A 57,671-nucleotide genomic window follows, 5' to 3' on the forward strand; every position below is an offset into this window, starting at 1 on the left:
CGGGGCCGCGAGCGGAGCGCTCTACGGACTGGCCGCCGCGCTCACCGACTACGTCACCGATCTGTTCGAGCACGGTCTCGGCGACGTGCTGAGTGGCTGGCAGACCTGGGCGCTGGTCGGAGCAGGCGTCACCGGCGTCTATCTCCAGCAGCGCGCCTATCAAGCGGGACCCCTGACCGCGTCGCTGCCCGCCGTCACGGTCGTCGAGCCACTGGCCGCGGCGTTCATCGGCATCGCCGTGCTGGACGAGCGGTTGCGGACGGACACCGCGGGACTGGTCGTCACCGCCGGTGCGGTGGTCGTGATGGCCGCCGCGACGATCATGCTCTCCCGCTCGCAAGCCGCCGCCTGAATCCACGGGTGCGGCGGCCCCGCGCGGTGCTCGCTCGGCCCGACCCCATCGAGCAGGCCCAGGGTGCGCTGATGCTGATTCCAGGAAGGCGTGACAGCGGGTCGAAACCGGACGAAATCGGACTTCGGATCCCTTGTCGAAAAGCCGTCGCCGGAGGCTTACTGAATATGTAGCGGTTGCCGCAGAAGATCGACATCCGTTGCACGATAATCTCTTTCACTACTCGGCTTGGAGTCGAACCATGGCAGCTGTACTCACCTCCCTCACCCCCGACACAGGCCCGGCGACGACTTTCAGCACTGTGGTGATCACCGGCTCCGGGTTCAGCAATGTCGGTCCTCTGACCGTGCGCTTCGGTACGAAGGCGACCACGTTCACCATCGACTCCGACACCCAGATCACGGCCATCTCCCCGACGGGAACAGGCACGGTGGACGTCACCGTCGAAGTGGAGCTGGACGGCATCAGCAACGCACTCCCCTTCACCTACGTCTGACCGCGCGTGCGCCCGGGCCGTCGGTGGGCAACTGCCTGCCGACGGCCCATCGCGTTGTGTCCCGCGCCTTTGCCCGCACCCGTTACGACGCGATCGCGTCCTCGGAGAACGGCGCGCACCGGTCGGCGCGCGGATATCATCGGTCGAGTGCGCTTTCTCCCCGGTCATCAGCCGCCGTACGACCTGACCTACGACGACATCTTCCTCGTCCCGAACCGGACGGACGTCGCGTCGCGCTTCGACGTCGATCTGTCGACGACCGACGGGTCCGGCACCACCATCCCCCTCGTCGTGGCGAACATGACCGCCGTGGCCGGGCGCAGGATGGCCGAGACCGTGGCCCGCCGCGGCGGCATCGTCGTCCTGCCCCAGGATCTGCCGATCACCGCGGCCGCCGACACCATCGCCTTCGTCAAGAGCCGCTCGCTCACCGCCGACACCCCGGTCACGCTCGCCCCCGACCGCTCGGTCTCCGAGGCGGTGGCTTTGATGCACAAGCGCGCGCACGGCGCGGTCGTGGTGGTCGACGGCGGACGTCCGGTCGGTGTGGTGACCGAGGCCGCCTGCGCCGACGTCGACCGCTTCGCCCGCCTGCGCGAGGTCGCGGTCACCGATTTCGTCCGGGCGCCCGCCACCACCACCCCGCGTGACCTGTTCGATCTGCTGCACGCCGAGCACGCCGACTTCGCGGTGCTCACCGCCGAGGACGGCGCCCTGGCGGGGATACTGACCCGCACCGGCGCGCTGCGCGCGGGCATCTACCAGCCCGCCGTCGACACCGCGGGCAAGCTGCGCGTCGCCGCCGCGGTCGGCATCAACGGCGACGTGGCCGCCAAGGCCAAGTCCCTCGTGGATTCGGGCGCCGACCTGCTGGTCATCGACACCGCGCACGGACACCAGACCAAGATGCTCGAAACGCTCACCGCCGTGCGCGATCTCGGGCTCGGCGTCCCGCTGGTCGCGGGCAACGTCGTCTCCGCCGACGGCACCAGGGAATTGGCCGCGGCGGGCGCGGACATCGTCAAGGTCGGTGTCGGGCCCGGCGCCATGTGCACCACCAGGATGATGACCGGCGTCGGCCGCCCGCAGTTCTCCGCGGTAGCCGAATGCGCCGCGGCGGCCGCGGAAATCGGCGTGCACGTCTGGGCAGACGGCGGCGTGCGTCATCCCCGCGACGTGGCGCTGGCGCTGGCCGCAGGCGCGTCCAACGTGATGATCGGCTCCTGGTTCGCCGGTACCTACGAGTCCCCGGGCGACCTGCGTGTCGATCGCGACGGCAACGCCTACAAGGAGAGCTTCGGCATGGCCTCCAAGCGCGCCGTCGCGGCCCGCACCGCCTCCGACAGCGAGTTCGACCGCGCCCGCAAGGGACTGTTCGAAGAGGGCATCTCCAGCTCCAGGATGCGGCTGGATCCCGAGCGTCCCGGCGTGGAGGATCTCATCGACCACATCTGCTCCGGCGTCCGCAGCGCGTGCACGTACGCGGGAGCGCGCACGCTCGCCGAATTCCACGACAAGGCCGTGCTCGGCGTGCAGTCCGCCGCGGGGTTCGCCGAAGGCCGCCCGCTGCCGAGCGGTTGGTGAGCGCCGACACGCGCATCGCACCGGCACCGGCCCACGCCGCGCGGCACGTGGGCCGGTAGCATGGTGGTTGCCGGACACCGGCACCACGACTCATTTGCGAAAGGATCCAGTTGTCACCCGCGTCCGAGGGCGCCGCACAGGAGGGCTCCTCTATCGAGCCGGGTGACCAACCCGGCGTCCTCCGCTCCGCAGTAGTCCCATTCCGCACAGGCCGTCACGCAGCACCGTCCGGGTGGTGCTGATCATGTCCGTCGCGCTCACCGCGCTCAGCCTGATCGGATTCATCGCTCTCACCGTCGGCACGGCCCTGTTCGTCGCCGCGGAATTCTCCCTCACCGCCCTCGAGCGCAGCACCGTCGAGGCGCACGCCCGCACCGGTGACGTCCGCGCCCGCATGGTCCGCAAGGCGCATCGCACGCTGTCGTTCCAGCTGTCGGGCGCCCAGCTCGGCATCACGATCACCACCCTGATCACCGGTTATATCGCCGAGCCCGTGCTGGCCAGGCTGCTGCATCCGGTGTTCGCGGGCCTCGGGCTGAGCGATGCCGCCGCGAGCGGCGTCGCGCTGACGCTGGCCCTGGTCCTGGCCACCTCGCTGTCGATGATCTACGGCGAGCTGGTGCCCAAGAACATCGCCATCGCCAAGCCGCTGGCCACCGCCCGCGTCACGGCCGGACCGATGATCGCGTTCTCGGTGGTGTTCAAGTGGATGATCCATTTCCTCAACGGCACCGCCAACTGGGTGGTGCGCAGGCTCGGCGTCGAGCCCGCGGAGGAATTGCGGTCGGCCCGCTCGCCGCAGGAACTCGGTTCCCTGGTCCGCACGTCCGCGCTGCGCGGCGCGCTCGACCAGCCCACCGCCCAGGTGATGGACCGCTCCCTGCAATTCGGCGAGCGCAGCGCCGAGGAGCTGATGACGCCGCGGGTGAAGATCGAATCGCTCGACAAGGACGACACCATCGCCGATCTGATCGACGCGGCGGGCCGCACCGGCTACTCCCGCTTCCCGGTGATCGACGGCGATCTCGACAACACCCTCGGCTTCGTGCACGTCAAGCAGGCGTTCACCCGCCCAGCGCACGCGCGCACCACCACCCCGCTGTACCGGCTCGCCCAGCCGGTCCCCATCGTGCCCGCCAGCTTGGACGGCGACGAGGTGCTCGAACGGGTCCGCGCCGACGGCATGCAGGTCGCCCTCGTCGTGGACGAATACGGCGGCACCGCGGGCCTGGTCACCATGGAGGACATCATCGAGGAGATCCTCGGCGACGTCCGCGACGAGCACGACGAGGAGGAGCGCGACGTCCGGCGCGTCATCGACGGCTGGGACTGCTCGGGCCTGCTGCGCATCGACGAGGTGTCCCGGGCGACCGGATACGACGCGCCGGAGGGCGAGTACGAGACGCTGGGCGGCCTGGTGCTGACCCGGCTCGGCCGCATCCCGGTGCCGGGCGACGAGGTCGTGCTGCCGAATCCCCGCTCGCAGCAGTGGACGGCGCCGGAAAGCCACGGTTCCGGCGGCTGGATCGCCCGGGTGGAGCGCATGGACGGGCGGCGCATCGACCGCGTCCGCCTGATCCCGGTCGACGCCGACATCATCGCGACCAAGGAGCACAGCCATGGGTGACCTGTTCGGCGTCCTGCTCACCGTCGTGCTGCTCGGCGGCAACGCCTTCTTCGTCGCCGCCGAGTTCGCGCTCATCTCCGCCCGCCGCGACCGGCTGGAAGCGCTGGCCGCACAGGGCAAGCGCAACGCGAACACCGTCATCCGGGCGGGTGAGAACCTCTCGATGATGCTCGCCGCCGCGCAGCTCGGCATCACCATCTGCTCGATCCTGCTCGGCCGCGTCGGCGAACCCGCCGTCGCGCACCTGCTGGAAGGTCCGTTCGAGCTGCTCGGCCTGCCGCAGCAACTGCTGCACCCGGTGGCCTTCGCCCTCGCGCTGACCATCGTGGTGATCCTGCACATCCTGTTCGGCGAGATGATCCCGAAGAACATCGCGCTGGCCGGGCCGGAACGCAGCGCGCTGCTGCTGGTGCCGGTGCACCTGATGTGGCTGCGGCTGGCCCGCCCGCTCATCGCGCTGTACAACCTGGCCGCCAACCTGTCGCTGCGCATGTTGCGGGTCGAGCCGAAGGACGAGCTCGAAGCCACCGTGTCGACGGTCGAACTGGCCGAGATGATCGGTGAGTCCCGGTCGGAGGGGTTGCTCGACGAGGAAGAGCACCGCCGCCTCACCCAGGCCCTCGGCACCAGCGACCGGGTGGTCGCCGACGTGATGGTGCCGCGGGACGCGACCAGATCGATCCCGCTGCGCGGCAACGGGACCACACTCGGCGACATCGAGTCCGCCGTCGCCGAGACCGGTTTCTCCCGCTTCCCGGTGCGGGCGAACGACGGCTCGCTGGTCGGCTACCTGCACGTCAAGGACGTGCTCGACAAGGTGGCCGACGAGAGCGCCGGCCCGGGGACGCCGATCCCGCGCACCGATATCCGCCCGCTGCCGACGGTGGGCATGGGCGCGACGCTCTACGAGGCGCTGGCCCGGCTGCGGCGCACCAACAGCCATCTCGGCCGGGTGGTCGACGACCGGGGCAACACCACCGGCATCGTCGCCCTGGAGGACTTGGTGGAGGAGTTCGTCGGCACCGTCCGAGACGGAACGCATCGAGTGGGCGAGTGACGATCCGGCCAGGCGGGGTGCGGTAGCAATGCGGGTGTTGTCCGGTGTGCGGTGGCGAACGTCCGCCGCCGCACATCGGGCCCGGCTGGACGATCTGGTCGGGCCCTATCTGGAGCGACGAGCACATGGTTCGTCGCACCCGGTGATCGATTTCTTGTTCACCTACTACGGGCACAAACCCGCGCAGTTGCGGCGTTGGCATCCGGGATACGGCATCGGGCTGGCCGACGCCGCGGAATACCGGGGGGCCCGCGGCTACCGCCACGTCGTCACCGATTCCGGTACGGACTGCTACTCCGCTGATCCCGCCTACCTCGGCAAACGCCGGGATACCGTCGCGTTCGTCGCGCAGTTGTTGCGCGCCACCGCGTCTCGGCCCGCCCACCTGTCCTGTTTCGGCCTGCACGAATGGGCGATGGTGTACCGCACCGACGACATCCGCCACCAGAAGGTTCCCCTGCGGCTGGGACACGCGGGCACCGACGCCGTGCTCGACTCGATGCAGTTGCGGTGCACGCATTTCGACGCCTATCGCTTCTTCACTCCGGACGCCGTGGGCCGCAACGCCGAGCCCCTCACCCGCGCCGACCAGCTGCGCCGCGAACAGCCGGGCTGTCTGCACGCGAACATGGATCTGTACAAATGGGGCTTCAAACTCGTCCCGCTGATCTCCTCGGACCTGCTGCTGGACTGCTTCGAGCTGGCTTGCGCCGCCCGGGAACTCGACATGCGCGCCAGCCCCTACGATCTGACGGAGTTCGGTTACGAGCCGGTTCGCATCGAGACGCCATCCGGGCGCGCGGAGTACGTTCGCGCGCAGTCCGAGTTGGCGCAGCGCGCGGCCGGATTGCGACGCACCTTCCTGGGTGTCTGCCAGCATCTCTTGTCGGCGCATCTCGATTCCGCCGCTCTCGGCACCGAACCGACTCAGCCGCGCTGACCACGCCGGACGGAAAACTTCGCGAATTCGGCCGCGATTCGGCGAAACTCACGCTCGCGCCGAGCGGAATCATTACCATTCAGTCAGTTCGGCGGTGACTGTCCCAGCCACCCTGGGCAGCCAATCTCGACGACGAAGTTGGGGGGTCGCGACGATGCGCCCATCGGCCACACTGCGCCGCGCCAAACCGCTGGCTCTGCTCACCATCGGCCTGATCACGGTCGCGCTGCTGCCCGTGAGCGCGTCGGCCGATCCGCGATCGGCCCCCCGTGACGCCGTCCAGGAATTCCTCGACGTCGGGCGCACCTCGGTCCCCCGCGCCGACTGCGGACCCGGCTCCGCCCCCGAGAACGGACTGCAAGGCGATGTCACCGCCGCCGATCGCGACAGTGGGCGCAGCACGCAGGGCTACCGGTGCAACATCTCCTTCGTCGGCGGCTACGCGGGCCGCGGCGCGGGTATCACCTCCACCAGCTTCGAGCACTGCGCCTATCTGGGTTCGTTCTTTCCCGGCGACCTGATCAGCGAGGGCCGCGGCGTCCAGGTACTCGACGTGTCCGATCCGGCGCGTCCGCGGCCGACGGTGACGCTGACCGAGCCCGCGATGCTGGCCGGAACCTGGGAGAGCCTCAAGGTCAACACCGAGCGCAAACTGCTGGTCGGCACCGGCGTGCCGGTCGGCGAGGGCGTCGGCTACCTGTCGGTCTACGACGTCTCCGATTGCGCGCATCCGCGGCTGCTCAATCCCGGCCCGGGGACGAATCTGGCGATGCCGCTGCCGATCACCACGCACGAGGGCGGCTTCTCCCCCGACGGCAACACCTATTGGGCCTCGGGGATCGCGCCCGGCTTCGTCAGCGCGGTCGATCTGACCGATCCGGCCAACCCGCACGTGGTCTGGCAGGGACTGACGGGCATCGAGGCGCACGGGTTCGGCATCAGTCCGGACGGCAACCGGATGTACATCTCCGCGCTCGGCGGGTTCACCGTCCTCGACATCAGCGCGGTGCAGCGCCGCGACCCCAACCCGCAGGTGCACCACCTGGGCCGGGTGTTCTGGACCGACGGCTGGGCGACCCAGCACAGCATCCCGGTCAGCTACGACGGCAAGCCCTACCTCTACACCGTCGACGAAGGCGGTTCCGGCGGAGTCAAACTCATCGACATCTCCGACGAGACCGCGCCGAGGGTGGCCGGCAAGATCAAGCTCGAGATCAACCTGCCCCAGCACATGGACAGCAATATCGGTTCGTCGATGGGCGGTTCCGCCTTCGCCTACGAATCGCACTACTGCGCCGCCGACCGGCAGGAGAACCCGACCGCGTTGGCCTGCGGATGGATCTCCTCCGGCATCCGGGTGTTCGACATCCGCGATCCCTACGCCATCCGCGAGATCGCCTACTACAACCCGCCTGCCCGCACCGGGCAGAACCTCGGCCTGTGGAACTCGCCGCACGCGCTCGCCTCGATCATCGGCGTTCCGCTCATGAGCACCCCTTCGGCGGTGCGCGCCGTGCTCGAGGGGCAGTTCAACCCGCTGGATGCCCTTACCCCGCGCACCGGCCGCCTCGCCTTCGGCGACGTGTCCACCGACTGGTGTCTGTCGCCGCCGGAATGGCGCGGCTCGCAGCTCTACGTCGCGTGCTCGGACAACGGCTTCATGGTGCTGCGACTGGACGACGACGTGTACTCGCCTCCGGCGGACCAGCGGTCGATCGTCGGGTCGTAGCGATGCCGCGCTGGATGCGGATCGCCGCCCTGGCTTCGACGGCCTTCGCCCTGCTCGTGCTCGGCGCCGCGCTGCGGCCGCTGGTGTTTTCGGAACACCGTTCGGCCGCACCGGTTCTCACCGAGGTCGAGATCGGCTTCGTCCAGGACATGACCACCCATCACCAGCAAGCCCTGCTCATGGTGCAGCGGCTGGACCGCGCGGTCGATCCGGCGGTCACCCGGCTGGCCGAACAACTCGACCGCGCACAGCGCATGGAGATCGGCACCATGCTCGGCTGGCTGCGCCTTGCCGACGCGCCGCCCACCTCCGCACAGCCGATGGCGTGGATGCACAGCGCGGACGCGTCGCCGCATCGGCACCACGCAGCGGCCGCGCAGACCGCCGGGGTGATGCCGGGGATGGCGAGCACGGCGGAACTGGACGAGTTGGCCGCGGCGCGCGGCCCGAACGCGGAGATCCTGTTCCTGCAATTGATGTTCCGCCACCACCAAGGCGGAATCGCGATGGCCGAGGCCGCCGACGGCCTGCTGCGCTCCGGGCCGGTCAAGGAGATCGCCCGGTCCATGATCCATGGGCAGGGGCAGGAGGCCGGGGTGATGGGCATGCTGCTCACACGGCGCGGGGCGGCCCCGCTGCCCTGACCACCGGGCCGCCACGGCACCGCATACGACCCGCAGCCGGAGGCTTCGCTGACCTCGCGGCCGGCTGCGAGGCGCATGCTCCGGTCGTAGTCGACGGCGGAAGGTCCGCGAACACGGCGGCCCGGCTGAGGACCGGCGCTCTCCCGGCGGTATCGTCGGCTGGGCCGGGTCATGATCGTCGGCCGGAAAGGTGGGGCAGCTGATGATTCGGACCGATGCGTTCACAGTGCCCCCGCACGTGCGTGGTTATCCGGGCGTGGCGTTCGGCGGATATGTGGCGGGAGTGCTCGCCGCCGCGAGCGGCGCCACGCAGGTGCGCGTCGACTTCCGCCGCGGAGTGCTCGTGGACACTCCGGTGGTGCTGGCCGCCGACGGCTCCGGCGGCGCATCACTCACCGACCTGGACGGCGCGATACTCGCCGAGGCTTCCCCGTCGGCGGTCACGGTCACGCCACGGCCCGCGCCCACGTGGGAACAGGCGCGGACAGCGAGCGCGACCGCGGGCGCACTGCGCAAAATGAGCCACTGCTACGGCTGCGGCGCGGCTTGTGCCCCCGGACGCGGATTGCGCCTGTCGCCCTGGGCCATGTCCGCGCACGACATGGTCATCGCCGCCTGGACACCGGATCCGCTGCTCGCCGGCCCGGACGGCTACCTGCCCACCGAAAACGTCTGGGCCGCTCTGGATTGCCCCGGTGGCTGGGCCGCGATGGCTTTGCGTGACCTGCGCCCCGGAGCGGTCACCGCCGCCCTCACCGCCACCCAGTTCCAACCGGTCCGCACCGGCGACCCCTACGTCTCATACGGCTGGCCGGTCTCCGCCGACGGCCGCAAACACACGGTCGGCGTGGCCTTGGCCCGCGCCGACGGAACGCTCTGCGCCCTCGCCGAGGCGCTGTGGATCGAGCCCCGCCAACCGCTGCCCTTCGAATGGTGACCCACCCCACCCGAACCTGTCGGTGGCTATCGGTAACCTCCGCGCCATGCCTTCGTCGGTACACGAAGTCCTCATCGAATTAGTCAGGCGCAGAGCGTGGTCAGGTAGACCGGCCAGCTCCACATCTTGTCGTCGTCGCGTTGCAGCTGGACTTCGACGACGATGCCGAGAACCGGGACGTCGGCCTCGGTGAGTGTGACGGACCAGGTCCGCACGGTACTCGGTGGGTTCGATATCAGGTAGGTCGCCCGAATCGACGCGGGCGTGATCGAATTCCGGGAGGGACAGTCCCAGTGTGGAAGTCAGCAAGATCAAAGCATGCCGCGACAACGCCCGCCTGACCATGTGGATAGCCCGCGCCGCCAACGCCGACACCCTCGAAGCGATCTTCGGCGACCGGGTTCAGTGAGTGTCGGCGAAGCGGTACCACTGGCCGTCGAAGGCGGAGTATTCGATGCCGTTGGTGGCGGGTGGACCGAGGTGGGGTGGGGTGGCCGGGTCACGGAAGAAGGCGAAGCCCTCCGAATTCGAGTCTCCCGACTGGGTATAGAACAGGCAGCCGCCGTCGCGGGGGGTGATGAAGGTGATCGTGTAGACGCCGAGGCGGGTGCGGTGGCCCGAATGCGCGCAGTCGACGGCTTGGTCTTCGAGAATCCCCCGGGAGAGGCGCCAGCCGGTGTCCTCCGGGACGTCGTAGAGCGTCAGCGCCAGGAGCACGACGATGAGCACGGGCGAGGCGAGGCTGTGGAAGACGGCACGGTAGCGCAGCAGCCCGAGCAGTCCGAACAGGACGGCGATCCCGCCGAGCACGCCGAGCACCGCCCAGAGCACGACGAGGGTCGGAAACGTGCCCTCCGCGGCGAGTTGCCAGAACAGCGCCGCGCAGCAGAGCGCGACCAGGGCGGTCACCAGCCCCATCCACAGCACGAACCAACGAGGAATACGCGACCGCGTGCGCACGGACCCTGCGGAGTTCACGTGTTCAAGATACGAGGGGCAGCGGCTTCGCGCGCGGGATCGGCGGCGAAATCCCCCGGGGCGTCAGGGATCACGACGACGCGGACGCCGCAGCGGGCGTGGCGCAAAAGGTACGCGGCCCATCCGAATCCGCGGGCCGCCCATGGTCCGATGCAGAGCTGCCCGGCGAATTCCGCGACCTGCTGATCCCGCGCTCACCGAGCAACGGTGCCCACAGTGTGAAAACGAACAATTCGGAACGTTTCACGATCGCGGCCCGAATCGGAAAATCCCCCGGCCAGTACACCTGACCAGGGGATTTCACTACTCGGAGCACATCGTGCACCGCATGCTCACAGCGGCGGGAAGCCCGCCGATCCGGTGGCCATCCAATTCCAGAACATCGCCGCGCGATTGGCGAGCAATGCCACGATGTCGAGCACAACGCTTCCCATGAATCTTCCTCACAAATCGAACGATCTCGTGCGGCACCCAGGGTAACGGACCGATAAACAAGAGTCGAAACTCCGATTGCCCGCAAAAGCACGAATCCCCCGGCCGAAAGACCGGGGGATTCGCGACACCCGGGGACTAGACGCAGGCCAGCGCCTTCGCCTCACGACGACGGCGGTGCAGGATCGGCTCGGTGTACCCGTTGGGCTGCTTGGTGCCCTCCAGGATGAGCTCCTTGGCCGCCTGGAACGCGATGCTGCCGGCGAAGTCCGGCGCCATCGCCCGGTAGTTCGGATCACCCGCGTTCTGCCGGTCGACGACGGGGGCCATCCGCTCCAGGCTCGCGACCACTTCCTCTGCGGTGACGATGCCGTGGCGCAGCCAGTTGGCCATCAGCTGGCTGGAGATGCGCAGGGTCGCACGGTCTTCCATGAGCGCGACGTCCTTGATGTCGGGCACCTTCGAGCAGCCGACGCCCTGGTCGATCCAGCGCACCACGTAGCCGAGGATGGACTGCGAGTTGTTGTCCAGCTCCTGGCGCTTCTCCTCGTCGGTCCAGTTCGGCGCGGCGGCCAGCGGGATCTCCAGGATCTCGTCGACGGTGGCGCGGCGACCGCCCTTGGCGATCTCCTGCTGCCGCTTGAACACATCGACCAGGTGGTAGTGCGTGGCGTGCAGGGTGGCGGCGGTGGGCGAGGGCACCCACGCGGTGTTGGCGCCCGCGCGCGGGTGACCGATCTTCTGGGTGAGCATGTCGGCCATCAGGTCCGGCATGGCCCACATGCCCTTGCCGATCTGCGCCTTGCCGGGCAGGCCTGCCGCGAGGCCGGTGTCGACGTTCCAGTCCTCGTAGGACAGGATCCACTGCTGGGACTTCATGTCCGCCTTGCGGACCATCGGCCCGGCCTCCATGGAGGTGTGGATCTCGTCGCCGGTGCGGTCGAGGAAGCCGGTGTTGATGAACACCACCCGCTCGGCGGCGGCCTGGATGCAGGCCTTGAGGTTCACCGTGGTGCGGCGCTCCTCGTCCATGATGCCGACCTTGAGGGTGTTGCGCTCCAGCCCGAGCACGTCCTCGATCCGGCCGAACAGCTCGTTGGTGAACGCGACCTCGTCGGGGCCGTGCATCTTCGGCTTCACGATGTAGACCGAGCCGGTGCGGCTGTTCTTCAGCTGCACGTCCTCGGCCAGGCTGTGCTTGGCGATCAGCGAGGTGATCAGGCCGTCCATGATGCCCTCCGGCACCTCGTTGCCCTCGGCGTCCAGGATGGCGTCGGAGGTCATCAGGTGACCGACGTTGCGCACGAACAGCAGCGAACGGCCGTGCAGCACCAGCTCGCCGCCGTCCAGCGCGGTGTAGACCCGGTCGGGGTTCATGGTGCGGGTGAAGGTCTTCTCGCCTTTGGTGACCTTCTCGGCGAGATCGCCCTTCATCAGGCCGAGCCAGTTGTGGTAGCACAGCACCTTGTCCTCGGCGTCCACCGCGGCGACCGAGTCCTCGAAGTCCATGATCGTGGTGACGGCGGACTCCAGCACGACGTCCTTCACACCCGCGGTGTCGGTGCTGCCGATCGGGGACTGCGGGTCGATCTGGATCTCGATGTGCAGACCGTTGTGCTTGAGCAGCACCGAGCTCGGCGCCTCCGGGTCACCGAGGTAGCCGACCAGCTGGGACGGGTCGGCCAGACCGATGCTGGTGCCGTCCTCCAGGCCGACCTCGAGCTCGCCGTCGACGATCTTGTAGGACGTCGAGCCGATGTGCGAACCGGTGATCAGGGTGACCGAGTCGTCGAGGAAGTTGCGCGCCCACTCGATGACCTTGTCGCCGCGCACCTTGTTGTAGCCGGCGCCCTTCTCCGCGCCGCCCGCCTCGGAGATGGCGTCGGTGCCGTAGAGCGCGTCGTAGAGCGAGCCCCAGCGCGCGTTGGCGGCGTTGATCGCGAAACGGGCGTTCATCACCGGCACCACCAGCTGCGGGCCCGCGGTGGCCGCGATCTCCTCGTCCACGTTCTGGGTGGTGATCTGGAAATCGGCGGGCTCGGGCCGCAGGTAGCCGATCTCGGTCAGGAAGTTCTTGTAGGCGGCTTTGTCGTAGTTCGCGCCGGGGTGCTCCGCGTGCCAGGCGTCGACCTTGCCCTGGATCTCGTCGCGTTCGGCCAGCAGAGCGCGGTTGCGCGGAGCGAGATCATTGATGACCTGCTCGGCGCCGGCCCAGAACGCGGCGGAATCCACGCCGGAACCGGGGAGCGCCTCGTTCTCGACGAACTCGTGGAGAACGCGTGCCACCTGGAGCCCGCCGACCTGAATCCGCTCTGTCATCTACTGCCTCACTTCCGGGAAAGCCGAGTGGGAAAACAGTGCCATGTTACCCGTGGGTAGCGGTGTGACCGCGCGCCGGGTCGCCCAGGCCCTGTGCCCGAATCCGTCCGCCACGCCGAGGCGAGCTGGTCGGGCACCCGGCGGGTCGTGAGCCGTCGGCGGTCGGCCGGACAGCCCCTTGATCCTAACGTGCGCCCGATTTAATGTACTGATCGGAACATTTCCGAGCGCAGGAGTCGAGTTGTCACTCACCGACAAGGTCGTCGTCGTCACCGGGGGAAGCCGGGGGCTGGGCAAGCAGATGGTGCTCGCGTTCGCCGAGGCGGGCGCGGACGTGGTGATCGCCAGCCGCAAGCTGGACGGGTGCGCCGCACTGGCCGATGAGGTGCAGGAACGGTTCGGCCGCCGCGCCCTGCCGGTGGCCTGCAACGTCAGCGACTGGGCCCAGTGCGACGCCTTGGTGCAGACCGTCTACGACGCGTTCGGCCGGGTGGACGTGCTGGTCAACAACGCGGGCCTGTCACCGCTGTATCCCAGTCTGGACCAGGTCACCGAGGCGTTGTTCGACAAGGTCATCGGCGTGAACCTCAAAGGACCGTTCCGGTTGTCGGCGCTGATCGGCAGCCGGATGGCGGCCGGCGGCGGCGGCTCGATCATCAACATCTCCTCGATCGAGGCGATCAGGCCGGAGCCCTTCGCGGTCCCCTATTCGGCGGCCAAGGCGGGTCTCAACGCCTTGACCGGCGGACTGGCCCAGACGTTCGCGCCGAACGTGCGGGTCAACACCATCCAGTGCGGGCCGTTCGAGACCGATATCGCCACGGCGTGGCCCGACGAGCTGCGCGCGGAGCTCACGAAGCACAACGCCCTGCGCCGGGTCGGCAAGCCGGAGGAGATCGTCGGGGCGGCGTTGTTCTTCGCCACCGAGGCCTCCGCGTTCTGCACCGGAGCCACCCTCGCGATCGATGGGGGATGGCGATGAAGGCGCTGACTTACGAAGGACCGCGGGAGATCTCCTACGGCGAACGGCCCGATCCCGTCCTGCCAGGATCCGACGGCGCGATCGTCCGGGTCACCGCGGCGGGCATCTGCGGCAGCGACTTGCACATCTACGCCGGCCACGGATTCGTCGCGGGCGCCGGTTACGGCGTCGGGCACGAAGCGGTCGGCGAGATCGTGGAACTGGGCCCGTACACCCGCGGCTTCGCCGTCGGCGACCGCGTGCTGGTCGCCGCGTCGGCCGGGTGCGACGGCTGCGCGCAGTGCCGCGCCGGAATCGTCACCGCGTGCGCTCGCCACCCGCTGCCGGTGGACGCCTGCTACGGGCTCGGCGGCGCGCTGGACGGGTGCCAAGCCCAGTTGCTGGCCGTCCCGCACGCCGCGGGCAACCTGGCGAAGCTGCCCGGCGAGGTGAGCGACACCGCCGCCGTCGTGCTCACCGACAACGCGCCCACCGCCTGGTACGGGGCCCGCCGCGCCCGCATCGCGCCGGGCGACACCGTGGTGGTGATCGGACTCGGTCCGGTCGGGCTCATGGCGGTCCAGTCCGCGTTCGCGATGGGCGCGGCCCGGGTGCTCGGCGTCGATCTGCTCGCCGAGCGCCGCGAGCGCGCCGCCGATCTCGGCGCCGAGCCGGTCGAGTCGGACGATCCGAAGCAGGCGATCCGCGAGATGTCGCGCGGTGGAGCGGATGTCGCGATCGAAGCGGTTGGAGCCGACGAAACGATCAAGCTGGCGATCAGCGCCGTCGGGCACGGTGGCCGGGTCAGTGTGATCGGTGTGAGCCACAACCGCGCCTATCCGTTCCACCTGATGGCGGCGCAGGTGAAGGACCTCGAATTCCACATCGGGCTGTGCTCGATCCAGTACGAGCTGCCCACGCTGCTGAAACTCACCGCGGGCGGCAGGCTGCGCCCCGAGGCGGTGGTCACCCACCACCTCCCGATGTCCGAAGGAGCCGCCGCCTACCGTCTGTTCGCCGAGCGGGCCGACGGGGTCGGCAAGATCGTGCTGGACCCGTCGGCATGACCGCCCCGTCGCGCAAGCGGGGCCGTCCGCCCGCGGCCGAATCGACGGCGAGCGACACCAGGGCGCGCATCGTGCGGGCCGCGATCGAGTTGTTCGCCGAGCAGGGCTTCCACGGCACCGGCGTGGCCGAGATAGGCGAGCGCGCCGACGTGCAGCGCGGCGCGCTGTACTACCACATCGGTTCCAAAGAAGAGCTGCTCTGGCAGATCCTGCGCGACTACACCCAGCTCATGCTGGCCGAGGCCGAACAGATCGCCGACGGCCCCGGCGATCCGATCACCAAACTGCGCGCGCTGATCCACAGTCATGTGCGGCTGATCATCCGTCATCAGCGCGAGGTGTCCATCCAACTGCGCGACGTCGGCGCGCTCACCGGCGAGCGCGCCGCGCAACTGCAGGACCTGCGCGACCGGGTGCAGCACTGCTGGCAGCGCGTGGTCGACGCAGGTCATGCCGAAGGGCTGCTGCGCACCGACGACCACGTGGTCACCAACAGCGTGCTCGGCATGCTCAACACGGTGTCGTTCTGGTACCGCCCGCGCGGCGGACGCTCCCCCGGCGAGATCGCCGACATCCTCGCGACCACTTTGCTCGACGGCGTGGTGACCGGCACCGCGCGGGACACGAAAGGCTGACCATGGCTTGGGATTTCGAGACCGACCCGGAATACCAGCGCAAGCTGGACTGGGCCGCGGAGTTCGTTCGCACCGAAGTGGAGCCGCTGGACCTGCTCTACCCCAATCCGTACGACCGCACCGACCGCGAGGCGATGGCGCTGATGCGGCCGTTGCAGGAGCGAGTCAAGGAGCAGGGCCTGTGGGCCTGCCACCTCGGGCCGGAGCTGGGCGGCCCCGGCTACGGGCAGATGAAGCTCGCTCTGCTCAACGAGGTGCTCGGCACCTCGGTGTGGGCGCCGTCGGTATTCGGCTGCCAGGCGCCGGATTCCGGCAACGCGGAGATCCTCGCCCACTACGGCACGCCCGAGCAGAAGAAGACCTATCTCGAGCCGCTGCTGGCCGGGGAGATCGGCTCGTGCTACGTGATGACCGAGCCGACCGGCGGCTCGGACCCGACGCTGTTCCGGACCCGCGCGGTGCGCGACGGCGACGAGTGGGTGATCAACGGTGAGAAGTGGTTCAACTCCAACGCGGAGTTCGCCGCCTTCCACATCGTGATGGTGGTGACCGATCCCGAGGTCAGCCCGTACCAGGGCATGTCGATGTTCATCGTGCCCGCGGGCGCGCCCGGGCTGGAGATCGTGAAGAACTACCACGTGGCCGGGTTCAGCGAGCACGAAGGCCACTTGCGGTTCACCGACGTCCGCGTCCCGGCCGACCATCTGCTCGGCGCGGAGGGCGAGGGTTTCGTCGTCGCGCAGACCCGCCTGGGCGGCGGGCGGGTGCACCACGCGATGCGCACGGTCGCCATGGTGCGCAAAGCGTTCGACATGATGGCCGAGCGGGCGGTCTCGCGCCCGATGCGCGGCGGTCCGCTGGCCGGGTTGCAGATGACCCAGGAACGCATCGCCGACAGCTGGATCGAGATGGAGCAGTTCCGGTTGCTGGTGCTGCGCACGGCCTGGCGCATCGACAAGGAGCAGGACTACAAGAAGGTGCGCAAGGACATCGCCGCCATCAAGGTCGCCATGCCGAAGGTGATGCACGACATCGCCCAGCGCGCGCTGCACCTGCACGGCGCGCTCGGCGTCAGCCAGGACCTGCCGTTCGTCGACATGCTCAGCTACGCGGAGGTGATGGCCATCGCCGACGGACCGACCGAGGTGCACAAGATCACCCTCGCGAAGGAGGTCCTGAAGGACTACGCCCCGGGCGACCCGGTGTACCCGAGCGGATACCGGCCCGCGCTGCGCGAGAAGGCCCGCGAACTGGTCGCCCGGCGTCTCGAGCACGTCGTGGGGAATCTCTGACGGAGTTCACGACGCGCGCCGGGCGGCCGCCCCCATGGGCGCGGGGTCCGCGTACCCCGCGACGGGGCTGAGCCGCAGCACCGACGGCATCCGGCGGGTGAGCGCGGGCGGACCGGTGAAGGCCACCCGGCCCGCCCGCAGCGCGTGCGCCAGCGGCAGCCGCCCCAGCCACACCTGGTACAGCGAGGCGACGTCGGAGCTGATCGCGACGTCCACCGGATAGCCGGGATCGGATTCGCAGACCGAGGGCACGCCGGCCTCGATCACGATCCAGAAGCGGCGCAGGTCGTCGGTGAAGCGCACGTGCAGCACGTGGCGACGGCCAGGGAACGACGAGGTGTCGACCCCGGTGTGCATCCACCACACCAGCAGGGCCGGGTCGCGCTCGTCGTCGCGCGGCGCGCCGAAGGTCCAGCGCGCGCCCCATTCGCCGAGGCCGAACAGGATCGGTTCCAGGTCCCGTCCGGCGTCGGTGAGCAGGTACTCCCCGCCCGGTTTCGCCACCAGCCCGGCTCGCTCGAACTGCCGCAGGCGTTTGGCGAGCAGGCTGCGCGACAAGCCGGGCAGGCCGCGCGCGAGGTCGTTGAACCGGGTGGTGCCCAGCAGCAGGTCGCGCAGGATGAGCAGCGACCAGCGCTCGCCCACCACCTCGAGCGCCCGGGAGATCGGGCAGTACTGGCCGTAACTCGGCGTCGAAGTCGTCATGGCACCTCGCGAACGGGTCTCGTCGGCGGACCGGGGCGGTCCACTTTCTGCACTATCCGGTTATCGCGGCCGTTCCTAACTTCGAAACATGACCACTACAGCTCCTGCCCCCACCGACGTCACCACCGACTGGATCGCCCGCGCACGCCGCGTCGGCGAAGCCCTCCGTCCCGAGGTCGCCGCCCGCGACCGCTCCGGCGAGCTCTCCCTCGCCGCCTTCGGCTCGCTGCGCGAGAGCGGGCTGTCGGCGGCTCTCGTTCCCGCCGAGTTCGGCGGCGGCGGGGTCACGCACCGCGAGATGGGCGCGATCCTGCGTGAACTCGGCCGCCACGATCCCTCCACCGCCGTCGCGTTCGCGATGCACACCCACCTGGTCGCCGCCCAGGTGTGGCGGCACAACCACGGCATCGATGCCGCGCCGCTGTTCGCCAAGGTGGTCGCGGGCGCGATCCTGGTCAGCACCGGCGCCTCCGACTGGGTCGGCTCGGGCGGACGCGCCGAGCGGGTCGAGGGCGGCTACCGGGTGCACGCGCGCAAAGCGCCGGCCAGCGGATGTGAGGCGGGCACCGTCCTGGTGACCAGCGTGCGCTGGGACGACGCACCCGGCGGGCCGCAGGTGCTGCACTGCGCGATCCCGTTCGCCGCCGAAGGCGTGCGAATCGAGAAGACCTGGGACACTCTGGGTTTGCGGGCCAGCGGTTCGCACACCGTGGTGCTCGACGATGTGTTCGTGCCCGACGCGGCGGTCTCGCTCATCCGCCCGGCGACCGTGTGGCCGCCGCTGTTGAACGTCGTCATCGGCGCGGCGATGCCGCTGGTGATGGCGGCCTACCTCGGCATCGCCGACGGCGCGGTCGACCTGGCCACCGCGCTGGCGGCGGGCCGGGCCGACGCGCCGACCGTCCAACTGGCCGGTGAGATGGCCACCGCGCACACCACCGCCGGCGATCTCGTGGACGCCATGTTCACCGGGTCGGAGAATCTGCGTTTCGCCAACACCGATCAGTACGCGAGCCGGACGCTCAGCCGTAAGACCGCCGCCGCGGACGCGCTCGTGCGGACCGTCCGCCTCGCCATCGAAACCGTCGGCGGACTCGGCTTTTCGCGCGACTGCGAACTGGAAATGCGCTACCGCGACGTGCACGGCTGCCTGTTCCACCCGCTGCCACGGGCCAAGCAGACCCACTTCACCGGTCACGTCCTGCTCGGGCACTCCCCGATCGGATGACGTCCTTTCCGCCAACGCCACCCCCGCTCGCCCCCATACTCGGATGGGGGCGAGTTTCCCCACGTAGTGCACCAGCCCTTCCGGTCCCGCGACGACACTTCGAGGAGCAGCCATGGCGTCCGCACGGAGCATCGCTCGATCGCCGATCACCTGGGTGACGGTGACACTGCTGATCGCCGGCCTGGGCGCGGGACTGGCCGCATTCCAGCCGTGGCGGCTGTTCACCGACACCACCGTGCAGGAGGCCGCGCCGTCGGCTTCCCCAGCGCCGGGCTCCGGCGGGCCGTCGCAGCCGCGCACCATCGCCGAGGGCGCCTTCATCTCACACGAGCACGCCACCACCGGCGCCGTCACCGTCTTGCTGCTGCCCGACGGCAGCAGAGTGCTGCGATTGACGGACCTCGACACCTCCGACGGCCCCGACCTGCACGTCTGGCTCACCGACGCGCCGGTGCGCGCGGGCCGCGACGGGTGGTTCGTCTTCGACGACGGCGACCACACCGATCTGGGCAAGCTCAAAGGCAACCACGGCTCGCAGAACTACCCCATTCCCGCCGATGCCGACCTGGCCCGGCTGACCAGCGTCGCGATCTGGTGCGACCGGTTCGACGTGTCCTTCGGCGCGGCCGAACTGCGACCGGCCTGACCCACCGCGCCGCCGCCGGAAAATGACCCGACAACGGCGGGTGCGCTGTGCCACCATGTGTTTCGACACCGGTCACCGCCTCGAGGTGGCCGCAGAGCAGTGGAGAGGAGGGGCGGCAGTGATCCCGGAGACGACGAAGCGAATGAATGCCATCGCGGCGTGCTCGTCGGCCGCGGGCGACGCGCTCGGCAGGCCGTTGCGCGCGCGGCACGACGAACCGGTCGGCAGCCGCCTCCAGATCCTCGGCTGATCGCCGCGACTCTGCTCATTCGCTCCCGCTCGCACGAAACATGGTGATTCCCATGACCTTTTGCCGTGCCGCCGATCAGGCGGCGATAACCGCCGACAATTGGATACACACCGGGGTACTCGTGCTGAACGCCTCCTACGAGGCGCTCGACGAGATCAAGGCCGACCGGGCCGTCGTGCTGCTGGTCGCCGGAGCGGCGGAGTCCGTCGCCGACCGCGAGCCGCGTTTCCCGATCCGGTCCCGGCACGTGGAAATCGCTCTGCCGCAGTCTATTCGGTTGCTGCGCTACGTCTACCTCGAGCACACCGTACTGGTGCACGACGAGAGCAGGGCCACCTTGGCGGGCGTGCTGCGCCGCGACCGGAACCGGTGCGGTTACTGCGCCGGGTGGGCGCGCACCGTCGACCACATCCGCCCACGGTCGCGGGGCGGTCCGAACACCTGGAGCAACCTCGTGGCCTGCTGCGCGCCGTGCAACACGGCCAAGGCGGACCGCACCCCGGAGGAGGCGGGCATGCGCCTGCTCTGGGAGCCGAAGGCCCCCACCCACCGGATCCGGCAGCAGCGCCGGATCTGGAAGCAACTCGCCGCGACCTGACCACGACCCGAGAAAGGAGAAGATCGCGATGACGCGCACCGAGACCACCGCCGTCGCGGAGCTGACCCTGGCCGACCTGCTCCCGCTCTCGGATTCCCGAGGGTGGCACCGGGCGGCCTGCCGCGGCGACCCGAACCACGAAGCCTGGTTCCCGTACCCATCTCAGGACTTCGACTACGCCCGGGAAGTCTGCGCCCGCTGCCCGATCCGGGATGCCTGTGGCGAATTCGCCGCCCGTACCGGGCAATCCGGCGTGTGGGGCGGACACGAGTTCGACCGCGGACGAGTCATCCGCGACTGAGGGGTCCCGCCGTCGTGCCGTCCGGCGCGGCGGGGGGACAGCGCGACCGCGCCGCACCCGTGCCGGTGCGGGGGAGCCTCGACGACTTCGCCCGGCGCCGGTGACCATACACTGAGCGCGTGGGCACTCATCGCAGCGCAACCAGATCCCGGGGCGTCAGCAAAGGTCCGGTTATCGCAGTGGTCGCCGTTGCGTTACTGGCCGCGATCGTCGTCGGCTGGTTCCAGTTGCGCGATCGCGCGGCGAATCAGGACAGCGCGGCGGCGGCCGAATGCGTGGAGGGGCCCGCGACGCTCTACGTCACCGCCGATCCCGGCATCGCCGCGCAGGTGCGCGCCGCCGCCGACGGCTACAACGCCACCCAGCCGAAGGTGCGCGACCACTGTGCGCGGGTCGAGGTGACCGCGCAGCCGTCCGCCGCGGTCGTTTCCGCGTTCACCAGCGGCAAGCCGTGGGATCAGGCGCTCGGCCCGCAGCCTGCGCTGTGGATCGCCGATTCCACCCGCTCCATCGAGTCCATGCGGGTTCCCGGCCTGATCGAGGGCACGCCGGTGTCCGTCGCCGCCAGCCCGATCGTGCTCGCCGTGCCGGAGGACCTGCGTCGCGCCCTGGAGCAGGCCGACGCGTCCTGGGCGGATCTGCCGCGATTGCAGCAGGGCTCGCTCGGCGAGATCGGCCTGAACGGCTGGGGCGGGCTGCGGATGGCCCTGCCCGCGGGTGACGCCACGCTCGCCGCGGCCACGGCGGTCGGCTCCGCGGTCTCGGGCGCGGAACCGCTCAGCGAGCAGGCCGCGCGGTCCGGCCAGGTGGTCGCCGCGATCTCCGGGCTCGCCGCCGACGCCCCCGAAGCGTCCGACGCCGCGGCCGCGCTGACGCGGCTCACGGCACAGGACGGACCCGTGCACGCGATTGCCGCTACCGAACAGCAACTGAAGGGGTTTCCTGGCGTCGCGGCGTTCCGGCCCGCCGGGTCCGCGCTCGTGGCCGACTACCCGGCCGCCTTGATGTCCGGCGCGTGGGTGGACAAGACGCAGAACCTCATCGCCGGACGGTTCACCGACTACCTGCGCAAGCCCGAGCAGGCGCAAGCCTTCGTCGCGGCGGGATTCGCCTCGCCGCAGACCGCGGCCGCCGTCCCGCCCCGTGGCGCGCTCGACAAGGTGCGCGCCACCCTGGCCGACCCCGTCCTCGGCGTGCGGTCCACCGCCCTGGTCGACGTGTCGGCGTCGATGGGGACCGCGGAGGGCGCCACGACCCGTCTGGCGAACGTCCTGGCCGCGCTGAATTCCACGATGACGGTCATGCCACCCGAGTTCGGGCTCGGTGTGTGGACCTTCGGCAAGAACCTCGACGGCAGCACGCCGTACCAGGTGGCCGCCGCCACCGCCCCGCTGACCACCGACCAGCGCACGAAGATCGGCACCGCGCTGAGTTCGGTTCGCCCGAGCGAGAACCGATCGGACCAGGCCTACCCGTCGCTGATCGCGGCGTACAAGAGCGCCGTCGCCGGGTACACGCCGGGCCACACCAATTCGGTCCTGCTGATCACCGACGGACCCGACGACGATTCGTCGGTCACCGGCACCCAACTGGCGGCGGACATCACCGCGGCGACCGACCCCGCCCGGCCGGTGCGGGTGGATGTCGTCGTGATCGGCGGCAACGGCACCCAGACACTCCAGGACCTGGCGAAACAGACCGGCGGAAGCTACACCCGGCTGACCACCTCCGACGACATCGGCTTCGGCTCCGCCGTCGTCAAGGCTCTCACCACGCCGTAGCGCCCTGCTCTGCGGAAGACCGAACTCTCACCAGTCCATGCACGACGCCGTCGGCAGCGCGGGCGGCTGACCCGATCTGGCGAACACCTACGCGAAGGCGGCCGCCGCGCGGTGAGGCAGATACGCGACCGGACCGGTGGTCAGTCCGCGTACGCCTCCAGCGGCGGACAGGCGCACATCAGGTTCCGGTCGCCGTAGGCGCCGTCGATCCGGCGCACCGGCGGCCACACCTTCGCCCTGGCATGCCCGAGGCCACGGGGATACACGGCGACTTCCCGGCTGTAGGGGTGATCCCACTCGCCCACCAGCGACGCCGCGGTGTGTGGCGCGCCGCGCAGCGGGTTGTCGGTCACCGGCCACACCCCTGCGGCGACCTGGTCGATCTCCGCCCGGATCGCGATCATCGCCTCGATGAAATCGTCCAGTTCGGCGAGGTTCTCGCTCTCGGTGGGCTCGACCATCAACGTGCCGGCCACCGGGAAACTCATCGTCGGCGCGTGGAACCCGTAGTCGGCCAATCGTTTCGCCACATCGTCGACGGTGACGCCGGTGCGTTTGGTGATCTCGCGCAGGTCCAGGATGCACTCGTGCGCCACCATGCCGCGCTCGCCGGTGTAGAGCACCGGGAAGTACTCGTCGAGCCGCCGCGCGATGTAGTTCGCCGAAGCGATCGCCGACAGCGTGGCGCGACGCAGCCCGTCGGCGCCCATCATGCGGATATAGGCCCAGGTGATCGGCAGAATCGAAGCCGAACCGTACTTCGCCGCCGACACCGCGTGCGACCCCGTTTCCAGCGGATCGCCGGGCAGGTACCGCGCCAGGTGCGCGCGCACCGCCACCGGACCGACCCCGGGGCCGCCGCCACCGTGCGGGATGCAAAAGGTCTTGTGCAGGTTCAAATGGCTCACGTCGCCGCCGAAGCGGCCCGGCCGCGCGAGTCCGACCAGCGCGTTCAGGTTCGCGCCGTCCACGTAGACCTGTCCGCCCGCGTCGTGCACCAGCGCGCACAGCTCGGCGACCTCGTGCTCGTACACGCCGTGCGTGGACGGATAGGTGATCATGATGCAGGCCAGGCGATCGGCGTGATCGGCGATCTTGGCGCGCAGGTCGTCGAGGTCGACGTCGCCGTTGGCGCGGCACTTCACCACCTCCACCCGCAGCCCGGCCATGGCCGCCGACGCCGCGTTGGTGCCGTGCGCGCTCGACGGGATGAGGCAGGTGTCGCGATGGGTGTCGCCGCGATCGAGGTGGTAGCGGCGGATCGCCAGCAGTCCCGCGTACTCGCCCTGGCTGCCCGCGTTGGGCTGCAGGCTCACCGAGTCGTAGCCGGTGATGTCCGACAGCCAGCGTTCCAGGTCAGCGATCACCCGCAGCAGACCGGGCGCGTCCTCGACCGGCGCGTAGGGATGCACCCGCGCGAATCCGGGCCAGGTGATGGCCTCCATCTCGGCGGTGGCGTTGAGCTTCATGGTGCAGGAGCCCAGCGGAATCATGCTGCGGTCCAACGCGATGTCCTTGTCGGACAGTGCGCGCAGATACCGCAGCATCGCCGTCTCGGTCCGGTACTTCGTGAACGCCGGGTGGGTCAGGAACTGCGAGGTCCGGTTCTCGATCGCCGCGACCGGCGCGGGCGCACCGGATTCGGCGGACACCGCGGTACCGAAGGATTCGAGCACGGCCGCGACGTGCGCGTCGGTGGTGGCCTCGTCACACGCGATGCCGACGTGGTCGGCGTCGACCAGGCGCAGATTGATCCCCCGCGACTTCGCTTTCGCCACAACGGCTTCCGCGCCGCCTGGCACGTGCGCCAGCACGGTGTCGAAGAAGCTGTCGTGCACCACGGCGCCGTCCAGCCCGGCCGCGATCGCCGCGGCGTGCCCGTGCACCCGGCGAGCGATCGCCCGCAGCCCGTCGGCGCCGTGGTAGGAGGCGTACATGGCGGCCACGACGGCCAGCAGCACCTGCGCGGTGCAGATGTTCGAGGTCGCCTTCTCCCGGCGGATGTGCTGCTCGCGGGTCTGCAAGGCGAGCCGGTAGGCCACGGCGCCGTCCGCGTCCACCGAGACGCCGACCAGGCGGCCGGGCAGCTGGCGGGCGTGCGCCTGCCGCACCGCGAGGTATCCGGCGTGCGGGCCGCCGAAACCGAGCGGGACGCCGAAACGCTGGGTGGTGCCGAAGCACACGTCGGCGCCCTGCTCACCGGGCGGCGTGATCAGCGTCATCGCCAGCAGGTCGGCCCCGACCGCCACCAAGGCGCCGCGCTCGTGTGCCGCGGCGATCACCTCGGTCAGGTCGACGATGCGGCCGGACGCGCCAGGCGTCTGCGCGAGCACACCGAAGAACTCCCCCTCCGGCAGCTCACCGGCCGACAGGTCCGCCTCCACGATCTGCAGGCCGAGCGGTTCGGCTCGGGTGTAAAGCACGGTCCTGGTCTGCGGGAACAGGTCGCGGTCGACGACCAGCCGGGCGGACTTCGATTTGCCCGCGCGTCGCAGCAGCGTCATCGCCTCGGCGGCGGCGGTGGCCTCGTCCAGCATGGACGCGTTGGCGACATCCATGCCGGTCAACTCCGACACCATGGTCTGGAAGTTGAGCAGCGCCTCCAGCCTGCCCTGGCTGATCTCGGGTTGATAGGGCGTGTAGGCGGTGTACCAGGCGGGATTCTCCAGCAGATTGCGCACCAGCACCGGCGGGGTCAGCGTGTCGTAGTAGCCGAGCCCGATCATCGAGGTGGCCACGGTGTTGGACGCGGCCAGTTCGGCGAGTTCGGCGAGCACCTCGTGCTCGGAGCCCGCGGTGGGCAGCCCGGCCAGGCCGTCGCCGTCCAGGATGCTCGCCGGCAGCGCGGCGGCGGCCAGCTCGTCCAGCGACGACACGCCGACGACGTCCAGGATCCGGGCCAGTTCCTCCCGGTCGGGTCCGATATGGCGGTCGGCGAATGAGCGAGTCACAACAGCTCCCAAGGTCGGGCGGGGTCGACCGGGCGGTCGACGGGTACCGGCCCTCCCCCTCTGTCGTGGCGCCTGAGAGATTCGGGTACCCCGACCGGTGGCCGAGCCCCTTTCCCCATGGGCGGGCGGCTCGAAGCCGCCGCTTTCCAGAGGCGCCGAAGCCCGCACGGTCCTTTTTGCCTGAGAGATTGACGGGGAGGTGCTGCTCCTTCGGCGCTCGGACTCGTTTCCGGACCGAGGCTCTCCCGCACGGCGGCGACGCACCGCCAGTCTAAGCCGACGACACGCCGGAGCGCGCCACGGGACCCCGCCCGCCCCGTGTCGTTCTGGTCACTCGTGGACCGAGCCGGCGTCACCCGTCAGATGGCCAGTCCCGCGCGCAGCCTCGTCGCGGCGAGCACGATGGACTCCGCTTGCACGCCGACCAGACGAGCCAGCGGCACCGCGACGCCGGGCGCGTTGTGCTCCACGTCGGCGCACCATCGGTCGAACACCGCGGCGAACCGGTCGCGCTCGACGGCCAGCGCCGGCGCGCCGCCGCGCGCGTACTCGTCCTCCAGCAGGCGCAGCAACATGCCGCCCAGCCGCAGGCGCAGCATCGCGGTCCAGTCGTACTGCTCGACGAAAATCTCGCCCCTGGTCGCGATCCGATCCCGCTGCGGCACGGACTGCCTGCTCACGGCGAGACCGGGCAGCCCGGCGACCAGTGCGCGCACCGATCGTTCGAACGGGCTGCGACCGCTCAATTCACCGTCCACGCGGGCCAGCACCGCGGCGGCGACCTCGGCCATGGCCCGATAGTCGGCGGCCGTGGCGTCGAGCAGGTCGCCGAGCACCCGGTCGCCCGCCGAGCCGTCGCCGATGCGGGAATCCACCCAGAGCGGCAATTCGCAGACCAGGATGGCCGTGCCGTAGCGCGCCGCGTAGTCCCGGCAGCCGCCCCCGCCCAGCGCGGCGACCGCGTCGAGCCCTTGGGCCGCGAGCAGATCGGCCATCGCACCGAACAGCGGCAGCTCGAAGACGCCCGGCGCCAGCGCGCGAGCGCCCGGCGCGTCGGGTTCGCCCCGGTAGATCGGCACGCCCGCGGCGGAAAGCCCGGCGGTCAACGCCGCCCAGTACTCGGGATCGCCGCCGGCGGTGTAGAAGAACCCGCCGCCGAATTCCGCGTTGTGCAGCGAGGCGATCAGCGCGGGCCGGGTGCGGTCGATCAGCGCCATCATCGCCTCCGTCTCCGGCAACGGCACCCCCACCCGCTTGCCGCGCCACTCGGTCGGGAAGCACCATTCCGGCTGCTCGGTCGCCGGTGGGCGGTAGAAGCCGCGTGCCACGCCGGTTCTGGTGTGCGGACCGGCGAACCAGCCCTCGTTCAACCGGGTGCCGTCCGGGTCGACGCACAGCAGGAAATGCCAGGTGGCGCCCACTGTCACCGTCTCGTCCGCCGCCATCCGGCCGAGCAGGTGACGGATCGTGGCCATGCCGATGGGCTCGTTCGGGTGCGGATTGCCGAACACCAGAATGTGCCGGTCGCCGGACCCGATCGTCACCTCCCGGATCGGGTCGCCGCCGCGGGAACGTCCGAGTTCGGTGATCGAGATCCGGTCCGGATGACCGGCCGCCAGCGCGTCGGCGTATCGGTTCAGTTCGTCGACGGTCGGAAACGCGTCGATGCGGCCGATCGGGCCGACGAGCCCGGTGATGTCGCCTGTCTGCACAGCGCCCCCCTCTCGCTGCCACCGTGGCCCTGCTACCCACCGCCGACGGCATGTCCACAACGCACGGCCGGGAGGCTCGACGCCTTGCCCGGCCGTGCGTGCGTTTTGTTCATTTCGTTCCGCGCCGAACCCGCGAATCCTAGCCCGTCTTGCGGTTCATCCGCGCCTTGCGACGGAACGACAGCTCGTCCTCCGGACGTTCGGTGATCGCCGACGCGCGCTCGGCGGGGAAGTTCGCGATGGCGCCGGTCAGCTCCCGCATGGCGCCGCTCACCGCGATCCCGAAGACGCCCTGCCCGCCCTGCAGTAAATCGACGACCTCCTCGGCCGAGGTGCACTCGTACACCGAGGTGCCATCGGAGAACAGCGTGATCCCCGCCAAGTCCTGCACCCCTCGACTGCGCAGATGATCGACGGCGATCCGGATGTTCTGCAGCGAGATGCCCGCGTCGAGCAGCCGCTTGACGATCTTCAGGACCAGGATGTCCTTGAACGAGTACAGCCGCTGACTACCCGAGCCCGCCGCGCTGCGGATGGAGGGCACCACCAGACCGGTGCGCGCCCAGTAGTCGAGCTGCCGGTAGGTGATTCCGGCCACCTGACACGCACTGGGAACGCGATAGCCCACCAGATCGTCGGGTACCGAGTCGTCGGGGAACAGTCCTGGCTGTACCACATCCTGCGATTGCTCTGCCACTGACCACTCCCTTGCTTCGCCGACGCATTCCCAGCCTCATCGATGACCCGGCGCCGTCACCGACCGAATCGGTGCGGATTCGGCCGAAACGGTCGTGGCCCAACTGTCGAGATTACTCCCCACGATTGTCCAGCCAGCGACGTCATCGAGCCAAACGCGACGCGCGGGAAAAGTCTCGACCTCTACTTCAGCTATCGGTCGCCTTGAAGTCGTCGGGAGACACCGACTCCAGGAATTCTTTGAACTTCTCCACCTCGTCCTCGCGCTCGTCCGGCATGACGAGGCCGGCCTCCTCCAGAACCGACTCCTCGGCATGGATCGGGCAACCCACCCGCAAGGCGATCGCAACCGAATCCGACGGCCGCGCCGAGATCCGCAGATCGTTCTCGAAGACCAGATCCGCGTAGAAGGTGCCCTCCTGCAGATCGACGATCCGCACTTCCTTCAGGGTGTGCCCCAACTCGGTGATCAGGACCTTGATCAGGTCGTGCGTCAGCGGGCGGATCGGGGTCACCCCCTCCTGCTCGAGCACGATCGCCGTCGCCTCGGCTTGCCCGATCCAGATCGGCAGATACCGGTCGCCCGCCACTTCGCGGAGCAACAGCACGGGCTGGTTCTGTGGCTGCTCGACACGGATGCCGATCACGCGCATTTCGCTCATCGCACTGCCTCCCATACTCGCCGCCGGCCCGGCATGACCGCTGCAGAGCTCGCCGTACCACGAGTCTAGGCGAACCGGCACCGGTCCAGCGATCCGTCTGCACAGCAGAAATCAGGGTGTTGGATCGCCGCGACCTCCGGGCCGAGGGGCCCGACGGGGGTCAGCCCCCGAGCGAGCCCCGGACCGAGGACTTGACCAGACAGGTGTGCAAGGTCAGCGACAGCGCGGCCAGTTCGCGCACCGTCTCCTCCGCACGGGCGCGCGCACCAGCGTCCCGGCTCTTCGCGATCGGGGCGACGATCTGCGCCACGAGCGCGGCCTCCCGGTCGGCGGCGAGCTTGAACGCACGCAGATGCCGTGCCTCCAAACCGAATTCGGCCATCGCCCGTGCGGTTTTGGCCAGCGTGACGGCGTCGGCGTCGAAATATCCCGCCGGGCCCGGCGTGATCAAGTTGGCCCGGATGAGGTCGTTGAGGAACTTCTCCTCGATCCCGGCCTGGTCCAGGAGATCGGCGCGGGTGACCCGGATTTCGTGATCGAACCGCAGATCTTCCGGGGAGATCTCGCTCGGCACGACGCCGAGCCTGCGCGGGGCGGCCACCGGGCGCGCACCCCGCTCGGAACCCGGCACGGCCGGTTCGGTGTCGGGCGTGCCCCGCCCGGACTCCGGCGCCCCGGGCCGGACGGAGTGCGCTCGGGCGCGGGCTTCCCGCACGCCGAGCGTCGCCGCACCGCTATCGATCGCCTCGAGCTGTTCCTTGATCACCTTCAGCGGCAGGTACTGGTCACGCTGCGCGGTCAGTACGAACCGGAGCCGTTCCACATCCGCCACGGAGAACCTGCGGTAGCCCGAAGGCGTCCGCTCCGGCCGGATCAGGCCCTCCGCTTCCAGGAAGCGGATCTTGGAGATGGTGACGTCGGGAAAGTCGGGGCGCAGCAGGTCGAGCACGGAGCCGATCGACATCCCTCCGCGTGCCCACTGCGCCGCACCGGTCACAGCGCCGGGTCCTTCATGACTCCGAGCCTTTCATAAGTGCGCGACCCGGCGCCGACGCTGTCATAGACTCCCCGCGCCCGCCGACGAGTCGGACACCTGGGCGCGCGGTCCGGTGAGGAACACCAGCCGGAACTTGCCGATCTGGACCTCGTCACCGTTCTGCAGTTCGGAGGAGTCCACCGGCTCCCGGTTCACATACGTGCCGTTCAGGCTGCCCACGTCGACGACCTGGAAGGAATCGTCGTCCTGTCGGAACTCGGCGTGCCTGCGGCTGACGGTGACGTCGTCGAGAAAGATGTCACTGTCGGGGTGGCGCCCCGCCGACGTGGTCGGCTGATCCAGCAGGAACCGCGAGCCCGCGTTCGGGCCGCGCTTGACGACCAGGAGGGCCGCGCCAACGGGCAGACCCTCGACCCCTTGGACCGGCTGCTCGCCGGTCGGCTCTCCGGAGCGCGACGCGTCGACCTCGTTCAGGAAATCCGCGCGGAAGACCGACGTCGTCTCGGCCGCGGTCTCCCCGTAACCCGGGTCTTTGTTCTCGCTCACCGTTTCTCTCCTCCTCGAACCTGATTATCCATGCAAGCAGGTGATGCCTCTGGCACCACGACCTGCCGTCGAGTCTCTAGATTCCCGGCGCAGCCGCCGGGTGCATCTGTTGGCATTGACCGTACCCTGCCGGGCCGCACCCGTGCAGGTAGAACTGGGAAGGCTGCCTCAGCCCCCGATAACTCCTTGATAACCTGCGGCATCGAGCAGTTCACCGAGCGTCGCGTCGAGACTCGCCGCATCGCCCACCTCCAACTCGAACAGCCATCCGTCACCGTAGGGATCGGTGTTCAACGTCTCCGGCTCCGAGGTCAGCTTGTCGTTCACCGCAACGACTTTCGCGCTCAGCGGCGCGTAGATGTCGGACACGCTCTTGGTCGACTCCACCTCCGCGATGCTGTCCGCGGCGGCCACGTCCGCGTCCGTCTCGGGCAGCTGCACGAACACAACGTCACCGAGTTGAGACTGGGCGTAGTCGGTGATGCCCACCCGCACCCGGGTCGGGGCGATCCGGCGTACCCACTCGTGCTCCTCGGTGTAGCGCAGATCCTCGGGGGTCTGGGTCACAGGCCGTCCTTTCGTTTGAACGTTGCACGCAAACTCTATCGGCTAGGCCGTCCGATGCCCCACAGCCGGTATCGCTCTTGCGACCGCGATGGCTTTGCCGGTATAGAGCACGCCGGTCCAGACATAGACCACGGTGCCCCAGATCAGCAGTGCCCCGCCGAAGGCACGCCCGAAACCGGCGGCAGCCCAGTCCATCTGCCCGGCCAGCAGCCACGGCAGCGCGGACATCAGCGCGAAGGTGGCCGCCTTGCCCAGGTAGATCACCTCCGGCGGGGGCAGGTCGCGGCGCTTGTACACCGACAGCGTCGCGGTGAGCACGAGGTCGCGCCCCACCAGGATCACGGCCACCCACCACGGCATCAGGCCGCGGATCACGAAGGCCGCCAGCGTGGTGACCAGATAGAGCCGGTCGACGAACGGGTCGAGCAGGGCTCCCAGCCGGGAGGACTGCTCGAGCAGCCGGGCGAGCTTGCCGTCCAGGAAGTCGGTGACGCCGCTGACGACCAGCAGAGCGAACGCCCAGCCATCGGCCCGCTCGATCAGCAGCAACCACAGGAACAGCGGGACGCCGAGCAGGCGCAGCACGCTCAGCACGTTCGGCACGGTCAGGATGCGGTCGGCGAAGATGCCCCGCACTCCGCCGTCGGCGGCGCGTTCCTCCGGTTGGGCGGCGCCCGATTCGGTTGTCACGCCCCGTGCATACCCCACCGACCCCGGTCCTCGCCATCCGCACAGGCCGAATTTCCGGATATCGGGGCGGCGCGCCCCGTGCGAGGATGGTTCCCGCCACAGCGCGGCGATGACAGAATGATTTGAAATATTTCTCACTGTGTGGCCGGTGAGCGAGAGGAAGTCATGTCCGCATTCGACTACGACGTGGCGGTGATCGGCTCCGGCTTCGGCGGGAGCGTCAGCGCCCTGCGGCTCACCGAGAAGGGTTACCGGGTCGGCGTGCTCGAGTCGGGCCGCCGATGGAACGCCGAGGACATCCCGCGCACGAATTGGAATGTCCGCAAATCGATCTGGGCGCCGCGCCTGGGCCTCACCGGTCCGCAGCGGATCAGCCTGCTCGGCAAGTGCGCGGTCTTCTCCGGCGCCGGCGTGGGCGGCGGCTCGCTGATCTACGGGAACACGCTCTACGAACCCCTGCCGAACTTCTACACCGACCGGCAGTGGGCGCACATCACCGATTGGCGCGCGGAACTGGCGCCCTACTACGACCAGGCCAAGCGCATGCTCGGCGTGGCGCCGAACCCGCGCACGACCCCGGCCGACGAGGTGATCCGGGAGATCGCCGAAGACCTCGGCGTGGCCGACACCTACCATCCGACCGATGTCGGGGTGTTCTTCAACGAGAGCGATCCGGGCACCGAGGTCGACGACCCCTACTTCGGCGGAGCGGGCCCGCGCCGCAACGGCTGTGTGCACTGCGCGCGCTGCTTCACCGGCTGCCCGCACAACGCCAAGAACACCACCACCACGAACTATCTCTACCTCGCCGAGCAGGCCGGTGCGCAGGTTCACCCGATGACCACCGCCACCGCCGTGCGGCCACTGCCCGGCGGCGGGTACGCCGTCGACACCGAGCGCTCCGGCCGCTGGATCCGCAAGCAACGCAGAACCTTCACCGCCGAGCAGGTGGTGTTCGCCGGCGCCGCGCTCGGCACCCAGAAACTGCTGCACAAGATGCGCGACGACGGCGCGCTGCCGCACCTGTCCCCCCGGCTCGGCGAACTCACCCGCAGCAACTCCGAGGCCATCCTCAACGTGGTCAGCCGGGCCCGCCGCGACTTCGCCGAGGGCATCGCGATCACCTCATCGATCCACCCGGAGCCCGACACCCACGTCGAGGTGTGTCACTACGGCAAGGGCCAGAACGCGCTGTTCCCGATGTCGGTGCCGATCGTGGACGGCGGCGCGTTCCGCTTCCTGCGCTTCCTGCTGGCGATCGTGCTGCATCCGCTGGTGTTCCTGCGCAGCCTCGACGCGCGGCACGCCTCGGAGAAGTCGGTGATTCTGCTGATCATGCAGTCGCTGGACAACTCGCTGACCTCGTTCCGCGAACGCGGGCGGCTGCGCACCAGGCAGGGCACCGGCGAGCCGAACCCGACCTGGATCCCGCTGGCCCACGACATCGGCAGGCGGTTCGGCGCGAAGGTCGACGGCGACACCCACGGGCTGATCATGGACGTGTTCGACATCCCGGCCACCGCCCATTACATCGGCGGCTGCGTGATCGGCGACAGCCCGAGCACCGGCGTGGTCGACCCCTACCAACGGGTTTACGGCCATCCCGGCCTGCACGTCGCGGACGGCTCCGCGGTCACCGCCAATCTCGGCGTGAACCCCTCGCTGACGATCACCGCGCAAGCCGAGCGCGCGATGGCGTTCTGGCCCAACCGTGGCGATCCGGACCCGCGACCGGAACTGGGGTCGCCCTACCGGCGCGTCGCCGCGGTGCCGCCCGCGCGACCAGCGGTACCCGCCGCTGCGCCGGGCGCTCTGCGTTTGCCGATCGAGCCCGCACCGCCTCGCATTCCGGCCCAGTGAGGCCGACACCACGCGGCAGGGACGGTTGCCACCGGCTAGCGTGATCCGTCGTGTCAGACAGTGGTATCGACCTGCGCTCCTATGTTCCCGCCGCGGAGGTGCGCGCTCGGGGACACGCGCTGCGTCAGCGGGTTCCGGTCATCGCGCGGGACCGGGAGGCCACCGGAGCCCGGCGTCCCAGCGTGCTCGACTTCGTCGCGGCGAGCAACGCGGGCCGGCTGCCGCATCTGATCCCGCTGCGGATCGGGCGGATGATCGCCTCGCCGTTCACCTTCTACCGGGGTGCGGCGGGCTTGATGGCGGCCGATCTGGCGGGTGGCCCGGACAGCGGTCTCACCGCCCAGCTCTGCGGTGACGCGCACCCGGCGAATTTCGGCCTGTACGGCACCGCGCGCGGCGAGATCATCATGGACATCAACGATTTCGACGAGACCGTGCCCGGCCCGTGGGAATGGGACCTGGAGCGCCTTGCGGCCGGTCTGGTGCTGGCCGGCCGCGAGGCAGGCGCCGACGAGGACGAGTGCCGCACCGCGGCGCGCGACGCCGCCCGTTCCTACCGCCTGGCCGTGGCGGAGCTGGCCGCGATGCCGTTCATGACGTCCTGGTGCGCGCTGCCCGACGAGTCGGTGCTGGCCAGGGCCAAGGCCGACGACCTGCTCGACGACTTCGAGAAGGCGGCGAAGAAGGCCCGCAAGAACACCAGCGCCAAGGTGGTGGCCAAGTGGACCGAGCACCTCGAGGATCACCGGACCGGCATCCGCAAGCACCGCTTCGTCAGCGATCCTCCGATTCTCACCGCGGTGGACGAGCGCGTCGCGGAGGCGGTGATCGGCGGGCTGGAGCGTTACGCCGACACCCTGCCCGAATCGCGGCGCAATCTGCTGGCCCGCTTCGCGGTGTCCGACATCGCCTTCCGGATCGTCGGGACCGGCAGCGTCGGCCTGCACAGTTACCTGGCGCTGTTGCACGGCAACGACGGCGAGGCGCTGGTCCTGCAGGTGAAGCAGGCCGCGACGGCGGCGCTCGCCCCGTTCCTGCCGACGCCCGCCGCCCGGCACGAGGGTGAGCGAATCGTGCGGGGCGCCAGGCTCGTTCAATCCGAGTCCGATCTCCTGCTCGGATGGACGTCCCTCGTCCCGGGCGGAGACGGCGCGGAATTGCCGTTCATCGTCCGGCAATTCCGCAACATGAAGGGCAGCATCGATCCCGCCGAGCTGCCCGCGGACGATCTCGACGACTACGGACGGCTGGCGGGCGCGCTGCTGGCCAGGGCCCATTCCCGCTCGTTGGACCCGCGGTTGCTCTCGGGGTATCTGGACGACGACGAGCGCTTCGACGACGCGGTGGCCGCGTTCGCGGTGCGCTATGCCGACCGCACCGAAGCCGACCATGCCGAACTGACCGAGGCCGTGCGAGCGGGCCGGATCGACGCCGAGGAGCCGGAGTAGCCCGGCCACCGCGCTTCGCGCCCGACACGCCGCCGGGCGGCACTGGCGCGGCGAATCCGTTGCGGCACCTCGTATCCTGTCCACTGTCGAGTGCCGACGTGAAGGGTGGACGCCAATGCTCGTGCGAGTCCAGAACGCCGCAGGCACCAATGCCGAGCGGGCGCTGATCGATTGGCTGCGCACCTGGAAGGACCCCGACAGTCCGCACGGTGTCGCGACCATCACCTGCAGCCTGTTCCACAAGGATCGGCTGCACCAGTTCGATGCCGTGATCTGGACCCCGACCAGTTGCGTGGTGATCGAGGCCGACGCGCTGGTCGCGCGCCAGGACGGCGTGCTCGAGGTCCCGCTGAACGGCGAGTGGACCATCAACGGCGAACCGGTGGCGACGGAGAGCCGCGACCGCCGCACGCCGCTGGACAAGTCGCGCGAGCACACCTTCGCGCTGCAGGAATGGCTGGCCGCCCGCGGCCTCGGGCAGCGGGTGGTGCACGGCGTCGCCCTGCTCGTCCCGATGCCGGGCGCGCAGCTGCAGCTCGAACAGCGGTGGGCCGACCCGAGTTTCGACGTGATCATCGGCGACGATCCGCGGCGGCTGCGGCACTATTTCGACGCGCTCGCCACCGAGGAGAAATTCCTCTGGACGGCCAACGACGTCGCCGTCGCGTTCCGCGGTCTCGGCATCCTGCCCTACCTGCCCGCGCCGCAGGAGTTGCTCAACGAGGGCTTCCTCGGCCCGATCGACATCACGCTCTGGCACGGCGGGCCCAACCAGGCGCAGGCCGAGGCCTACGCGGAGGAACTCGCCCAGGCCGAACGGGAAGCGCAGGCCTCCGGCTTCGTCATCCGGGCGCCCTGGTACAGCCCGTGGAAGCTGTACCCGCGCGAGTCCGGCGACATGGACTTCGGGCGCGCGGTGATGCGCACCGTACTGGCCATCGGCATGGTCGTCGGCTTCGTCTGGGTCGTGTGGTTCCTGGTCACCGCGCTCGCGGCGTACGGACCGGGCTGACCGGCCGCCGGCGAGCGCGGCGGCAGGGCCGCTACGACGACGCCGGCACCGGCTGGTCGCGCTGGAAGACGCTGGCGTCGTCGAGCATGGCCGCGCGCAGCATGGTCTCCGGCACGCCCATGGCCTCCACCAGGGTCAGCGCGTGCGGACGCAGCCGGTCGACCAGTTCGTTCACCCCGCGGCGCACGGTCTTGGCCCGGTCCACCGACATGAACCGGTGCATGATGTACCAGGCCTGGTTCTCCTCGATGGTGGAGTAGACGAACAGGTCGCACATCCAATCGGCGAGTTCGCGCGCGGCCGGATCCTCGATGTCGGAGATTCCTTCGATGAACGCCTCCAGCACCAGCCGGTCGATATGCGCGGCGCCCGCGGCCAGGATGTGGTCCTGGGCGTTGTTGAACGCCTCGAACGGGCCGGTCTCCTCGGCCCTGGCGCGCAGCCGGTGCGCGGCGGTGCGGACCAGGTAGTCCTCACGGTCGGCGAACAATTGCAGCTGCACCACCCGGCGCGACAGGTCGCCCTCGTCGATGGAGTCGTCCCCGCGGTCACGCAGGGTCTGGATCAGTTGACGCACACCGGACCGCTTGCGCACCACGTCACCGGCCATGGTGGCGGCGAAGCGCACCCAGCCCAGCGCGTCCAGGTCGCGCACCTCGTCGGCGTAGGCGGTCAGCAGTTCCTTCGCCACCAACTGGGTCAGCACGACGTTGTCGCCTTCGAAGGTGGTGAAGACATCGGTGTCGGCCTTCAGCGTGACCAGCCGGTTCTCCGTGAGATACCCCGCACCGCCGCACGCCTCGCGGCATTCCTGGATGGCGCGGGTGGCATGCGCGGTCTGCGCGACCTTCAGGCCGGCCGCGCGCTTCTCCAGTGCGCGCTGCGCGCCGGGCTCGAGATTCTGGCCGGTCTGCACCAGGTGCATCCGCCGCACCAGGTCGTTCTGCGCGAACGCGAGCGCGTAGGACTTCGCGACCAATGGCAGCAGGCGGCGCTGATGGCTGCGGTAGTCCAGCAGCACGGTCTCCACCCCGGTGTCGGGGTCGGAGAACTGGCGGCGCTGCAACGCGTAGCGCACCGCGATGCTCAAGGCCACGCGCGCGCCCGCCGCCGCCGCGCCGCCGACACTGACCCGCCCGCGGACCAGCGTGCCGAGCGTGGTGAAGAACCGGCGGCTCGGATTCTCGATCTCCGAGCTGTAGGTGCCGTCCGGCGCGACGTCGGCATAGCGGTTGAGCAGGTTCTCCCGGGGCACGCGCACGTGATCGAAGACGATGCGCCCGTTGTCCACGCCGGGCAAGCCGCCTTTGAGACCGTCGTCGTAGGTGGTCACGCCCGGTAGATCGGCGCCGTTCTCGTCCCGGATCGGCACCAGCAGGCAGTGCACGCCTTTGTTCTCGCCGCGCGTGATGAGCTGCGCGAACACCGCGGCCATCCTGGCGTGTTCGGCCGCGCCGCCGATGTAGTCCTTGCGCGCCGACGGCGTCGGCGAGTGCACCACGAACTCCTCGGTGTCCGGGTCGTAGGTCGCCGTGGTCTCCAGGTTGGCGACGTCGCTGCCGTGCCCGGACTCGGTCATGGCGAAGCAGCCGAGCAGGTCCAGCGAGATCAACCGCTCGATGTACTCCCGGTGCCGTTCGGTGCCGAGGTTCTCCACGGCGCCGCCGAAAAGTCCCCACTGCACACCCGATTTGACCCACAGCGACAGATCCGCGTACGCCAGCATCTCCAGGCCGACCACAGCGGCGCCCGGCTCACTGGTGCCGCCGTTCTCCCTGCGGAAACCGCGTTCGGCGAAACCCATGGTGGAGATCGCCTTCATCTGCTCGAGCACCCGCGCCCGAGCGGCCTTGTAGTCGAGGTAGGGATCGGCGGTGAACTCCTCCCCGGCCAGCAGGGTGCGGGCTTCGTCCCGGACGGCCGCCCATGGGCCGTCGAGTGCCGCGCGAAGGTGGTCCGCCGTCGTTGCCGTGCCGCTAGTCATGTCTCGACGATAGCCCCGTACACGCGCGGCAAACCGTGACGCAGGACAAGTCGGCGCAAGGTCTTGCTCGACCGTTGAACGAGTGTTTAATATACTGAACATGTGTTTAACCAACAGCCCGTTCCGCAAGGATCCGCCGAGGATCTGACCACCGCGGCGCGCATTCGCGATACCGCGATCGAGGTGTTCGGCGAACACGGATTCCAGGTCGGAGTCCGCAAGATCGCCGCAGCCGCCGGCGTCTCCCCCGGTTTGGTCAACCATCACTTCGGTTCCAAGGACGGCCTGCGGGCCGCCTGCGACGATCGGGTGTTGCAGTTGATCCGCGACGAGAAGGTCAAGGCGATCACCGCGTCGTCGGTGAAGGCGGGCATGCTCGATGCCCTGGCCGAGATCGAGTCGTACGCGCCGCTGGTCGCCTACATGGTGCGCAGCCTGCAGGCGGGAGGACCGATGGCGGAATCACTGTTCGAGCACATGGCCGCCGATGCCGAGGGATACATCGAGAAGGCGGTCGAGGCGGGCACGATCAAACCGAGCCGCGATCCGGCGGCACGCGCCCGTTACCTGATGCTGCTCAACGTCGGCGCAACGATGCTGTACATGCAGATGCGCCAGCACCGCGACGAGAAGATCGACTATCGCAAGGCGATTCGCGAGCTCTCCGAAGAACTCACCCCACCAGCCCTGGAGTTCTACACCCAGGGGCTGCTCACCGATTCCACGATCTTGGACACATTCACCAAGGAGAAGTGATGTCCGACATCATCGAAGTCCGCGATCTGCGTAAGACTTTCGGTCACGTCACCGCGCTGGACGGCCTCGACCTCACCGTGGCCGAAGGCGAGATCCACGGCTTCCTCGGCCCCAACGGCGCGGGCAAGTCCACCACCATCCGGGTGCTGCTGGGCATCCTGCGCGCCACGGGCGGGCGAGCCAGGTTGTTCGGCCGCGACCCGTGGGCCGACGCGGTCGCCCTGCACCGCGAATTAGCCTATGTGCCAGGCGATGTCACGCTGTGGCCGTCGCTGTCGGGCGGGGAAACCATCGATCTGCTGTCCCGGATGCGGGGCGGTCTCGACGTGCGGCGGCGCGACGAGCTGATCGAGCGCTTCGATCTCGATCCCCGCAAGAAGGCACGCACCTATTCCAAGGGCAATCGCCAGAAGGTCGCGCTCGTCGCGGCGCTGGCCTCCGACGCGCCGCTGCTGCTGCTCGACGAGCCGACCTCGGGTCTGGACCCGCTGATGGAGCAGGTCTTCCGGGAGTGCGTGCGCGAGGCGCGGGAGCGCGGCGCGACCGTCCTGTTGTCCAGCCACATCCTGTCCGAGGTCGAGGTGCTCTGCGACCGGGTGACCATCATCCGGGCCGGGCGCACGGTGGAGAGCGGGTCGCTGTCGGATCTGCGCCATCTGTCGCGCACGTCGATCACCGCCGAATTGACCGGGGACGCGGGCGATCTGAGCCGCATCCCGGGCGTGGAGGACATCGAACTCGACGACCACACGCTGCGCTGCCAGGTCGACAACGAGCACCTCGGCGAGCTGATCCGGGTGCTCGGCGACGCGGGCGTGCGCAGCCTGACCAGCACGCCGCCCACGCTGGAGGAGCTGTTCCTGCGGCATTACCACGTCGACGGTCACGACGCCGAGTCCGGCGCGGCCACCGGGGAGAAGGTGCGAGCATGACCACCGCCATCGCCGGCCGCGCCGCGGCGGCGCCGGCATTCGGTGTTTCCGGCGACTTCGCGGGCACCGGACGGTTGCTGCGGCTGTATCTGCGGCGCGACCGGATCGTGCTGCCGCTGTGGACGCTGCTGATCGGAGTGATGCCCGCCTTCCAGGTCGTCAGCATCAAGGATCTCTACGACAATCAGGCGTCCCTGGACAGCTTCGCGCGGACCACGGCCGACAGCCCCGCGTTGATCGCCATGTACGGGCCGGTGTTCAGCTCCGCGCTCGGGTCGATCGGCACCTGGAAGGCCGGGGCCATGTACACCATGATCGCCATCGCCACGGTGCTCACGGTGATCCGCCACACCCGCGTCGAGGAGGAGACCGGCCGCGCGGAGCTGGTGGGCGCCACCAGCATCGGCCGCTACGCCGGTCTCACCGCCACCGTGATCATGACCTACGCGGGCGCGGCGCTCGCCGGAGTCGTGTGCGCGCTGTCGCTCTACGGCACCGACCTGCCACTGGGGGGATCGCTTGCCTTCGGCTCCGCCCTCGCGGCGTCGGGCATCGTCTGGGCCGCGGTGGCCGCGGTCGCCGCCCAGGTGAGCTCGGGCGCCAGGGTGGCGCGCGGCGTGGCGTTCGGCGCGCTCGGCGCGGCCTTCGCCCTGCGCGCGGTCGGTGACGCCGGAAACGGCGTGCTGTCCTGGTTGTCCCCCATCGGCTGGTCGCTGCAGATCCGCCCGTACGCCGAGGAACGCTGGTGGGTGCTGCTGCTGTTCGCCGCACTCGCCGTGCTCGCCACCGCCGTCGCCTACGCGTTGCTCGGCAACCGCGACATCGGTTCGGGGCTCATCGCCGAGCGTCCGGGGCCGTCCGCGGCGGCGCCGATCCTGTCCGGCCCGTTCGGGCTCGCCTGGCGGTTGCAGCGCGGCACCCTGCTGGCGTGGACGATCGGCTTCGCCCTCTACGGCCTGCTCATCGGCGGCGCGGTGAACAGCGTCGGCGACATGCTCGACGGCAGCGCGTCCATCCGCGACATGGTCACCAGGATGGGCGGCTCACAGCAGTTGCAGCAGTCCTTCATCACCTACGCGATCACGATGCTCGCCGCGGCCGCGTCCGCCTATTCGATCTCCGCCGCCCTGCGGTTGCACGACGAGGAGACCAGCGCCAGGGTCGAGGCCACGCTGTCGGGCGCCGTCGGGCGCGTCCGCTACGCGCTGAGCCACATCGGCTTCGCGCTGCTCGGCCCCGCCGCGGCACTGCTGGTCTCCGGCGTCGCGATCGGCATCGTCTACGGCGGCACCGGCGGCGACCTAGGCACGAAACTCGGCCAGTCGCTGGCCGCCGCCGCGGTGCAGGTGCCCGCCGTGTGGGTGGTCACGGGGATCGCGGTCGCGCTCTACGGCGTCGCACCGCGGTTCGCGCCGGTCGCGTGGGGCGTGCTCAGCGCCATGGTGGTGATCTTCTTCGTCGGCTCGCTCGACGGCCTGCCGCACTGGATGCTGGATCTCGTGCCGTTCGTCCACCCGCCGAAGGTGCCCGGCTCCGAATTCCAGGCTCAGCCGCTGCTGTGGCTGCTCGCGCTCGCCGCGACGCTGCTCGCCGTAGGCATCACCGCCTTCCGCCGCCGCGACCTGCGCTGACAGGTCCGGCTCGTGGCCCGCGCGAATCCGCTTCGCGCGGGCCGCTTCCGTCCGGATGCGGTTCGACTCGACGCGCGGCGCGATGGTCCGCCACGATCCCGACGACGAGATCTTAATGTTCCGCACGGGGTGACGCAGCGCGGCATCGACGCCAGCGATCGGGTTCACGTGCTGGATACGCGCGCAGTTCACCTGCGCGGGCGCGGGCCACCGGAAACCTGCACCGACGCTCACGGCGGTTGCGCACCGAGCCGTCCTCGACGCGGGCACGTTCGCGTCGCTGCCGACGCCAGGGCGGTCGAGCTGCGTGACGCGACGGGACAGGTCGTGCTGCCCATGGCGTTCGAGCTTTCAGCGCGACACGGGCCCAGCCCCCACGATGAGCGACCCGGGCCGCACCCTCACAGTCACGCCGGTGGGCGCGCCCCGAGCGCCTCAACCAGTCCGTCGGCGAGGATGCGCCGGCGTGTCACCCGACGGGCTCGATCCCCAGCTTCCCCGCCAGGCGGGTGAGATAGGCCCGCACATCCTCCGCGGAACGGTCGGGCAGTCCGAAAACCGCTTCCGTGACCCCGGATCCGGCCCAGCGCGCCAGTTGCGCGGCGTCGTGCCGCCCGGCCAGCGCCACGACCTCGGGGCTGTCGGCGCGTTCTTGCTCGCGCCATACCCGGTGCAGCAGAGCGATCTTCTGGTCCAGGTCGTCCTCGGTGGGTGTGGTGATCCATCCGTCGGCGTGCTTCGCCAGCCAGGTGAAGTTCTTCTCGGTGCCCGCCGCGCCGAGCAGGACGGGAATGCGCTTCTGCACCGGCTTCGGCCAGGACCAGCTCGCGCCGAAGGTGACGAACTCGCCGTCGAAGCGGGCCTCCTCTTCGGTCCACAGCGCGCGCATCGCCTCCAGGTGCTCCCGCAGCACCGTCCTGCGCTTGCCCGCCGGCACGCCGTGGTGGGCCAGTTCGTCGGTGTTCCAGCCGAATCCGACACCGAGGCTGACCCGGCCGCCGGAGAGATGATCCAGCGAGGCGATGGTCTTGGCCAACGTGATCGGATGGTGTTCGGCGGGCAGCGCCACCGCGGTGGACAATCCGATGCGCTCGGTCACCGAAGCGGCGGTGCCCAGCGCGACCCACGGGTCCAGGGTCCGCAGATAGCGGTCGTCCGGCAGGCTCGCGTCGCCGGTGCGCGGGTGCGCCGCGGCACGGACCACCGGGATGTGGGTGTGCTCGGGCACATAGAACGTGTCGAATCCGGCACGCTCGGCGGCCACCGCCGCGTCCGCGGGGGTGATGCCCCGATCGCTGGTGAACAACACGATTCCGTACCGCACCGTACGCGCTCCCATCGCCGAAATTAGAACAAGTTCTACCATGGATCGCCGGGGGCACCAAGGGGCCGGGCACAACCGGCGCGCCCGCCGCGACCCGCACGGATGCCGAGAAGTCATCCGATGACTAGGTTCGCCTCCATGAGTCCTGACGCAACTTCCGTAGGCGATCCCACCACCGAACGGGTGGATCACTTCGGCTGGCGTCGCGGGCTTCGCCTGCGGCGCGCCCGGCCGATTCCGGTCGTCACCCAGGCCGTCGGCCTGCTGGTCGCGGACCGGCAGGCGACCGCGGACACCATCGTCACCGCGCCGACGCCGTTGCAGCCGATCGACCTCACCGACGACGCCAGGGTCGCCGAGGTCCTCGACCTCGCGGTCCGGGTCGGCGAAGTGGTGCTGGCCTCAGGCACCGGCGTGGTGGACACCACCACGACGGTGCGGTTCATCGCCGCCACCTACGGGCTGTCCCGTTGCAGCATCGACGTCACCTACGACGCCATCCGCATCTGGGCCGACCGCGGCCCCGCGCTGCCCCCGGCCAGCACGATGCGGATCGTGCACTACCGCGCCCTGGATTTCACCCGGCTCGCCGCCGTGGACCGGCTCACCCGCCGGATTCGCAACGAGGTGGTCCCGCCGCAGCAGGCCCGCGCCGCACTGGACGCGATCACCTCGGCGCCACACCCGTATCACCGGTGGACGGCCACCGCGGCGTGGTCGCTGATGGCGGCGGCGATCGCGGCGCTGCTCGGCGCGGGCGCCCTCGTGGCCGCGGTCAGTTTCGCGACCACCGCGGCGATCGACCGCGCCAATCGCGTCCTCAATCGCTACGGGCTGCCGTTCTTCTTCCAGCACATGGTGGGCGGGGCCATCGCGGCGATCCCGGCCATCGTGCTGGCGAGCCTGGCCGCGCGCCTGCGGATCGACGTCGACCCGACCCTGATCATCGCGGCCGGAATCACCGTGTTGCTCAGTGGATTGCAGCTGGTCGGCTCGGTGCAGGACGCGATAACCGGCGCGCCGATCACCGCAACGGCCCGCATGCTGGAGGTGATGATGATGACCGGCGGCATCATCGCGGGCATCGCGCTCACCCTGCGCATCGCCGATCTCCTCGACGCCACCGTGCCGCCGGTCTATCTGACCTCCTCCCGCGACCTCACCGACCTGCCGGTGAAGATCCTGGCCGGTGCGGTGGCCGCCCTGGCGTTCGCGCTCGCCTGCTACGCCGAACGACGGGCGCTGGCCGCAGCGGCGGGCAGCGGCGCCGCTGGCATCATCTGCTTCCTCGCCATCCAGGAGGCGGGTTTCGGCCCCGTCATCTCCTCCGGCGTCGCGGCGACGCTGGTCGGCCTGGCCGGTGGCCTGATGGCCCGCCGCGCGCTGACACCGCCGCTGGTCGTCGCCGTCGCGGGCATCACTCCGCTGCTTCCCGGCCTCAAGGTCTACCGCGGGCTCTACGCGCTGCTCAACGACGAACTGCTGATCGGGGGCAATCAGCTGCTGTCGGCCTTCGGCATCGGCTGCGCGCTCGCGGCGGGCGTCACCCTCGGCGAATGGTGCGACCGCACCGTGCGCAGACCGCGGATACTGCGCCGGTTCGGCTCGCTGCGCCGCCCGATCGTGCGGCGCCGCCGCCGTTCGGCGCCCGCGCAGTGAGCCGCGAGGCGCATGCGCGCCGAACGCCCGCCCGGTAACCTCATATCGAACTGGTCAGGGCGCCGCGATCGGGCGGCGCCCCGGTGTGAGGTGAGGTGTTCGGACATGTCGGAAGCAGTGCCGTTCTCGACGCAGATCCGCACCGCCACCGCGCAACAGCATGCGGAGGCGGAGAACTCCCGCTTCATGAGCGACATGCTCGGCGGATCGCTCGGCGTCGACTCGTATCACCGCTACACCGGTCAGCTCTGGTTCATCTATCGCGCGCTCGAACAGCGGTGGGCCACGCTGGCCGACGACCCGGTGGCCGGGCCGTTCATCCGGCCCGAGCTGGCCCGCACCGCCGAACTCGAGCGCGACCTCACGCATCTGCTCGGTCCCGGCTGGCGAACCGGCCTGGAACCGTTGCCGGCCACCGCCGCCTACGCCGAACGCATCGACGAGTGCGCGCGCGAGTGGCCCGCCGGGTACATCGCCCATCACTACACCCGTTATCTCGGCGACCTGTCCGGTGGGCAGGTCATCCGCGGCACCGCGGAGAAGCTGTGGAACCTGCCCCATCGCGGCGACGGAGTCCGCTTCTACGTCTTCGACGGCGTGGGTAATCCGGCGGCGTTCAAGCGGGAATACCGCGGCCTGCTCGACCAGCTGGACCTCGACGACCTGGAACGCCGCCGCGTGCTCGACGAGGGCAAGCGCGCTTTCGCGATGAACACCGCGGTCTTCGAGGAACTCGCCGAACAGTTCCCGGCCGCGCAGTAGCCGGACCGGCACGGCGCATCCCCCTGTGCCGCGCCGCATTTCGGCCGTCGTGCGCGAACGCCGCCGCCGTGGGACAGTCATGGTATGAGAGCGCGCCGTCGCATCGCCGTGATTCTTGCCGGTCTCGCCGGCGCCGGTCTGGTAGGGGGTTGCGGCACGACGTCCGATCCCGGCAGCGGTCCCGGCCCGTCGACGGTCGCCGGGATCGTGCCCCTGATCTCGACGAACGACCTGCGCGGGGCGCAACCGGACGAGGTGCACCTGTTCGGCTTCAACGACCTGCACGGGAATCTGCAGCCGCCGAGCGGATCCAACGGCAAGATCGCGCACTACGAGGCGGGCGGAGCCGCGTACCTCGCCACCCATCTCGCCCGGCTGAAGGCGGCGTATCCGTCCAGCGCCGTGCTGGCGGCCGGGGACAACATCGGGGCCAGTCCGCTGATCTCCAGCCTGTTCCACGACGAGCCGACGATCGACTTCCTCGATCACGTGGGAGTGGCCGCGTCCGCGGTCGGCAATCACGAATTCGACGACGGCGTACTGGAATTGGCGCGCTTGCAGCGCGGCGGGTGCGCCTACGACGGATGTTCTCCCGGCGCCCCGTTCACCGGCGCGAAGTTTCCCTATCTGGCGGCGAACGTCACCGACGCGCAGGGCAACCTGCCGCCCGCGCTGCGTCCGTGGACCATGCTGGAGGTGGGCGGCCACCGCATCGGCGTAGTCGGCACGGTCACGCCCGAAACCGCGAGTATCGTGCTGCCCGAAGGGATCCGGGGCTTCCACTTCGGCGACGAAGCCGCCGCGATCAACCGCTACGTGCCGGAGCTGAAGGCGGCGGGCGCCGAGGCGATCGTGGCGCTGGTGCACGACGGCGGTTCCCAGCGGCCAGAGCGGGACGCGGCGCTGGACTACAACGGTTGCGCGAACGTCACGCCGAACGTCACGGGACTGGCCGAGCGCATCGACCCCGCGGTCCGGGCGGTCTTCACCGCGCACAGCCACCAGCCCTACGTGTGCACCATCGGCGGCAAGGTGATCACCCAGGCGGCCTCGTACGGGCGGCTCATCACCGATGTCACGCTGCGTTTCGGCAGCGACGGCGTGCACGCCTCGGCGGTCAACCGCGTGGTCACCCGCGAGGTGACGCCCGACGCGGAGACCACCGCGCTGATCGATTTCTACACCGAACAGTCGCGCCCGCGCGCGGGCCGCGTGGTCGGCGCGACCGCGACCACTCTCCCGCACGATCCGGCGCCTGCGGGCACCTCACCACTGGGCGATGTGATCGCCGATTCCATGCTGTCGGTCACGGCGGGTCCGGCCGCCGCCGTCGCCGCCTTCATGAACCCCGGCGGCGTGCGCGCGGACCTGAAGCAGGGACCGGTCACTTACGGCGACCTCTTCACCGTCCAACCGTTCGGCAACCAGGTCGTCACGCTCACGCTGACCGGCAGCCAGCTCCTGCGCCTGCTGGAACAGCAGTGGAACGACTCCGGCAGAGCGACGATCCTCTCTCCGGCGGGGATCGGCTACGCCTACTCCGCCACCGCCCCCGCGGGCGCGAAGGTGATCGCGGACAGCGTCCGCATCGCGGGCCGGCCGCTCGACCCGGTCGCCACCTATCGCATCACGACCAACAACTTCCTGGCCTCGGGGGGCGACGGATTCACCGTCTTCACCGAGGGCACCGATACCGCGGTGGGCCCGACCGACCTGGACGCCCTCGAGACGTTCCTGCGCGACAAGCCTCCACTGCAGACGCCGCCCGCCCGCGTCGAGAAGAAGTAGCGGCACCGGACGCCATCTATTTGCTGGACACTCGACCAGAATCCGGGTAACTGGAAATCTTTGTAACACATACCGTTTGACCTGCGCAGACGGGTGATCAGTCCCACATGGTGAACGGCTCATGATCGCTTGCCGGGGTCGAGAGCGGTGGATTACTCTTCAGTAATAAGTCAGGACGAAGGTGTTCCTACTTTCGGCCCGACGTCTGTCGCTGGGGGCCGAATCACGCTGTCCGCATCCATTGCCGCATGCCGGATGACTTGTGCGACAACAAGGTTCGAGTGAACAGCAGGAGAGTGCGATGGCCACTTACATCGTGACGGGCGGAACCGGATTCCTCGGCAGGCGGGTTGTGCAAGACCTGCTCGACCACGACGCGGAAGCGATCGTCCACGTGCTGGTGCGCGAGACGTCGCTGGGGAAGTTCACCGATATCGCCTCGGGCTGGCGCGGCGCCGAACGGGTCTACGCCCTGATCGGCGATCTCACCGCCGAAGGACTCGGCTTGGCGTGCGAGGCGCCGCAGGCCGACCACATCGTTCACCTCGGCGCCGTCTACGACATGACGGCCGACGAGGACACCGCGCACGCCGCGAACGTCACCGGCACGCGTTCGGTGCTGGCCCTGGCCACCGAACTGGGCGCGGTGCTGCACCACGTGTCCTCCGTGGCGGTGGCGGGCGACCACAAGGGCAAGTTCTTCGAGGAGGACTTCGACCTCGGGCAGCAGCTGACCTCGCCGTACCACCGCACCAAGTTCGCCGCCGAGAAGCTGGTCCGCGAGTCGCGCGGGGTGCGCTGGCGGGTCTATCGGCCCGCGATCATCGTGGGCGATTCCCGCACCGGCGAGATGGACAAGATCGACGGCCCCTACTACTTCTTCGGCGCGATCGCGCGGCTGGCCACGCTGCCGTCCGATCTGCCGTTGCCGCTGCCCGATCTCGGCGCGACCAATATCGTTCCGGTCGATTACGTTTCGGCCGCCATGGGGGAACTGATCCGCCGCCCCGGCCTGGACGGACGGACCTTCCACCTGGTCAACCCGGAACCGCAGCCGTTCGCGGAGGTGTACCGCGCGCTCGCCGCGGCGGCGGGCGCCCCGACCGGCCTGGGCACGGTGCCCGGCAGCGGCTTGGCCCTCAGCGGCCTCGCACACATCCCCGGCGTCACCACCGTGCGCGATTTCCTGCTCGAACAGGTGGGCATCCCCGCCGAAGTCGCTCCGCACACCTCGTTCTCCGCGGAGTTCATCAGCGACTCCACCCGCGCCCAGCTGCGCGGCGCCGGTCTGACCGTGCCGTCGTTCGACAGCTACGCCGAGCGGTTGTGGCAGTACTGGCGCGATCACCTCGACCCGCAGCGCGGCCGCGTGTCGGTCACCGGCGACCCGCTCGCCGGACGGATCGTGCTCATCACCGGCGCGTCCTCCGGGATCGGTCTTGCCACCGCGCACGCGGTCGCCCGGCGCGGCGCCACGGTCCTCATGGTCGCGCGCGGGCACGACGACCTCGCGGCCGCCGCCGAGGCGGTGCGCGCGGAAGGCGGTGTCGCGCATACCTATCCGTGCGACATCACCGACTCCGAAGCGGTCGAGAAGCTGGTGCAGTGCGTCCTCGACGACCACGGCCACGTCGACTACCTGGTGAACAACGCGGGCCGCTCGATCCGCCGCTCCGTGCTCAATTCCACCGACCGGATGCACGATTTCGAGCGCACCATGGCGGTGAACTACTTCGGCGCCGTGCGGTTGATCCTCGGACTGCTGCCGTCGATGCGGGCGCGCCGCTTCGGGCACGTGGTCAACATCTCCTCGATCGCGGTGCAGACCAAGGTGCCCCGGTTCGCCGCCTACGTGGCGAGCAAGTCGGCGCTGGACAACTTCAGCGAGATCGCGGCGGTGGAGAACCGGGATGCCGGGATCACGTTCACCTCGGTGCGGATGCCGCTGGTGCGGACCCCGATGATCGCGCCGACCGACCTGTACCGCGCGCTTCCGGTGCCGGATCCGGATCAGGCCGCCGCGATCGTGGTGCGCGCGCTCGAGGACCGGCCGCATCGCATCGACACGCCGGTCGGCACCTTCGCCCAGGCGGTCGAATTGCTGATGCCGTCGGTGAAGCGGCAGATCATGCACCAGGGTTTCCGGTTGTTCGGGGAGTCCCGCGCGGCGCGCGGCGACTCGCACGACCGTCCGGCCGAGTCGTCGCCCGCCACCGAGGCGTCCGGCGGCCCGCTGTCCGCGCTGGCTCCGGTGATCATGCCGCTCATGGCGCTGCCAAGGCCCGCGGCGCGCGTCGCGCGGGTCGTTCCGGGTCTGCAGTGGTAGCCGCGCACAGCTGAGGGTGGGGCCGGGTTCGAACCGGTCCCACCCTGTCGTTCCGGGATGTCACACCCGGTCCACCGCGAACGCCACGGCGGGCCGCATGGCCCACCGGTAGTCCGTGTGCGCAGCCGGACGGATGCCGCCTTCACACACCGGATCGCCGCTCGCGCAGTAGTTTCCGGTCCGCCAGGCGTATGGGTCCGGCACGTTCCAGCCGATCAGCCGGATCGGGTCGCCGAACAGCAGCACCGCGGCCACCCGGGATTCCAGATCCGCGGGCAGTGTGTGGATGCCACCGAGCACCGTCACGATGCCGGTGCCGAGCACCCCGTGGGTGACGACGGCGCCTTGCGAGAAGCCGACCAGGATGAACCGCTGGTCGGGGCACCTCGCCGCCTGCCAGATCACGTGAGCGGTCATGTCCTGGGTGCCGCGGCTGATGGAGGACGGGTCGAGCAGGTCGGCGGGGTAGTCCACCCGATAGGCCTGCGAATCGATCGGAAGCGTCTGCCACAGTGCGTCGTAGAGCGGGTCGCCCACCACCGAACCCAGATATCCGGGTTCATGGGTGCCTCTCGCGACGACGACGTCGACCGCCGCGCAGGACGCCGCCCATGCGTGCATGCCCGTCGCGGCCCCGAACGCCGCTGCGAGCAGTAGCACGGCGAATGCCCTTGCCACACGCCACTTCTCGAACTGGATTACCTTCCGGTTGGCCATCGTGCTCACCTACTCACGCCGTTGTGAGACAGCCGAGCGACACTTGTCAGTGACAATTACTCGGCTATATCCGCGAAGGTAGGAACGGCTTCGCCGGTCGTCAAGCAACTCCATCCGACCGATACGGAGTCAGCGCCGAATCGTGTTCTACGGGACGAGAACTGCCGCTCCGGCGAATCGTCCGCGCGCGAGGTCGGCGAGCGCCCGATCGGCCATGTCCAGGGAATACCCGTGCGTGGTGAGATGTATCCGGTGTTCGCCCGCGAAAGCCAGGAATTCGCGAGCGTCCGCGCGGGTATTCGCGGTCACCGAGCGAATCTCCCGTTCCTGGAACAGATGCCGCTGGTAGTTCAATGCGGGAATGTCACTGAGATGGATACCGGCGACGGCGAGGACTCCGCCCCGATCGAGCGCCGCGAGCGCGGGCGGCACCAGTTCACCGACGGGCGCGAACAGGATCGCCGAATCCAGCGGCACCGGAGGGGGATCCGCCGCCCCCTGCACGGAGGCCGCACCCAGCGCGGCGGCCAGCTCCCGCGCCGCCGGGTCCCTGGTCATCACGTGCACCTGCGCTCCGCGTGCGGCGGCCACCTGAACGGCGATGTGGGCGCTGCCGCCGAAACCGTAGATGCCCAGCCGCCCACCCGGCGGCACCGCGGCCCGTAGCAGCGCGCGGTACCCGATGATGCCCGCGCACAACAGCGGAGCGGTGTCGGCGTCGGAGTACCCGGCGGGCAGGCGCAGTGCGTATGCCGCTGGTACACAAGCAAATTCGGCGTAACCGCCGTCGGCATCCCAGCCGGTGTAGGCCGAATGCGGACAGAGGTTCTCCGCTCCGCGCAGGCAGAACTTGCACTCCCCGCACGTGTGCCGCAGCCAGGCGATGCCCACCCGGTCCCCCACCGCGAAGCCCTCCCCCTCCGCGGCCGGCCCGAGCGCGGCCACCTCGCCGACGACCTCGTGCCCCGGCACCACCCCGGGGCGGTGCACCGGAAGGTCGCCTTCGGCCACATGCAAGTCGGTCCGGCACACTCCGCAGGCCAGCACACGCACCAGCAGCTCCCCGGGACCGGGTTCGGGGACGGGTGCGCGCTGCGCGTCCAGCGGCCCGCTCTCGATCGCACCGGGCCTGCGCACCCGCCAGCAGCGCATCGCGGGCGCATCGCTGCGAACTTCGCTCATCGGATCACCTCGCACCGATCGGATCGACACGGATGGGGCACCCCGGCGGTAGCCAGCGCCGGAATCACCCTACTCGGGAAATACGGCACGCAGCCCGACGACCTCTGATACATTCCTGTATCGAGTACATTCCTGTATCCAATGCACCCGAACGAGGAGGTGCCCGATGACGTCCGACGCCGCGCAGGCCGCGCCGGCCCGGGTCACCCGCCGCCGCGCCGAAACCAGGAACCGGCTGCTCACCGCCGCCTACGAGGCGTTCGCCGAGGAGGGCTTCGGCCGCGCCACCGTGGAGCGGGTGTGTGAGCGCGCCGGATTCACCCGCGGAGCGTTCTACTCGAACTTCAGCTCGCTGGACGAGTTGTTCCTGGCCATGTGGGAGCAGCGCTCCACGGCGATGCTCACGCAGGCGAGCGCCATCCTGGACGAGATCGCGGCCGAGGGCACCGACGACATCCGCGCCGCGGTCCAGCGGCTGGAACGCGCGGTGCCGGTCGATGAGGGCTGGTACCGGATCACGGCCGAATTCACCGCGCACGCCCTGCGCACCCCCGCGCTGCGCCGAGTGATGGCCGCACGCGAGGAGGCCATCGTCGCCGCCCTCATGCCGACGATCGTCGCTGCGCTCGCCCGCGGCGGCCGCATCGTGCCCGATCCGGAGGCATTCGGGCAAGCGCTCATCGCCGTGCACGACGGCACCAGCGTGCAGGTGCTGATGGAGCCGGACAACCAGGCCGTGCGCGAGCGCCGCACCGAACTCTTCCACCACGTCGTGCTGGCCTACAGCACCGCAACCGAAGGATGAACATGTCCCACAGCAGCCCCGAAGTGGACGTCCTCGTCGTCGGCGCCGGGCTGGCCGGCCTGGTCGCCACGCACGAACTGGTCAAGGCCGGCCGCACGGTGCACGTGCTGGACCAGGAGAACCGCAACAATCTCGGCGGCCAGGCGTTCTGGTCGCTGGGCGGGCTCTTCTTCGTCGACAGCCCGGAGCAGCGGCGTCTCGGCATCGAGGACTCCTACGAGCTGGCCCTGCAGGACTGGCTCGGCTCGGCCGGGTTCGACCGCGACGACGAGGACAAATGGGCCCGGCAGTGGGCGCAGGCGTACGTGCGGTTCGCCGCCACCGAGAAGCGGGACTATCTGCGCGAACTCGGCCTGCGCGTGACGCCGCTGGTCGGCTGGGCCGAACGCGGCGGCGCGGGCGCCGACGGGCACGGCAACTCGGTGCCGCGCTTCCACCTCACCTGGGGCACCGGCCCGGAGGTGGTGCGGGTCTTCGCCGAGCCGGTGCTCGAGGGCGAGCGGCGCGGGCTGGTCCGCTTCGGTTTCCGCCACCGGGTGGACGAATTGATCGTCGAGGACGGCGCGGTGATCGGCGTGCGCGGCGCCGTGCTGGAGGACACCGATCTGGAACGCGGCCGCGCCTCGTCCAGGACCGAAGTCGGCGGGTTCGAGTTGCGCGCCAAGGCCGTGATCGTGGCTTCCGGCGGAATCGGCCACAACCACGAGCTGATCCGGCGCAACTGGCCCACCGAGCGACTGGGCCCGTGCCCGGAGACCATGATCTCCGGCGTGCCCGCGCACGTCGACGGCCGGATGCTCGCCATCACCGAGGCCGCTGGCGGCGCCATCGTCAACCGGGATCGCATGTGGCACTACACCGAGGGCATCGTCAACTGGGACCCGATCTGGCCCGACCACGCCATCCGGATCATCCCCGGGCCGTCCTCGCTGTGGTTCGACGCCAACGGCAAGCGCCTGCCCGCGCCGTGTTTTCCCGGATTCGATACGAACACGACCATGAAGGAGATCCTGAAGACGGGTTACGACTACTCCTGGTTCGTGCTCACCCAGTCGATCATCGAGAAGGAGTTCGCGCTGTCGGGCTCCGAGCAGAACCCGGACATCACCGGCAAGGACCTCAAGCTCACCCTGAAGAGCCGCGTCGCCAAGGGCGCGCCGGGCCCGGTGGAGGCGTTCAAGCGGCACGGTGCCGATTTCGTCGTCGCGGACACGCTGCGCGAGCTGGTCGAGGGCATGAACAAGATCGCGCGCGGACCCCAGCTCGACTACGACGACCTGGAACGCCAGATCATCGCGCGCGACCGGGAACTGGCGAACAAATACGGCAAGGACAGCCAGCTCATGGCGATCGCCAACGCGCGCCGGTACCTCGGCGACCGGGCGGGCCGGGTCGCCAAACCCCACCGCATCCTCGATCCCGCCGCGGGCCCGCTGATCGCCGTGCGGCTCAACATCCTCACCCGCAAGACTTTGGGCGGCCTGCAGACGGACCTGGATTCGCAGGTGGTCCGGCCGGACGGCACGGTGTTCCCCGGCCTGTACGCCGCGGGTGAGGTCGCCGGATTCGGCGGCGGCGGGGTGCACGGCTACAACGCGCTCGAGGGCACCTTTCTCGGGGGGTGCATCTTCTCCGGCCGGGCCGCAGGGCGCGCGCTCGCCGCGAAACTGGCCTGATCGGCCTATCGCCGGCAGCCGGACGCGACCGTGACGGGCCCCGTCGCGGTCGCGAGCGACGGCGACGACGCGAAAGACGGCGCGCCCGAATAGAGCCGGGTACCCGCCGGATACCGGCCCGGTTCCACCACCACCTCGGCGATCTCGGCCTCGTTACCGAAGACGTCCGTCACGCGCGCGGTGAACGGGCCGGGGCCAGCACCGGAGATGGTCCAATAGTTGTCCCCTCGGCGGGTGAGCTGTCGCCACGGGCCGCCATCGGCTGGGCGAACAGCCGCTTCGCGCAACGGATTCCCGGTGCCGCCGAACAGGATGCCGAACCAGGACGCGGAGGAATCCGGTTGTACCTCGTAGGTCAACTCCTGCGCCGGTTGCGGGTCGCGGACCAAGCGGTAGCCGACCCGCGCCACGCCGTCGCGCGGATCGGCGATCCGCTCGAACGCCGCCGCGCTCAGATCCAGTTGCCCCGGAGCGCATGCCGGGCAGTGGTCGACCACCATCGCCCGGACCGACCCGCGTGGACCCGCGATGTCCAGATAGGCCCCGCAGAGGTCGGCGCGCCCGTAGCCGGGAGTGGACAGCCCGGCATAGTAGCCGTCGGGCGGCAGCGCACGGAACGAGCACGAGACTTGTCTGCCGAACACGTAGTAGCGCGCCTCGGCGGACATATCCGGCCCGATCGGCGCGAAAGTCACCGCGGACACCGGGAATCGGGACGGTGCGGACACCTCGTCGAGCGGACGCGCGGCGCCGCAGGTCGGCGCCGACGGCCGCACCAGCCAGACGACCACCGCGAGGGTGGCCAGCGCTCCTGCGGCAAACCATAGCCATTCGGCACGGAATGGCCGCTCCTGGATCGGTACCCGGTGCATCGCTCCCCCGGCTCCGGCTCGGCTGCTCACGGACTTTCCATCCTGACCTCACCAGGAAAGCAGCCCGGCCGCCGCCGCGCACGGCGAACGAAAATTATCCGCAGTGAAAGGCAGGCGATTCAGCAAGTGCGCCGCTAATTCCGGCCATTCCGCTCAGCGACGGCAGCCGCGGATCGGAAATGATCCGGGCGTGGCCCGTGCGCACCGGAGCAGGCCCCCTTCACCGCCTGTATCGAGGGCAGAGGGTTCGCGCTGCCTCACGGGCGATCTCGGCCAGCGCACGAGCCAGCCGCGCGGTGTCCGGCGCCGCCACGTCGGCGCAGGCCCGGCTCGACAGCGACACCGCGGCCACCGCCGCGCCGCGACCGCGAATCGGCACGGCCACGCACGTGATGCCGGGCACGGATTCCTCGTTGTCGACGGCGACGCCCTGGCGGTTGCGGATGCGGCCGAGTTCGCGATGCAGTTCGGAGCGGTCGGCGAGCGTGCGGGCGGTCAACTGGGGCAGGCGATCCCGGAAGGACGCCTCCACGATGCTCGGGTCCAGCGTCGCCAGCAGCGCCTTGCCGAGGGCGGTGCTGTGCGCCGGCATCCGGCCGCCGAGCCGGGTGGGCACGCTCGCGGCGATCCGGCCGCCGATCTTGTCCAGGTACAGCACATCGTGGCCGTCCAGAACGCCGAGGTGGCCGACCATGCCGGTCTGCCGGCACACGTCGTGCAGCAGCGGACTCACCGCGTCGCGGATCTCGTTGTGGTCGGCGGCGAGGCCGCCCAACTCCAGTGTGCGCAGGCCGAGACGGTAACCGCCGGGCGCGTGCGCCAGCCAGCGCAACCGGACCAATTGATCGAGGATGCGATGCACGGTCGAGCGCGGCAGCCCGGTGCGCTCGGACAGTTCGACGAGGGTGAGCGTCGGCGTAGCGCCGTCGAACGCCTCCAGAATCAGCGTCATCCGCTCGATCATCGATACCGGAGGCGGGCTCGGTCGTGCTGCCGATCCTGATCCGTACGGTAACTCCCCCGGCTCGGGATCGGTCATCACCTCGACCGTCATTGCCAACAACCTCCACGCGTGCTCGCGTAGAGCTTAGAGGGCACTAAGCGGACCCGTGCCCGGAATCAGCCTGGGCGAAAAGCCACTCGCGGGTGTTCCGCTCGGCCAGCAGCGGCAAGAAACCGACCACGGTGGCGTGGTCGGCGACCTGGTCGTAGGAGGCCTGGAGATGGTCCTCGATCGCGGCTTCGCTGACGACGCCGCCGAATTCGTTCTCCAAGCGCCGCGCGGCAGCTTTCAGCGCGAGTTCCTGATCGAGGGCGGTTTCCTGGTTCGGCTGGTGGGTGGCGGGACGGTCGGTCATCGGGAATTCCCCTGGTCGTGACGAGATCGGGCACCTCGGCGCTGCCGTGACCGCACGGCAACGCCCTTCCCACGAATACCCGGTCGTGCCGGTTCGACACCCTCGGCCGAAATCCACCAAAATAGAACACGTTCTTGTCTGTGGAAGCTGCGCGTGCCAGGCTCGACAGATGGATCTCGACGCCATCGAAGCCGTCCGCCAACTGAAGTATCGATACTTCCGCACCCTCGACCTCAAAGAGTGGGACGAGTTCGCCGACACCCTCGCCGCGGACGCGAAGGGGCGCTACGGCACGCACGCCATGGGCGAGCCGCTACAGCTCGACGGCCGTGCGGCCATCACCGCGTTCATGCGGGAGAACCTCGGGCCCTCGCTGGTCACGGTCCATATCGCCAACCACCCCGAGATCGTCGTCGACGGCGCGACGGCCACCGGATCCTGGGCGTTCGAGGACACCGTGATCGCCACCGAGTACGGGGTGCTGATCCGGGGGGCCGGCTACTACACCGACACCTACCGCCGCGACGCCGACGGCAAGTGGCGCATCGCCTCCACGGCCTACCGGCGCGTCTACGAATCCATGCAGTCGCTGTCGGACACACCCAGCTTCCACCTGCTGTCCAACATGTGGGCGCCGGACAAGTGACGGGCGCACCGGGCGCCACCCGATAGTCGCGCGAAATCGGTCCACTATCCGCCCGGTGGCGCTGGACGGTCCCGCGCCGCCCGGCGGATGCTGCCACCATGCCCTCGCTAGCGCCTGACGAGTTCACTCCCGAGATCACCTATCTGAACACCGCCTCCTTCGGTCTGCCGTCCGCCCGCGCCCTTGCCGCGGTGCGCGATGCCAGCGCGAGCTGGGCGACCGGCCGCAACGGGCCGACCTCCCAGGTGGACCTGCTGGTACCCGACCTGCGCGCGGGGTTCGCCCGGCTGCTCGACGGCGCTACCGCCGACGACATAGCGCTCGGCAGCGGTGTCGCGGGGCTGATCGCGCCCGTGGCCGCGGCACTGCCACCCGGCGCGGAGGTGCTGCTGCCGGAAGGCGAATTCGCCTCGGTGTCCATGCCTTTCGTCTACCGGGGCGACCTGGCCGTGCGGTTCGTGCCCTTGGCGGAGCTGGCCGCCCAGGTGCGGCCGGAGACCGCGCTGGTGGCGGTGAGCGTCGTGCAATCCGCGGACGGCCGGGTCACCGATCTCGCCGAACTGCGCGCGGTCACCCGAGCCAACGGCGCGCGCCTGCTCGTGGACGCCACCCAGGCCGCGGGCTGGCTGCCACTGCGCTTCGCCGACGCGGACTATTGGGTCTGCGCCAGCTTCAAATGGCTGATCGGCGCGCGCAGCGTCGCGTTCCTGGCCACGCCGCCCGAACTCGTCCCGCAGCTGCGCCCGATCGGCTCCAGCTGGTATGCCGCCGAGGACCGCTGGGCGGAGCTCTACCGCCCCAGCGCGCTACCCGCGACGGCACGGCGTTTCGACACGACGCCCGACTGGCTCGGCGTCGTGGCCGCGCTGGCAGGGTTGTCGCTGATCGAGGAACTCACCGTCGACAAGATCGGCGCACACGACCTGGAACTCGCTGACGATTTCCGAGCGGGACTGCGCGCACTGGGTTTCGAGCCGGTCGATGCGCGCTCGCCGATCGTCTCCGTTCCTGGCGCGGGCGATCTGGCGGCCCGGCTCGAACAGGCGGAGGTGGTCGCCTCGGCCCGTGGCGGCGGTCTGCGGTTCGCCTTCCATTTCTACAACAGCGCCGAAGATGTCGAACGGGCGCTGTCCGCACTGCGCGCCGGGTAGATCCCGCCGCCTGCTGCCCGACCGGGACCACCGGGGGCAGACCCGAGCACGGTAGGCCGGTGGGTCCGCAACCGCATCTCGACTGCGGACCCGCGACTGGAGCTCGCGGATGAGGTCGAGCGGGCACTGCTCCCGCGAGCCTGTCAGCTCCAGCGCGTGACCGCGGTCCGATCGGCCGCAGCGGGTCTGGCAAAAACACTCTGCTGCGCGCGCTGGCCGAAGGCTGAGGTCGAGCGGGGACTGCTCGTGCCGAGAGCCGGCCTACTGTGCTCGGTCCGTCCTGGTCCTGATCGGTCGAGCAGCAGTCAGGCGCTGGGACTGATGGGCTTGCGGGAGCAGAGCAGTGCCGGTTCCGAAGCCGTCCGGCAGATCTAGTGTTGGACCCGCGACCGAGGGTGCGGT

The 57,671-nt window shown here is 69.8% G+C and carries 50 protein-coding genes, 1 pseudogene and 1 riboswitch (1 of these 52 only partly in view); of the genes and pseudogenes, 32 read left to right on the forward strand and 19 right to left on the reverse strand.

Annotation, left to right across the window (positions count from 1 at the left end; all coding sequences use genetic code 11):
• The 9 genes from ACWDMM_RS06370 to ACWDMM_RS06410 form a co-directional block, all read left to right on the forward strand.
• Positions 1-352: the 3' portion of a DMT family transporter gene (locus ACWDMM_RS06370; protein WP_195079012.1), read on the forward strand. It extends 494 nt beyond the left edge of the window; the window shows 352 of its 846 coding nt (coding positions 495-846); the start codon falls outside the window, past its left edge; it ends in the stop codon at positions 350-352.
• Positions 353-593: 241 nt separating this feature from the next.
• Positions 594-848 carry an IPT/TIG domain-containing protein gene (locus ACWDMM_RS06375; protein ID WP_195079011.1) on the forward strand — a complete coding sequence of 85 codons (255 nt, stop codon included), beginning with the start codon at positions 594-596 and terminating at the stop codon, positions 846-848.
• 147 nt (positions 849-995) lie between these two features.
• A complete protein-coding gene (locus ACWDMM_RS06380; protein WP_195079010.1) occupies positions 996-2,432 on the forward strand; it encodes a GuaB1 family IMP dehydrogenase-related protein in 1,437 nt (478 codons plus the stop codon).
• 244 nt (positions 2,433-2,676) lie between these two features.
• The gene (locus tag ACWDMM_RS06385; RefSeq protein ID WP_195079414.1) at positions 2,677-4,059 is read left to right on the forward strand and encodes a hemolysin family protein; all 1,383 of its coding nucleotides are present in this window, start codon (positions 2,677-2,679) and stop codon (positions 4,057-4,059) included.
• A complete protein-coding gene (locus ACWDMM_RS06390) occupies positions 4,052-5,116 on the forward strand; it encodes a hemolysin family protein (protein WP_357103462.1) in 1,065 nt (354 codons plus the stop codon). The genes ACWDMM_RS06385 and ACWDMM_RS06390 overlap by 8 nt, the downstream gene beginning before the upstream one ends.
• Positions 5,117-5,144: 28 nt before the next feature.
• The gene (locus ACWDMM_RS06395) at positions 5,145-6,056 is read left to right on the forward strand and encodes a 3-methyladenine DNA glycosylase (RefSeq protein WP_449936295.1); all 912 of its coding nucleotides are present in this window, start codon (positions 5,145-5,147) and stop codon (positions 6,054-6,056) included.
• Positions 6,057-6,210: 154 nt separating this feature from the next.
• On the forward strand, positions 6,211-7,785 hold the full coding sequence (locus ACWDMM_RS06400; protein WP_357103466.1) for an LVIVD repeat-containing protein: 1,575 nt from the start codon (positions 6,211-6,213) through the stop codon (positions 7,783-7,785).
• Positions 7,786-7,787: 2 nt separating this feature from the next.
• A complete protein-coding gene (locus ACWDMM_RS06405) occupies positions 7,788-8,429 on the forward strand; it encodes a DUF305 domain-containing protein (RefSeq protein ID WP_449936298.1) in 642 nt (213 codons plus the stop codon).
• Positions 8,430-8,631: 202 nt separating this feature from the next.
• Positions 8,632-9,366: a PaaI family thioesterase gene (locus ACWDMM_RS06410; RefSeq protein ID WP_357103472.1), complete on the forward strand. Its 735-nt coding sequence runs from the start codon at positions 8,632-8,634 to the stop codon at positions 9,364-9,366.
• A gap of 83 nt (positions 9,367-9,449) precedes the next feature.
• On the opposite strand, the gene ACWDMM_RS06415 is transcribed toward ACWDMM_RS06410, so the two are convergent.
• The 3 genes from ACWDMM_RS06415 to ACWDMM_RS06425 form a co-directional block, all read right to left on the reverse strand.
• A complete protein-coding gene (locus ACWDMM_RS06415; RefSeq protein WP_323124101.1) occupies positions 9,450-9,581 on the reverse strand; it encodes a hypothetical protein in 132 nt (43 codons plus the stop codon).
• Between the two features lie 187 nt (positions 9,582-9,768).
• Entirely contained in the window at positions 9,769-10,344 is a 576-nt protein-coding gene (locus tag ACWDMM_RS06420) for a hypothetical protein (RefSeq protein WP_195079005.1), read from the reverse strand.
• Positions 10,345-10,914: 570 nt separating this feature from the next.
• The gene (locus ACWDMM_RS06425; protein ID WP_357103476.1) at positions 10,915-13,095 is read right to left on the reverse strand and encodes a malate synthase G; all 2,181 of its coding nucleotides are present in this window, start codon (positions 13,093-13,095) and stop codon (positions 10,915-10,917) included.
• Between the two features lie 241 nt (positions 13,096-13,336).
• Between ACWDMM_RS06425 and ACWDMM_RS06430 the strand changes: the two genes are divergently transcribed.
• The 4 genes from ACWDMM_RS06430 to ACWDMM_RS06445 are packed head-to-tail and all read left to right on the forward strand — an operon-like array spanning position 13,337 to position 17,050.
• Positions 13,337-14,077: an SDR family NAD(P)-dependent oxidoreductase gene (locus ACWDMM_RS06430; protein ID WP_357103479.1), complete on the forward strand. Its 741-nt coding sequence runs from the start codon at positions 13,337-13,339 to the stop codon at positions 14,075-14,077.
• A complete protein-coding gene (locus ACWDMM_RS06435) occupies positions 14,074-15,123 on the forward strand; it encodes a zinc-binding dehydrogenase (protein ID WP_357103481.1) in 1,050 nt (349 codons plus the stop codon). The genes ACWDMM_RS06430 and ACWDMM_RS06435 overlap by 4 nt, the downstream gene beginning before the upstream one ends.
• Complete coding sequence (locus ACWDMM_RS06440; RefSeq protein WP_357103484.1) at positions 15,120-15,758, forward strand: TetR/AcrR family transcriptional regulator; 639 nt, start codon at positions 15,120-15,122, stop codon at positions 15,756-15,758. Before ACWDMM_RS06435 ends, ACWDMM_RS06440 begins: the two co-directional genes overlap by 4 nt.
• A gap of 2 nt (positions 15,759-15,760) precedes the next feature.
• Entirely contained in the window at positions 15,761-17,050 is a 1,290-nt protein-coding gene (locus ACWDMM_RS06445) for an acyl-CoA dehydrogenase family protein (protein WP_195079000.1), read from the forward strand.
• A gap of 6 nt (positions 17,051-17,056) precedes the next feature.
• Here ACWDMM_RS06445 and ACWDMM_RS06450 read toward each other — a convergent pair whose 3' ends face one another.
• Complete coding sequence (locus ACWDMM_RS06450; protein ID WP_357103487.1) at positions 17,057-17,755, reverse strand: winged helix-turn-helix transcriptional regulator; 699 nt, start codon at positions 17,753-17,755, stop codon at positions 17,057-17,059.
• Positions 17,756-17,843: 88 nt separating this feature from the next.
• Here ACWDMM_RS06450 and ACWDMM_RS06455 point away from each other — a divergent pair.
• From ACWDMM_RS06455 to ACWDMM_RS06475, 5 genes and pseudogenes are all read left to right on the forward strand, one after another.
• Positions 17,844-18,854 (forward strand): annotated as a pseudogene (locus ACWDMM_RS06455) (acyl-CoA dehydrogenase family protein); the annotation flags it as partial.
• Between the two features lie 241 nt (positions 18,855-19,095).
• Positions 19,096-19,629 carry a DM13 domain-containing protein gene (locus tag ACWDMM_RS06460; RefSeq protein WP_357103490.1) on the forward strand — a complete coding sequence of 178 codons (534 nt, stop codon included), beginning with the start codon at positions 19,096-19,098 and terminating at the stop codon, positions 19,627-19,629.
• 302 nt (positions 19,630-19,931) lie between these two features.
• Positions 19,932-20,477 (forward strand): HNH endonuclease, encoded by a 546-nt coding sequence (locus tag ACWDMM_RS06465; RefSeq protein WP_323124102.1) that lies wholly within the window; start codon positions 19,932-19,934, stop codon positions 20,475-20,477.
• Positions 20,478-20,505: 28 nt separating this feature from the next.
• Positions 20,506-20,778, forward strand: a complete 273-nt coding sequence (locus tag ACWDMM_RS06470; protein ID WP_195078995.1) for a WhiB family transcriptional regulator — start codon at positions 20,506-20,508, stop codon at positions 20,776-20,778.
• 119 nt (positions 20,779-20,897) lie between these two features.
• Entirely contained in the window at positions 20,898-22,559 is a 1,662-nt protein-coding gene (locus ACWDMM_RS06475) for a VWA domain-containing protein (protein ID WP_449936309.1), read from the forward strand.
• Positions 22,560-22,699: 140 nt separating this feature from the next.
• Here the strand turns inward: ACWDMM_RS06475 and gcvP are convergent, their stop codons facing one another.
• The 8 genes from gcvP to ACWDMM_RS06515 all read right to left on the reverse strand — a co-directional run bounded on the left by gcvP (position 22,700) and on the right by ACWDMM_RS06515 (position 31,326).
• On the reverse strand, positions 22,700-25,510 hold the full coding sequence (gcvP, locus tag ACWDMM_RS06480) for an aminomethyl-transferring glycine dehydrogenase (protein ID WP_357208805.1): 2,811 nt from the start codon (positions 25,508-25,510) through the stop codon (positions 22,700-22,702).
• Between the two features lie 157 nt (positions 25,511-25,667).
• Positions 25,668-25,768, reverse strand: a riboswitch (glycine riboswitch).
• Between the two features lie 101 nt (positions 25,769-25,869).
• The gene (locus tag ACWDMM_RS06485; RefSeq protein ID WP_357208806.1) at positions 25,870-27,222 is read right to left on the reverse strand and encodes a M14 family zinc carboxypeptidase; all 1,353 of its coding nucleotides are present in this window, start codon (positions 27,220-27,222) and stop codon (positions 25,870-25,872) included.
• A 139-nt stretch (positions 27,223-27,361) separates the two neighbouring features.
• A complete protein-coding gene (locus tag ACWDMM_RS06490) occupies positions 27,362-27,919 on the reverse strand; it encodes a MerR family transcriptional regulator (RefSeq protein ID WP_039797830.1) in 558 nt (185 codons plus the stop codon).
• A 187-nt stretch (positions 27,920-28,106) separates the two neighbouring features.
• Complete coding sequence (locus tag ACWDMM_RS06495; protein WP_159848783.1) at positions 28,107-28,580, reverse strand: bifunctional nuclease family protein; 474 nt, start codon at positions 28,578-28,580, stop codon at positions 28,107-28,109.
• Positions 28,581-28,740: 160 nt separating this feature from the next.
• Positions 28,741-29,544 carry a transcriptional regulator FtsR gene (gene ftsR, locus ACWDMM_RS06500; RefSeq protein WP_195079413.1) on the reverse strand — a complete coding sequence of 268 codons (804 nt, stop codon included), beginning with the start codon at positions 29,542-29,544 and terminating at the stop codon, positions 28,741-28,743.
• Positions 29,545-29,637: 93 nt separating this feature from the next.
• The gene (gene odhI, locus ACWDMM_RS06505; protein WP_040866480.1) at positions 29,638-30,123 is read right to left on the reverse strand and encodes an oxoglutarate dehydrogenase inhibitor Odhl; all 486 of its coding nucleotides are present in this window, start codon (positions 30,121-30,123) and stop codon (positions 29,638-29,640) included.
• Between the two features lie 168 nt (positions 30,124-30,291).
• Positions 30,292-30,690, reverse strand: a complete 399-nt coding sequence (gcvH, locus tag ACWDMM_RS06510; protein WP_067811038.1) for a glycine cleavage system protein GcvH — start codon at positions 30,688-30,690, stop codon at positions 30,292-30,294.
• A gap of 42 nt (positions 30,691-30,732) precedes the next feature.
• The gene (locus ACWDMM_RS06515) at positions 30,733-31,326 is read right to left on the reverse strand and encodes a CDP-alcohol phosphatidyltransferase family protein (RefSeq protein ID WP_323124110.1); all 594 of its coding nucleotides are present in this window, start codon (positions 31,324-31,326) and stop codon (positions 30,733-30,735) included.
• Between the two features lie 219 nt (positions 31,327-31,545).
• Between ACWDMM_RS06515 and ACWDMM_RS06520 the strand changes: the two genes are divergently transcribed.
• From ACWDMM_RS06520 to ACWDMM_RS06530, 3 genes are all read left to right on the forward strand, one after another.
• Complete coding sequence (locus ACWDMM_RS06520) at positions 31,546-33,240, forward strand: GMC oxidoreductase (protein WP_449936315.1); 1,695 nt, start codon at positions 31,546-31,548, stop codon at positions 33,238-33,240.
• Positions 33,241-33,290: 50 nt separating this feature from the next.
• Positions 33,291-34,688, forward strand: coding sequence for a DUF2252 domain-containing protein (locus ACWDMM_RS06525; protein ID WP_195078989.1), 1,398 nt, complete (start codon positions 33,291-33,293; stop codon positions 34,686-34,688).
• A 115-nt stretch (positions 34,689-34,803) separates the two neighbouring features.
• On the forward strand, positions 34,804-35,700 hold the full coding sequence (locus tag ACWDMM_RS06530) for a nuclease-related domain-containing protein (protein WP_195078988.1): 897 nt from the start codon (positions 34,804-34,806) through the stop codon (positions 35,698-35,700).
• A gap of 31 nt (positions 35,701-35,731) precedes the next feature.
• Here ACWDMM_RS06530 and ACWDMM_RS06535 read toward each other — a convergent pair whose 3' ends face one another.
• Complete coding sequence (locus tag ACWDMM_RS06535; RefSeq protein WP_449936320.1) at positions 35,732-37,684, reverse strand: acyl-CoA dehydrogenase family protein; 1,953 nt, start codon at positions 37,682-37,684, stop codon at positions 35,732-35,734.
• 102 nt (positions 37,685-37,786) lie between these two features.
• Between ACWDMM_RS06535 and ACWDMM_RS06540 the strand changes: the two genes are divergently transcribed.
• From ACWDMM_RS06540 to ACWDMM_RS06550, 3 genes are read left to right on the forward strand one after another with little or no spacing between them, the layout of a single operon-like run.
• Positions 37,787-38,440 carry a TetR family transcriptional regulator gene (locus ACWDMM_RS06540; protein WP_449936323.1) on the forward strand — a complete coding sequence of 218 codons (654 nt, stop codon included), beginning with the start codon at positions 37,787-37,789 and terminating at the stop codon, positions 38,438-38,440.
• The gene (locus tag ACWDMM_RS06545; protein WP_195078986.1) at positions 38,440-39,372 is read left to right on the forward strand and encodes an ABC transporter ATP-binding protein; all 933 of its coding nucleotides are present in this window, start codon (positions 38,440-38,442) and stop codon (positions 39,370-39,372) included. The genes ACWDMM_RS06540 and ACWDMM_RS06545 overlap by 1 nt, the downstream gene beginning before the upstream one ends.
• Positions 39,369-41,003 (forward strand): ABC transporter permease, encoded by a 1,635-nt coding sequence (locus ACWDMM_RS06550; protein WP_449936327.1) that lies wholly within the window; start codon positions 39,369-39,371, stop codon positions 41,001-41,003. Before ACWDMM_RS06545 ends, ACWDMM_RS06550 begins: the two co-directional genes overlap by 4 nt.
• A gap of 469 nt (positions 41,004-41,472) precedes the next feature.
• Here the strand turns inward: ACWDMM_RS06550 and ACWDMM_RS06555 are convergent, their stop codons facing one another.
• On the reverse strand, positions 41,473-42,327 hold the full coding sequence (locus tag ACWDMM_RS06555; RefSeq protein WP_449936370.1) for an LLM class F420-dependent oxidoreductase: 855 nt from the start codon (positions 42,325-42,327) through the stop codon (positions 41,473-41,475).
• Between the two features lie 138 nt (positions 42,328-42,465).
• Between ACWDMM_RS06555 and ACWDMM_RS06560 the strand changes: the two genes are divergently transcribed.
• From ACWDMM_RS06560 to ACWDMM_RS06575, 4 genes are all read left to right on the forward strand, one after another.
• Positions 42,466-43,986, forward strand: coding sequence for a threonine/serine exporter family protein (locus ACWDMM_RS06560; RefSeq protein ID WP_195078984.1), 1,521 nt, complete (start codon positions 42,466-42,468; stop codon positions 43,984-43,986).
• Positions 43,987-44,091: 105 nt separating this feature from the next.
• Positions 44,092-44,748 (forward strand): biliverdin-producing heme oxygenase, encoded by a 657-nt coding sequence (locus ACWDMM_RS06565; RefSeq protein WP_357208813.1) that lies wholly within the window; start codon positions 44,092-44,094, stop codon positions 44,746-44,748.
• Positions 44,749-44,832: 84 nt separating this feature from the next.
• On the forward strand, positions 44,833-46,536 hold the full coding sequence (locus ACWDMM_RS06570; protein ID WP_449936330.1) for a bifunctional metallophosphatase/5'-nucleotidase: 1,704 nt from the start codon (positions 44,833-44,835) through the stop codon (positions 46,534-46,536).
• Between the two features lie 301 nt (positions 46,537-46,837).
• Entirely contained in the window at positions 46,838-48,862 is a 2,025-nt protein-coding gene (locus ACWDMM_RS06575) for an SDR family oxidoreductase (protein ID WP_449936333.1), read from the forward strand.
• A 60-nt stretch (positions 48,863-48,922) separates the two neighbouring features.
• On the opposite strand, the gene ACWDMM_RS06580 is transcribed toward ACWDMM_RS06575, so the two are convergent.
• Positions 48,923-49,579, reverse strand: a complete 657-nt coding sequence (locus ACWDMM_RS06580) for a cutinase family protein (RefSeq protein WP_195078980.1) — start codon at positions 49,577-49,579, stop codon at positions 48,923-48,925.
• 147 nt (positions 49,580-49,726) lie between these two features.
• Complete coding sequence (locus ACWDMM_RS06585) at positions 49,727-50,731, reverse strand: zinc-binding alcohol dehydrogenase family protein (RefSeq protein WP_449936373.1); 1,005 nt, start codon at positions 50,729-50,731, stop codon at positions 49,727-49,729.
• A 196-nt stretch (positions 50,732-50,927) separates the two neighbouring features.
• On the opposite strand from ACWDMM_RS06585, the gene ACWDMM_RS06590 reads away from it, so the two are divergent.
• Positions 50,928-51,566, forward strand: a complete 639-nt coding sequence (locus ACWDMM_RS06590; protein ID WP_195078979.1) for a TetR/AcrR family transcriptional regulator — start codon at positions 50,928-50,930, stop codon at positions 51,564-51,566.
• Positions 51,563-53,242, forward strand: a complete 1,680-nt coding sequence (locus tag ACWDMM_RS06595) for an FAD-binding dehydrogenase (protein WP_195078978.1) — start codon at positions 51,563-51,565, stop codon at positions 53,240-53,242. Before ACWDMM_RS06590 ends, ACWDMM_RS06595 begins: the two co-directional genes overlap by 4 nt.
• Before the next feature lie 5 nt (positions 53,243-53,247).
• On the opposite strand, the gene ACWDMM_RS06600 is transcribed toward ACWDMM_RS06595, so the two are convergent.
• The 3 genes from ACWDMM_RS06600 to ACWDMM_RS06610 all read right to left on the reverse strand — a co-directional run bounded on the left by ACWDMM_RS06600 (position 53,248) and on the right by ACWDMM_RS06610 (position 55,472).
• The gene (locus ACWDMM_RS06600; protein ID WP_195078977.1) at positions 53,248-54,144 is read right to left on the reverse strand and encodes an expansin EXLX1 family cellulose-binding protein; all 897 of its coding nucleotides are present in this window, start codon (positions 54,142-54,144) and stop codon (positions 53,248-53,250) included.
• Positions 54,145-54,334: 190 nt separating this feature from the next.
• Complete coding sequence (locus ACWDMM_RS06605) at positions 54,335-55,066, reverse strand: IclR family transcriptional regulator (RefSeq protein WP_357103519.1); 732 nt, start codon at positions 55,064-55,066, stop codon at positions 54,335-54,337.
• Between the two features lie 145 nt (positions 55,067-55,211).
• Positions 55,212-55,472 (reverse strand): three-helix bundle dimerization domain-containing protein, encoded by a 261-nt coding sequence (locus tag ACWDMM_RS06610; RefSeq protein WP_449936341.1) that lies wholly within the window; start codon positions 55,470-55,472, stop codon positions 55,212-55,214.
• A 169-nt stretch (positions 55,473-55,641) separates the two neighbouring features.
• Between ACWDMM_RS06610 and ACWDMM_RS06615 the strand changes: the two genes are divergently transcribed.
• Together ACWDMM_RS06615 and ACWDMM_RS06620 are read left to right on the forward strand one after the other, a co-directional pair.
• Positions 55,642-56,118: a nuclear transport factor 2 family protein gene (locus tag ACWDMM_RS06615; protein WP_449936342.1), complete on the forward strand. Its 477-nt coding sequence runs from the start codon at positions 55,642-55,644 to the stop codon at positions 56,116-56,118.
• Between the two features lie 98 nt (positions 56,119-56,216).
• Positions 56,217-57,269 (forward strand): aminotransferase class V-fold PLP-dependent enzyme, encoded by a 1,053-nt coding sequence (locus ACWDMM_RS06620; protein WP_449936344.1) that lies wholly within the window; start codon positions 56,217-56,219, stop codon positions 57,267-57,269.
• Positions 57,270-57,671 lie beyond the last annotated feature (402 nt).

Source organism: Nocardia sp. NPDC003726, from assembly GCF_053586955.1.

What these genes read in the sequence shown, in the direction of transcription:
- ACWDMM_RS06395 (WP_449936295.1), top strand. Translation starts at nt 5,145, where the DNA reads ATGCGGGTGTTGTCCGGTGTGCGGTGGCGAACGTCCGCCGCCGCACAT.
- ACWDMM_RS06410 (WP_357103472.1), top strand. Translation starts at nt 8,632, where the DNA reads ATGATTCGGACCGATGCGTTCACAGTGCCCCCGCACGTGCGTGGTTAT.
- ACWDMM_RS06425 (WP_357103476.1), bottom strand. Translation starts at nt 13,095, where the DNA reads ATGACAGAGCGGATTCAGGTCGGCGGGCTCCAGGTGGCACGCGTTCTC.
- ACWDMM_RS06520 (WP_449936315.1), top strand. Translation starts at nt 31,546, where the DNA reads ATGTCCGCATTCGACTACGACGTGGCGGTGATCGGCTCCGGCTTCGGC.
- ftsR (WP_195079413.1), bottom strand. Translation starts at nt 29,544, where the DNA reads ATGTCGATCGGCTCCGTGCTCGACCTGCTGCGCCCCGACTTTCCCGAC.
- ACWDMM_RS06615 (WP_449936342.1), top strand. Translation starts at nt 55,642, where the DNA reads ATGGATCTCGACGCCATCGAAGCCGTCCGCCAACTGAAGTATCGATAC.
- ACWDMM_RS06450 (WP_357103487.1), bottom strand. Translation starts at nt 17,755, where the DNA reads ATGACGACTTCGACGCCGAGTTACGGCCAGTACTGCCCGATCTCCCGG.
- ACWDMM_RS06550 (WP_449936327.1), top strand. Translation starts at nt 39,369, where the DNA reads ATGACCACCGCCATCGCCGGCCGCGCCGCGGCGGCGCCGGCATTCGGT.
- ACWDMM_RS06595 (WP_195078978.1), top strand. Translation starts at nt 51,563, where the DNA reads ATGAACATGTCCCACAGCAGCCCCGAAGTGGACGTCCTCGTCGTCGGC.
- ACWDMM_RS06470 (WP_195078995.1), top strand. Translation starts at nt 20,506, where the DNA reads ATGACGCGCACCGAGACCACCGCCGTCGCGGAGCTGACCCTGGCCGAC.
- ACWDMM_RS06535 (WP_449936320.1), bottom strand. Translation starts at nt 37,684, where the DNA reads ATGACTAGCGGCACGGCAACGACGGCGGACCACCTTCGCGCGGCACTC.
- ACWDMM_RS06440 (WP_357103484.1), top strand. Translation starts at nt 15,120, where the DNA reads ATGACCGCCCCGTCGCGCAAGCGGGGCCGTCCGCCCGCGGCCGAATCG.
- ACWDMM_RS06400 (WP_357103466.1), top strand. Translation starts at nt 6,211, where the DNA reads ATGCGCCCATCGGCCACACTGCGCCGCGCCAAACCGCTGGCTCTGCTC.
- ACWDMM_RS06580 (WP_195078980.1), bottom strand. Translation starts at nt 49,579, where the DNA reads ATGGCCAACCGGAAGGTAATCCAGTTCGAGAAGTGGCGTGTGGCAAGG.
- ACWDMM_RS06405 (WP_449936298.1), top strand. Translation starts at nt 7,788, where the DNA reads ATGCCGCGCTGGATGCGGATCGCCGCCCTGGCTTCGACGGCCTTCGCC.
- ACWDMM_RS06610 (WP_449936341.1), bottom strand. Translation starts at nt 55,472, where the DNA reads ATGACCGACCGTCCCGCCACCCACCAGCCGAACCAGGAAACCGCCCTC.
- ACWDMM_RS06445 (WP_195079000.1), top strand. Translation starts at nt 15,761, where the DNA reads ATGGCTTGGGATTTCGAGACCGACCCGGAATACCAGCGCAAGCTGGAC.
- ACWDMM_RS06435 (WP_357103481.1), top strand. Translation starts at nt 14,074, where the DNA reads ATGAAGGCGCTGACTTACGAAGGACCGCGGGAGATCTCCTACGGCGAA.
- ACWDMM_RS06545 (WP_195078986.1), top strand. Translation starts at nt 38,440, where the DNA reads ATGTCCGACATCATCGAAGTCCGCGATCTGCGTAAGACTTTCGGTCAC.
- ACWDMM_RS06565 (WP_357208813.1), top strand. Translation starts at nt 44,092, where the DNA reads ATGTCGGAAGCAGTGCCGTTCTCGACGCAGATCCGCACCGCCACCGCG.
- ACWDMM_RS06560 (WP_195078984.1), top strand. Translation starts at nt 42,466, where the DNA reads ATGAGTCCTGACGCAACTTCCGTAGGCGATCCCACCACCGAACGGGTG.
- ACWDMM_RS06620 (WP_449936344.1), top strand. Translation starts at nt 56,217, where the DNA reads ATGCCCTCGCTAGCGCCTGACGAGTTCACTCCCGAGATCACCTATCTG.
- ACWDMM_RS06570 (WP_449936330.1), top strand. Translation starts at nt 44,833, where the DNA reads ATGAGAGCGCGCCGTCGCATCGCCGTGATTCTTGCCGGTCTCGCCGGC.
- ACWDMM_RS06575 (WP_449936333.1), top strand. Translation starts at nt 46,838, where the DNA reads ATGGCCACTTACATCGTGACGGGCGGAACCGGATTCCTCGGCAGGCGG.
- ACWDMM_RS06530 (WP_195078988.1), top strand. Translation starts at nt 34,804, where the DNA reads ATGCTCGTGCGAGTCCAGAACGCCGCAGGCACCAATGCCGAGCGGGCG.
- ACWDMM_RS06605 (WP_357103519.1), bottom strand. Translation starts at nt 55,066, where the DNA reads ATGACGCTGATTCTGGAGGCGTTCGACGGCGCTACGCCGACGCTCACC.
- ACWDMM_RS06495 (WP_159848783.1), bottom strand. Translation starts at nt 28,580, where the DNA reads ATGAGCGAAATGCGCGTGATCGGCATCCGTGTCGAGCAGCCACAGAAC.
- ACWDMM_RS06465 (WP_323124102.1), top strand. Translation starts at nt 19,932, where the DNA reads ATGACCTTTTGCCGTGCCGCCGATCAGGCGGCGATAACCGCCGACAAT.
- ACWDMM_RS06585 (WP_449936373.1), bottom strand. Translation starts at nt 50,731, where the DNA reads ATGCGCTGCTGGCGGGTGCGCAGGCCCGGTGCGATCGAGAGCGGGCCG.
- ACWDMM_RS06460 (WP_357103490.1), top strand. Translation starts at nt 19,096, where the DNA reads ATGGCGTCCGCACGGAGCATCGCTCGATCGCCGATCACCTGGGTGACG.
- ACWDMM_RS06590 (WP_195078979.1), top strand. Translation starts at nt 50,928, where the DNA reads ATGACGTCCGACGCCGCGCAGGCCGCGCCGGCCCGGGTCACCCGCCGC.
- ACWDMM_RS06375 (WP_195079011.1), top strand. Translation starts at nt 594, where the DNA reads ATGGCAGCTGTACTCACCTCCCTCACCCCCGACACAGGCCCGGCGACG.
- ACWDMM_RS06390 (WP_357103462.1), top strand. Translation starts at nt 4,052, where the DNA reads ATGGGTGACCTGTTCGGCGTCCTGCTCACCGTCGTGCTGCTCGGCGGC.
- ACWDMM_RS06385 (WP_195079414.1), top strand. Translation starts at nt 2,677, where the DNA reads ATGTCCGTCGCGCTCACCGCGCTCAGCCTGATCGGATTCATCGCTCTC.